This window comes from Myxococcota bacterium, from assembly GCA_039030075.1.
GTDB lineage: Bacteria > Myxococcota_A > UBA9160 > UBA9160 > SMWR01 > JAHEJV01.
This window is the reverse complement of sequence record JBCCEW010000023.1, coordinates 1-57008: the sequence shown is the minus strand read 5'-3', so window position 1 is coordinate 57008 and position 57008 is coordinate 1. Positions and strand designations below refer to the sequence as shown.

At 69.3% G+C, this 57008-nt stretch carries 57 protein-coding genes (1 of these 57 running past the window's edge); 31 read left to right on the top strand and 26 right to left on the bottom strand.

Annotated elements, in window-relative coordinates:
- Positions 1-142, top strand: partial view of a VOC family protein gene (locus AAF430_20815; GenBank protein ID MEM7412686.1) — the end only. It extends 251 nt beyond the left edge of the window; 142 of the gene's 393 nt are visible here — the last part of the coding sequence; the start codon falls outside the window, past its left edge; it ends in the stop codon at positions 140-142.
- Between the two features lies 1 nt (position 143).
- Here the strand turns inward: AAF430_20815 and dapF are convergent, their stop codons facing one another.
- Complete coding sequence (gene dapF / locus AAF430_20810) at positions 144-1031, bottom strand: diaminopimelate epimerase (GenBank protein MEM7412685.1); 888 nt, start codon at positions 1029-1031, stop codon at positions 144-146.
- Positions 1032-1087: 56 nt separating this feature from the next.
- Between dapF and AAF430_20805 the strand changes: the two genes are divergently transcribed.
- Genes AAF430_20805 through AAF430_20795 form a run of 3 tightly spaced genes read left to right on the top strand, consistent with a single transcriptional unit; the run spans position 1088 to position 4241 of the window.
- Positions 1088-1990, top strand: coding sequence for a DNA-formamidopyrimidine glycosylase family protein (locus tag AAF430_20805; GenBank protein MEM7412684.1), 903 nt, complete (start codon positions 1088-1090; stop codon positions 1988-1990).
- Positions 1987-3408: an MATE family efflux transporter gene (locus tag AAF430_20800; GenBank protein MEM7412683.1), complete on the top strand. Its 1422-nt coding sequence runs from the start codon at positions 1987-1989 to the stop codon at positions 3406-3408. Before AAF430_20805 ends, AAF430_20800 begins: the two co-directional genes overlap by 4 nt.
- Complete coding sequence (locus tag AAF430_20795; GenBank protein ID MEM7412682.1) at positions 3405-4241, top strand: HAD family hydrolase; 837 nt, start codon at positions 3405-3407, stop codon at positions 4239-4241. The genes AAF430_20800 and AAF430_20795 overlap by 4 nt, the downstream gene beginning before the upstream one ends.
- A gap of 20 nt (positions 4242-4261) precedes the next feature.
- Here AAF430_20795 and AAF430_20790 read toward each other — a convergent pair whose 3' ends face one another.
- Complete coding sequence (locus tag AAF430_20790) at positions 4262-5056, bottom strand: SDR family NAD(P)-dependent oxidoreductase (GenBank protein ID MEM7412681.1); 795 nt, start codon at positions 5054-5056, stop codon at positions 4262-4264.
- A 119-nt stretch (positions 5057-5175) separates the two neighbouring features.
- On the opposite strand from AAF430_20790, the gene AAF430_20785 reads away from it, so the two are divergent.
- Genes AAF430_20785 through AAF430_20775 form a run of 3 tightly spaced genes read left to right on the top strand, consistent with a single transcriptional unit; the run spans position 5176 to position 7193 of the window.
- Complete coding sequence (locus AAF430_20785; protein ID MEM7412680.1) at positions 5176-5625, top strand: glycine/sarcosine/betaine reductase selenoprotein B family protein; 450 nt, start codon at positions 5176-5178, stop codon at positions 5623-5625.
- Between the two features lie 18 nt (positions 5626-5643).
- The gene (locus tag AAF430_20780; GenBank protein MEM7412679.1) at positions 5644-6342 is read left to right on the top strand and encodes a hypothetical protein; all 699 of its coding nucleotides are present in this window, start codon (positions 5644-5646) and stop codon (positions 6340-6342) included.
- A gap of 38 nt (positions 6343-6380) precedes the next feature.
- Complete coding sequence (locus tag AAF430_20775; GenBank protein ID MEM7412678.1) at positions 6381-7193, top strand: SDR family NAD(P)-dependent oxidoreductase; 813 nt, start codon at positions 6381-6383, stop codon at positions 7191-7193.
- Between the two features lie 12 nt (positions 7194-7205).
- Here AAF430_20775 and AAF430_20770 read toward each other — a convergent pair whose 3' ends face one another.
- The 4 genes from AAF430_20770 to AAF430_20755 all read right to left on the bottom strand — a co-directional run bounded on the left by AAF430_20770 (position 7206) and on the right by AAF430_20755 (position 10683).
- Complete coding sequence (locus tag AAF430_20770; GenBank protein ID MEM7412677.1) at positions 7206-7688, bottom strand: peroxiredoxin; 483 nt, start codon at positions 7686-7688, stop codon at positions 7206-7208.
- Between the two features lie 41 nt (positions 7689-7729).
- Positions 7730-8920 (bottom strand): VWA domain-containing protein, encoded by a 1191-nt coding sequence (locus tag AAF430_20765; protein MEM7412676.1) that lies wholly within the window; start codon positions 8918-8920, stop codon positions 7730-7732.
- Positions 8921-8923: 3 nt separating this feature from the next.
- Positions 8924-9814, bottom strand: coding sequence for a MoxR family ATPase (locus AAF430_20760; protein MEM7412675.1), 891 nt, complete (start codon positions 9812-9814; stop codon positions 8924-8926).
- Positions 9815-9963: 149 nt separating this feature from the next.
- Positions 9964-10683, bottom strand: coding sequence for a PEP-CTERM sorting domain-containing protein (locus AAF430_20755; GenBank protein MEM7412674.1), 720 nt, complete (start codon positions 10681-10683; stop codon positions 9964-9966).
- A 245-nt stretch (positions 10684-10928) separates the two neighbouring features.
- Between AAF430_20755 and AAF430_20750 the strand changes: the two genes are divergently transcribed.
- From AAF430_20750 to AAF430_20740, 3 genes are all read left to right on the top strand, one after another.
- Positions 10929-12182, top strand: a complete 1254-nt coding sequence (locus AAF430_20750) for a CoA transferase (protein MEM7412673.1) — start codon at positions 10929-10931, stop codon at positions 12180-12182.
- Positions 12179-12466 (top strand): 4a-hydroxytetrahydrobiopterin dehydratase, encoded by a 288-nt coding sequence (locus AAF430_20745; protein MEM7412672.1) that lies wholly within the window; start codon positions 12179-12181, stop codon positions 12464-12466. Before AAF430_20750 ends, AAF430_20745 begins: the two co-directional genes overlap by 4 nt.
- A gap of 179 nt (positions 12467-12645) precedes the next feature.
- On the top strand, positions 12646-13851 hold the full coding sequence (locus tag AAF430_20740; GenBank protein MEM7412671.1) for a methyltransferase domain-containing protein: 1206 nt from the start codon (positions 12646-12648) through the stop codon (positions 13849-13851).
- Between the two features lie 7 nt (positions 13852-13858).
- Here the strand turns inward: AAF430_20740 and AAF430_20735 are convergent, their stop codons facing one another.
- Both AAF430_20735 and AAF430_20730 read right to left on the bottom strand, forming a co-directional pair.
- Positions 13859-14872: a prenyltransferase gene (locus tag AAF430_20735; protein MEM7412670.1), complete on the bottom strand. Its 1014-nt coding sequence runs from the start codon at positions 14870-14872 to the stop codon at positions 13859-13861.
- A 70-nt stretch (positions 14873-14942) separates the two neighbouring features.
- Complete coding sequence (locus AAF430_20730; GenBank protein ID MEM7412669.1) at positions 14943-15629, bottom strand: DUF2461 domain-containing protein; 687 nt, start codon at positions 15627-15629, stop codon at positions 14943-14945.
- 285 nt (positions 15630-15914) lie between these two features.
- Here AAF430_20730 and AAF430_20725 point away from each other — a divergent pair, with 285 nt between their 5' ends.
- From AAF430_20725 to AAF430_20710, 4 genes are all read left to right on the top strand, one after another.
- Positions 15915-16922, top strand: a complete 1008-nt coding sequence (locus tag AAF430_20725; protein MEM7412668.1) for a TIGR03617 family F420-dependent LLM class oxidoreductase — start codon at positions 15915-15917, stop codon at positions 16920-16922.
- 108 nt (positions 16923-17030) lie between these two features.
- Positions 17031-19466, top strand: a complete 2436-nt coding sequence (locus AAF430_20720; protein MEM7412667.1) for an MMPL family transporter — start codon at positions 17031-17033, stop codon at positions 19464-19466.
- Positions 19463-20263 (top strand): outer membrane lipoprotein-sorting protein, encoded by an 801-nt coding sequence (locus AAF430_20715; GenBank protein ID MEM7412666.1) that lies wholly within the window; start codon positions 19463-19465, stop codon positions 20261-20263. Before AAF430_20720 ends, AAF430_20715 begins: the two co-directional genes overlap by 4 nt.
- 33 nt (positions 20264-20296) lie before the next feature.
- The gene (locus AAF430_20710) at positions 20297-21658 is read left to right on the top strand and encodes a DUF1302 family protein (GenBank protein ID MEM7412665.1); all 1362 of its coding nucleotides are present in this window, start codon (positions 20297-20299) and stop codon (positions 21656-21658) included.
- Positions 21659-21685: 27 nt separating this feature from the next.
- Here the strand turns inward: AAF430_20710 and AAF430_20705 are convergent, their stop codons facing one another.
- Complete coding sequence (locus AAF430_20705; GenBank protein ID MEM7412664.1) at positions 21686-23149, bottom strand: PLP-dependent aminotransferase family protein; 1464 nt, start codon at positions 23147-23149, stop codon at positions 21686-21688.
- A 95-nt stretch (positions 23150-23244) separates the two neighbouring features.
- Here AAF430_20705 and AAF430_20700 point away from each other — a divergent pair, with 95 nt between their 5' ends.
- From AAF430_20700 to AAF430_20690, 3 genes are all read left to right on the top strand, one after another.
- Positions 23245-23901, top strand: a complete 657-nt coding sequence (locus AAF430_20700) for a pyridoxamine 5'-phosphate oxidase family protein (protein MEM7412663.1) — start codon at positions 23245-23247, stop codon at positions 23899-23901.
- Between the two features lie 68 nt (positions 23902-23969).
- Positions 23970-26042 (top strand): 3'-5' exonuclease, encoded by a 2073-nt coding sequence (locus tag AAF430_20695; GenBank protein MEM7412662.1) that lies wholly within the window; start codon positions 23970-23972, stop codon positions 26040-26042.
- 2 nt (positions 26043-26044) lie between these two features.
- On the top strand, positions 26045-26848 hold the full coding sequence (locus AAF430_20690; GenBank protein ID MEM7412661.1) for an enoyl-CoA hydratase: 804 nt from the start codon (positions 26045-26047) through the stop codon (positions 26846-26848).
- A 7-nt stretch (positions 26849-26855) separates the two neighbouring features.
- On the opposite strand, the gene AAF430_20685 is transcribed toward AAF430_20690, so the two are convergent.
- Positions 26856-27446 carry a hypothetical protein gene (locus tag AAF430_20685; protein ID MEM7412660.1) on the bottom strand — a complete coding sequence of 197 codons (591 nt, stop codon included), beginning with the start codon at positions 27444-27446 and terminating at the stop codon, positions 26856-26858.
- A 158-nt stretch (positions 27447-27604) separates the two neighbouring features.
- Between AAF430_20685 and AAF430_20680 the strand changes: the two genes are divergently transcribed.
- The 4 genes from AAF430_20680 to AAF430_20665 are packed head-to-tail and all read left to right on the top strand — an operon-like array spanning position 27605 to position 31022.
- On the top strand, positions 27605-28657 hold the full coding sequence (locus AAF430_20680; protein ID MEM7412659.1) for a substrate-binding domain-containing protein: 1053 nt from the start codon (positions 27605-27607) through the stop codon (positions 28655-28657).
- Positions 28658-28670: 13 nt separating this feature from the next.
- On the top strand, positions 28671-29858 hold the full coding sequence (locus tag AAF430_20675) for a sugar ABC transporter permease (protein ID MEM7412658.1): 1188 nt from the start codon (positions 28671-28673) through the stop codon (positions 29856-29858).
- The gene (locus AAF430_20670) at positions 29855-30580 is read left to right on the top strand and encodes an ATP-binding cassette domain-containing protein (GenBank protein ID MEM7412657.1); all 726 of its coding nucleotides are present in this window, start codon (positions 29855-29857) and stop codon (positions 30578-30580) included. The genes AAF430_20675 and AAF430_20670 overlap by 4 nt, the downstream gene beginning before the upstream one ends.
- A gap of 46 nt (positions 30581-30626) precedes the next feature.
- Positions 30627-31022, top strand: coding sequence for a hypothetical protein (locus tag AAF430_20665; GenBank protein ID MEM7412656.1), 396 nt, complete (start codon positions 30627-30629; stop codon positions 31020-31022).
- A 64-nt stretch (positions 31023-31086) separates the two neighbouring features.
- On the opposite strand, the gene AAF430_20660 is transcribed toward AAF430_20665, so the two are convergent.
- The 8 genes from AAF430_20660 to AAF430_20625 all read right to left on the bottom strand — a co-directional run bounded on the left by AAF430_20660 (position 31087) and on the right by AAF430_20625 (position 37620).
- Positions 31087-32553, bottom strand: coding sequence for an aldo/keto reductase (locus AAF430_20660; GenBank protein MEM7412655.1), 1467 nt, complete (start codon positions 32551-32553; stop codon positions 31087-31089).
- A gap of 99 nt (positions 32554-32652) precedes the next feature.
- Positions 32653-33030: a diacylglycerol kinase family protein gene (locus tag AAF430_20655; protein MEM7412654.1), complete on the bottom strand. Its 378-nt coding sequence runs from the start codon at positions 33028-33030 to the stop codon at positions 32653-32655.
- The gene (locus tag AAF430_20650; GenBank protein MEM7412653.1) at positions 33027-33851 is read right to left on the bottom strand and encodes an amidohydrolase family protein; all 825 of its coding nucleotides are present in this window, start codon (positions 33849-33851) and stop codon (positions 33027-33029) included. Before AAF430_20650 ends, AAF430_20655 begins: the two co-directional genes overlap by 4 nt.
- A gap of 34 nt (positions 33852-33885) precedes the next feature.
- Positions 33886-34536 (bottom strand): pyridoxamine 5'-phosphate oxidase, encoded by a 651-nt coding sequence (gene pdxH, locus AAF430_20645; GenBank protein ID MEM7412652.1) that lies wholly within the window; start codon positions 34534-34536, stop codon positions 33886-33888.
- A gap of 6 nt (positions 34537-34542) precedes the next feature.
- On the bottom strand, positions 34543-34962 hold the full coding sequence (locus AAF430_20640) for a hypothetical protein (GenBank protein ID MEM7412651.1): 420 nt from the start codon (positions 34960-34962) through the stop codon (positions 34543-34545).
- 112 nt (positions 34963-35074) lie between these two features.
- Positions 35075-36121, bottom strand: coding sequence for a transglutaminase domain-containing protein (locus tag AAF430_20635; protein ID MEM7412650.1), 1047 nt, complete (start codon positions 36119-36121; stop codon positions 35075-35077).
- Positions 36118-36522: a peptide-methionine (R)-S-oxide reductase MsrB gene (gene msrB, locus AAF430_20630; GenBank protein MEM7412649.1), complete on the bottom strand. Its 405-nt coding sequence runs from the start codon at positions 36520-36522 to the stop codon at positions 36118-36120. The genes AAF430_20635 and msrB overlap by 4 nt, the downstream gene beginning before the upstream one ends.
- 51 nt (positions 36523-36573) lie before the next feature.
- Positions 36574-37620 (bottom strand): HupE/UreJ family protein, encoded by a 1047-nt coding sequence (locus tag AAF430_20625; protein ID MEM7412648.1) that lies wholly within the window; start codon positions 37618-37620, stop codon positions 36574-36576.
- Positions 37621-37698: 78 nt separating this feature from the next.
- Here AAF430_20625 and AAF430_20620 point away from each other — a divergent pair, with 78 nt between their 5' ends.
- From AAF430_20620 to AAF430_20610, 3 genes are all read left to right on the top strand, one after another.
- Complete coding sequence (locus tag AAF430_20620; protein MEM7412647.1) at positions 37699-38205, top strand: hypothetical protein; 507 nt, start codon at positions 37699-37701, stop codon at positions 38203-38205.
- Positions 38206-38365: 160 nt separating this feature from the next.
- Entirely contained in the window at positions 38366-39451 is a 1086-nt protein-coding gene (locus tag AAF430_20615) for a transporter (protein ID MEM7412646.1), read from the top strand.
- 176 nt (positions 39452-39627) lie between these two features.
- Positions 39628-41859, top strand: coding sequence for a PAS domain S-box protein (locus AAF430_20610; protein MEM7412645.1), 2232 nt, complete (start codon positions 39628-39630; stop codon positions 41857-41859).
- A 67-nt stretch (positions 41860-41926) separates the two neighbouring features.
- Here the strand turns inward: AAF430_20610 and AAF430_20605 are convergent, their stop codons facing one another.
- Positions 41927-42691 carry an FHA domain-containing protein gene (locus AAF430_20605; protein ID MEM7412644.1) on the bottom strand — a complete coding sequence of 255 codons (765 nt, stop codon included), beginning with the start codon at positions 42689-42691 and terminating at the stop codon, positions 41927-41929.
- Between the two features lie 49 nt (positions 42692-42740).
- A complete protein-coding gene (locus AAF430_20600) occupies positions 42741-43328 on the bottom strand; it encodes a hypothetical protein (protein MEM7412643.1) in 588 nt (195 codons plus the stop codon).
- A 64-nt stretch (positions 43329-43392) separates the two neighbouring features.
- Between AAF430_20600 and AAF430_20595 the strand changes: the two genes are divergently transcribed.
- The 4 genes from AAF430_20595 (at position 43393) to AAF430_20580 (ending at position 47523) form a co-directional block, all read left to right on the top strand.
- Positions 43393-44634, top strand: coding sequence for an aspartate aminotransferase family protein (locus tag AAF430_20595; protein ID MEM7412642.1), 1242 nt, complete (start codon positions 43393-43395; stop codon positions 44632-44634).
- 88 nt (positions 44635-44722) lie between these two features.
- Positions 44723-45034, top strand: coding sequence for an H-NS histone family protein (locus AAF430_20590; protein MEM7412641.1), 312 nt, complete (start codon positions 44723-44725; stop codon positions 45032-45034).
- Between the two features lie 162 nt (positions 45035-45196).
- Positions 45197-45898 (top strand): sigma-70 family RNA polymerase sigma factor, encoded by a 702-nt coding sequence (locus AAF430_20585; protein MEM7412640.1) that lies wholly within the window; start codon positions 45197-45199, stop codon positions 45896-45898.
- Positions 45895-47523, top strand: a complete 1629-nt coding sequence (locus AAF430_20580) for a hypothetical protein (protein ID MEM7412639.1) — start codon at positions 45895-45897, stop codon at positions 47521-47523. Before AAF430_20585 ends, AAF430_20580 begins: the two co-directional genes overlap by 4 nt.
- A gap of 7 nt (positions 47524-47530) precedes the next feature.
- Here AAF430_20580 and AAF430_20575 read toward each other — a convergent pair whose 3' ends face one another.
- The 5 genes from AAF430_20575 to AAF430_20555 form a co-directional block, all read right to left on the bottom strand.
- On the bottom strand, positions 47531-48535 hold the full coding sequence (locus AAF430_20575) for an ATP-grasp domain-containing protein (protein MEM7412638.1): 1005 nt from the start codon (positions 48533-48535) through the stop codon (positions 47531-47533).
- Between the two features lie 77 nt (positions 48536-48612).
- A complete protein-coding gene (locus tag AAF430_20570) occupies positions 48613-49368 on the bottom strand; it encodes a methyltransferase domain-containing protein (protein ID MEM7412637.1) in 756 nt (251 codons plus the stop codon).
- 86 nt (positions 49369-49454) lie between these two features.
- Positions 49455-50255: a M48 family metallopeptidase gene (locus AAF430_20565; GenBank protein ID MEM7412636.1), complete on the bottom strand. Its 801-nt coding sequence runs from the start codon at positions 50253-50255 to the stop codon at positions 49455-49457.
- The gene (locus AAF430_20560) at positions 50255-50722 is read right to left on the bottom strand and encodes a nuclear transport factor 2 family protein (protein ID MEM7412635.1); all 468 of its coding nucleotides are present in this window, start codon (positions 50720-50722) and stop codon (positions 50255-50257) included. The genes AAF430_20565 and AAF430_20560 overlap by 1 nt, the downstream gene beginning before the upstream one ends.
- 52 nt (positions 50723-50774) lie before the next feature.
- Positions 50775-51824: a phosphotransferase gene (locus AAF430_20555; GenBank protein MEM7412634.1), complete on the bottom strand. Its 1050-nt coding sequence runs from the start codon at positions 51822-51824 to the stop codon at positions 50775-50777.
- A gap of 106 nt (positions 51825-51930) precedes the next feature.
- Between AAF430_20555 and AAF430_20550 the strand changes: the two genes are divergently transcribed.
- A complete protein-coding gene (locus tag AAF430_20550; GenBank protein ID MEM7412633.1) occupies positions 51931-52389 on the top strand; it encodes a hypothetical protein in 459 nt (152 codons plus the stop codon).
- 157 nt (positions 52390-52546) lie between these two features.
- Positions 52547-53794 (top strand): cytochrome P450, encoded by a 1248-nt coding sequence (locus tag AAF430_20545; GenBank protein MEM7412632.1) that lies wholly within the window; start codon positions 52547-52549, stop codon positions 53792-53794.
- 85 nt (positions 53795-53879) lie between these two features.
- Here the strand turns inward: AAF430_20545 and AAF430_20540 are convergent, their stop codons facing one another.
- Positions 53880-55229 (bottom strand): VCBS repeat-containing protein, encoded by a 1350-nt coding sequence (locus AAF430_20540; protein MEM7412631.1) that lies wholly within the window; start codon positions 55227-55229, stop codon positions 53880-53882.
- A gap of 345 nt (positions 55230-55574) precedes the next feature.
- On the opposite strand from AAF430_20540, the gene AAF430_20535 reads away from it, so the two are divergent.
- Positions 55575-56810 (top strand): acyl-CoA dehydrogenase family protein, encoded by a 1236-nt coding sequence (locus AAF430_20535; protein ID MEM7412630.1) that lies wholly within the window; start codon positions 55575-55577, stop codon positions 56808-56810.
- Positions 56811-57008: the final 198 nt, after the last annotated feature.

The following is a 57008-nucleotide window of genomic DNA, read 5'->3' as shown; positions in this document are numbered from 1 at the left end:
CGCCGCCTACGACGAGCTCGTCGAAGCCGGCGTGCCGTCGGTGATCGAACCGACGACCCGTCCCTGGGGCCAGCGCACGGCCTACCTGCGTGATCCGGACGGCTACCTGATCGAGCTGGCCCAGGATCCCGAACCGCGCTGAGCTAGCTCCGCCGCGCTTTCCCGGACAGCGATCGCACGAACGACGGCGCGAGACGCCCGCGCGCGACTTCTTCGACGGGTCCGCGCAGCGTCACCGCGTAGTCCGCGTCGACGTCGACCTCGAGGACGCCCCCGGGCATCACGATGGAGACGGGACTCTTCGCGACCCCGCGTCGTACCGCGGCGGCCGCGACCGCACACGCCGACGACCCCGAGGCCTCGGTGGCGCCGGCGCCGCGTTCCCACACCCAGGCGGCCAGACGCTGGCGCGAGCGCGGCACGACCAGCTGGACGTTGGTGAAGCGCGGGAAGATCGGGTGGGTCTCGAGCGCGGGACCCAGCGTGTGGAGCTCGCGAGACGACACGTCCTTCCCCTTCGGCAGGAAGACCACGCAGTGGGGGTTGCCGACCGACACGCCGGTGAAGCGCAGACTGCGCGAACCCACACGGATCCGCTGGTCCACGAGCTCGGGGACATCGAGGTTGCAGGGAAGCGCGGCAGGATCGAAGCGCGCAGTCCCCATCCCGATCGTCACGTCCGACGCGTCGCCGTAGCGGTCGGGCGTGAGCGACACGGTCACCACCCCCCCCGGCGTCTCGACCCGATAGCGGCGCCGTCGCGTGCGGCCCGTCGCGTCCAGGAAGCGCGCGAAGATGCGCAGCCCGTTCCCCGACTTCTCGGCCTCGCTGCCGTCCGGGTTGTAGATGCGCAGCCCGAAGTCGGCGCGTTTCGAGGGCACCAGCACCAGCAGTCCATCGCTGCCGACGCCCAGGTGGCGATCGCAGAGCGTGCGGATCCGCGCGGGCGTGAGCCGGAAGTCGAGTTCGTCGGGGTCGACCACCAGGTAATCGTTGCCGAGGCCGTGTCCCTTGAAGAAGCCGTTGCGCACGCGCCGAAGCGTAACCCACACGGGCGCCCCGACGGGGGATGCGGCAGGCTTGCCCGGTGCCCGAGCTCCCCGACGTGACCGTCTACTGCGAGCGCCTGTCCGCGTACTGCGTGGGCCAGCCGCTCGAAAAGGCGCGGATCACAGGCATCTCGCTCCTGCGCAGCGTCGACCCTCCGGTCTCTGCCGTGGAGGGGAAACGTGTCCAGGACGTGCGGCGACTCGGCAAGCGCATCGTGATCGGTTTCGAAGACGAGCTCTACCTCGTCTTCCATCTGATGATCGCGGGACGCTTTCGCTGGCGACCCCGCGGCGCGAAGCCGTCGCGCAAGATGGGCCTCGCCGCCTTCGACTTTCCCGAAGGCACGCTGCTCCTCACCGAAGCCAGCAGCCAGAAGCGCGCGACGCTGCATGTGGCGCGCGGCGCCGAAGCACTGGCCGAACACGACCGCGGCGGCCTCGAGGTGCTCGAGGCGACGCGCAGCCAGTTCGAGGAACGCCTGCTCTCCGAGAACCGCACCTTGAAGCGCGCGCTCACCGACCCGCGCCTCTTGAGCGGCATCGGCAACGCCTACTCCGACGAGATCCTCCATCGGGCCCGACTCTCCCCGGTGACCTGGACGACCCGACTCTCGGACGACGACTGGGAGCGTCTCTACGAGGCCATCCGGATCGTTCTCGAGGAGTGGACCGAGCGTCTGCGCGCGCAGGTGGGCGACGGGTTCCCCGAGAAGGTCACCGCGTTCCGGCCCGAGATGGCGGTCCACGGTCGCTACGGCGAGCCCTGTCCGGACTGCGGCGCCAAGGTGCAGCGCATCGTCTATGCGTCGAACGAGACGAACTACTGCGCGCCCTGCCAGACCGGGGGCAAGCTACTCGCCGACCGCGCCCTCTCCCAGCTCCTGAAGAAGGACTGGCCCCGCTCCCTGGAGGAGCTCGAAGCCCGGAAACAGAGCGGGTGAGCGAAGCTTCGGGGAGCGAGACACCCGACGCCCGGTCCCGCGGCGCCGGCTGGCGCAATCGCGATCACACCCAGGGAAGCCTGGCGTCGTCCCTCTTCGTGCTCGCGCTGCCGCTCGTCGCGAGCGGTGTACTCGGCGGCGTGGTATTCCAGATCGCGGACCTGAGCTTCGTGTCGCGCCTCGGCGAGGCCCCGCTCGCCGCGGTCATCATCGCGAACCAGACCCTGCGTCAGGTCTTCTTCCTGATCGCGATGGGTCTTGGCTTCGCCACCCAGTCCCTCGTTTCCCGCGCCGTCGGCGCCGGCGACCTCGAGGGCGCCGAACACATCGCGGGTCAGGCCTTCGCCCTCGCCGGACTGGTTTCGCTCGGGGTCGCGGCCGTCGGCTGGTTCTTCGCCGAGCCCCTCTTCGCCCTGCCCGGTCCCGACCCGAGCTTTGCGGAATACGGCGTGCCCTACCTGCGCTGGATCTACGTGCTGAACTTCGGCGTGCTCGGCACGATGCTCTTCTCGAGCATCCTCGGCGGCGCGGGCGACACCACGACGCCGCTCTTCGTCCAGCTCGTCCAGTTCGGCGTCGCGATCCTGGCCGAATGGGTGTTGATCTTCGGGCACTGGGGCGCGCCCGAGCTCGGCGTCCGCGGTGCCGCGTTCGGGATCGTGAGTGGTCAGTTCGCCGCGATGGCACTCGGGATGTGGGTGCTGTTTCGCGGCAAGGCCCGCGTGCACCTGCGCCGGCGACATCTCCGACCCGATCCGGGCGCGATGGCGTCGATCGCGAAGATCGCCTGGCTCCCCACCCTCCAGATGTGTGGCGGGGTCGCCACCAGCTTCGCCTTCGTCCGGCTCACCGGGAGCTACGGGGAGGAAGTGCAAACCGCCTTCGCGATCTCACTGCGCGTCGGGATGATCCTGCCGATGGTGTGCTTCCCCCTGGCCGGTGCATGCTCGACCCTGGTGGGGCAGGCGCTCGGCGCCGGAGACGTCCCGCGGGCCTGGCGCGCGATCGGCATCGGCCTGCTCGTCCACGGCACACTCATGTGGAGCATCGCCGCCGTCATCCTCGCCTACCGCGTCGAGATCCTCGAGCTCTTGAGCGACGACCCGGAGGTGATCCGGGTGGGTGCAGACTTCCTCTGGTACGCGGCCGCCTCGTTCTTCCTCTTCGCCGTCTATTTCATCGTGTTGCGGTCGTTGCAGGGGGCTGGCGACTTCGGCGTCCCCATGCTCCTCACCCTCTCGAACGCCTTCGTGGTCACGATCCCCCTCGGGTTCCTGTTGGCCGAACGCGCCGGCTACGGCGCCGAGGGCGTCGCCATGGCCCAGTTCATCGGAGCGATCTTCGTGACGGTGACCACGAGCGCCTGGCTCCTCACTGGCCGCTGGACCCGAGGCCGGGCACACTCGGCGCGCCCATGACGATCCGCCTCGCCGCCCTCGACCTCGACGGAACGCTCCTCGACCCCTTCGCGAAGCTCACGCCGAAGGTGCGCAGCGCCGTCGAGACGCTCTCGCGGCGGGGCGTCCGCGTGGTCGTGTGCACCGGGCGTCGCTTCCGGACCGCCCTCCCCCACGCGCGCGACCTCGGCCTCGACGGCGAGATCATCGTGAACAACGGGGTCCTCGTGAAGGACATCGCGTCGGGACGCACCCTCCAGCACGCCTTCCTCGACCCCCACCTCTATGGCGGCGTGCTCGAACATCTGCGGCAGCATGCGCCGCCGCTCGTGTACATCGACACCTACCATGACGGCACCGACATCCTCAGCGAGCGAATCGACGCGATGCACGCCTTCCAGCGCGAGTACGTCGACGACACCAGCGAGTTCCTCCAGATCGTCGACGACCTCGGGAAGCGCGATGGCGAGGGCGTGATCATGATCAGCACGATGGCCGACGAGCCGACCCTCGAACAGCTCCGCGAAGGCGCCCTCGAACGCTTCGGCGCACGGGTCCAGACCCACTCGATCATCAACAAGAACTACCAGGGGAGCATCCTGGAGTTCCTCTCGCCCGACGCGGGGAAGTGGACGGCCCTCGAGCGGCTGGCCGCCTCGTGGGGGATCGGCCCGTCCGAGATCGCCGCCGTCGGCGACGACACGAACGACGCAGAGATGATCCGCGAAGCCGGTCTCGGCATCGCAATGGGCAACGCCGGCGAGCACGTTCAGGCCGTGGCCGACACGGTGGTGAACAGCAACGCCGAAGGCGGTGCGATCCAGGCGATCGAACGGATCCTCGCCCGGCTCTGATCGACGGGGGCGTCGGCGCGCTAGCCGGCCAGCCCCATCATCTCGACCACGCCGACGTGGTGGCCGGCCGTGAACCCGCCATCCACCGGCAACGCGACGCCGTGGACGAAGGATGCATCGTCCGAAGCCAGGAACAGGGCCGCGCCCGCCAACTCCTCGGGCTTGCCGAAGCGACCGAGCTTGTGCTGCTCGCGAATCCGCTCGCGATACACCTCGGGAAAGCTGTCGTTGCCCACGACCGAGCGGAAGAGCGGTGTGTCGATGAACCCGGGACACAAGCAGTTCACGCGGATGCCCATGCGACCGTAGTCGAGCGCCATGTTCTTCGTCAGCAGGATCACACCGCCCTTCGAGGCGTTGTAGGTACTGCCGCCCTCGGCGCCCTCCATGCCCTCGACGCTGGCCACGGTGATGATGCTGCCGCGTCGACGCTCGAGCATCGAAGGCAAAACGGCCTTTGCCGACAGGAAGGTGCCGGTCAGGTTCACGTCCTGGACGCGCTGCCACTCCTCGGGCGTGATCAAGTGAACCGGCCCGCCGCTCGCAATGCCCGCCGCGGTCACGCACACGTCGATCCCGCCGTGGGCGTCGACGGTGGCCTGGGCGGCGGCGTTCTGGGCCTCGCCGTCGCGCACGTCGACGACGTGGAAGGCGGACGCCGGCGCAGCGTCTTCGACCTGCTTCCACTCGGGCGACTCCTGGAGGTCGAGACCGACCACGATCGAGCCTTCCTGTGCGAAGCGGATGGCCGTTGCGAGACCAATGCCGCTTGCGGCACCGGTGATCAAGGAAACGCGACCGTCGAGTCGACCCATGCTGTCCTCCATTTTACGCGCACAGCATACTCGATGGACCCGCCGAACACGCGCGCTTTGGATCCACCGGCCCGCCGCTGCGATCGCGTATGCTGCCCGCCTCGAACGGGAGGAGCGCGATGGGCGCCGATGATGCGATGCGCGAGGCGATGGGCCGCATTCCGCCCGGGATCGAGTTCCCGCCGGTGGAGCTGGTCTCCGCACCGGCCCTCGGCGAGGCCACGGTCGCGGTCGTGACCACCGCCGCACTCGCGCACCCCGGCGAGCCCTGGGCCGACCAGACCCACGAGTACCGCCTCTTCGACCGGGACGCGTCGGGTCTGATCATGGCGCACAACAGCACCAACCTGGATCGCTCGGGCTTCGCCCTCGACCGCAACGTGGTGTTCCCGATCGACCGCCTGGCCGAAATGGAGCGGGAAGGCGTGCTCGGTCGCGTCGCCCCGCGCCATGCCTCGTTTCAGGGTTCGACCTTCGAGCTGCAGACCTTCCTGCTCGACACGGGGCCGCGCCTCGCCGCCGAGCTGCGCGGCGACGGTGTCGACGTCGCCCTGCTGACCCCCGTCTGACCGATGTGCACGCGTACCGTGAGTACGCTCGCGCGGGCGCTCGAAGCGTCGGGCCTCGCCACCGTATCCCTGCTCGCGAACCGCGCGGCGGCCGAGCGCATCGGACCGCCCCGCGGTCTCTACTGCGAGTTCCCGCTCGGACGCCCGCTGGGGCACCCGCTCGACGCGGCGTTCCAGCGTCGCGTGCTCGACGCAGCCTTCGGGCTGCTCCCGCGCCGCACCGCGACGATCGAGGGCTTCGACACGGTGATCGAAGACGAGGTCGACGCACCCCTCGTCTGCCCGATCCCGCCGCGCCTGGACGCGCACGAGCCCGCACCGGTGGGCGAGGCCCGCGGCCTGCGCGGCGCCTATGACCGCGGAGTCGCGCGCATCGGGCACAGTCAGGTCGGGCGGGTCGTCGACGCCGACGCGATCCCCGAGGCGATCCGAGCGTTCGTCGAGGTGGCCGAAGGTGCTGCCTGGAACGAGGTCGACTACGCCGGCGGCAACGCCACCACGCTCCTGATGGACATCCGGGCCTACTACGAAGAGGCGGCACTCGGCTTGTCGGACCACGTCCCGGCCGCCCGCGCGAGCGAGACCTGGTACTACCAGAAGACAGCGATGGGCGATCTCGTGCGTCGCTACTACGCTGCAGTGAAGGAGGCCGAACCCGCTTTCCCCGGCCTCTACTACGTCATCCCGGCGTCCCAAACCGAGGAGTCGCTCTTCTAGGCGCGAAGGCCGGAAGCGTGACTCGCGAGCGAGGTTCGATGAGCACTCTGTCCGGACGCATCGCCGTCGTCACCGGCGCCACGCGCGGCATCGGCCGCGGGGTGGCGATGGCCCTGGGTGAACAGGGCGCCACGGTCTACGTGAGCGGCCGCACGGTCGACGGCGACCGCTCCATCGACGCCGCCGCCAAGGAAGTCACTCAGCGGGGCGGCGAGGGTCGCGCCGTTCGCTGCGATCACGGCAACGACGCCGACATCACCGCGCTCTTCGCACGTGTGAAGGACGAAGCGGGTCGGCTCGACGTGCTCGTCAACAACGTCTACAAGGTTCCCGACAAGCCGGCCTGGGGAGGCGGCTTCTGGGAGCACCCGGTCGAGATCTGGGACGATCAGGTGGGCATCGGACTGCGCGCCCACTACGTCGCCAGCTGGCACGCGGCCCCCCTGCTGTTCGCCTCCGAGCGCGCCGCCGTCTTCAACATCTCCTCTCCCGGCGGCGAGAGCTACCACTTCAGCGCGTCCTACGGCGCGGGGAAGGCGGGCCTCGATCGGCTGACGAAGGACATGGCGCAGGAGCTCCAGCCCAAGGGCGTGCCCGCTGTCGTGATCTATCCGGGCGTCGTCTCGACCGAGTTCATCGTCGACACCGCGAAGCACACCGGGATGGACCTCTCCCAGGCCCAGAGTCCGCTCCTGGTGGGACGCTGCGTGAACGCCTTGCTCGCGAGCGACGACCTGATGGAACGCACCGGGACGATCCAGTGGGTCGAAGACGTGGCCGAGGAGTTCGACGTTCGCGACGAGAACGGGGCGCGCCCGACCGAGGGCTACCCCCGGCGGGTGCGCACCTAGCGCGGTCGCGCGCTAGAGCGCGGCCAGGATCGCGTCGGCGCTGCTCACCTCGAACTTCATCGGCGCTTCGACGTGGAGCGCCGAGACGACTCCGTCCTCGATGATCGCGGCGTAGCGCTGGGAGCGCAGACCGAAGCCGATCCCCGAGCCGTCGAAGTCGAGGCCCATCGCCTTCGCGAAGTCGCCGTTGCCGTCGGCCAGCATCATCACGGATTCGCCCGCGCCCTTGTCCTTGCCCCAGCTGTCCATCACGAAGGCGTCGTTCACCGACACGCACGCGATCAGGTCGACGCCCTTCGCCTTGATCTCCCCGGCCTTCTCGATGAACCCGGGCAGGTGCTGCATGGAGCAGGTGGGCGTGAACGCGCCGGGCACCGCGAAGAGCACGGCCTTCTTCCCGGCGAAGAGCTCGGCCGTCGAGACGTCCTGCATGCCGCCATCGGCCATGGTCTTGATCTTCACGTCCGGAACCTTCGCACCGACTTCGATGGGCATGGGGGGAGTCCTCTCCTGCGGGTTGGGGGTGAACGCGGTCGCTAGGCGACCTTGCGCGCACCGATGAGCGCCGCCACGGCCTGCTCGAGGCCGTCGACGGACAAATGGAACATGGGGAACAGGCTCGCGATCACCTTCGTCGTGCGGGTGTGCTGCCACGCGCGCTCGGGGTCGGGGTTGAGCCAGACGCTGCGATCGAAGTGATCGGCGATCCGCTGCAGCCAATGGATGCCGGTGGTCTCGGCTTCCTTCCGCGGGTCGATGTTGCCGAAGGGCGTCATCAGCTCGTGGGGATGCATCGCCGCGTCGCCGACGATCACCACCTTCCAGCGCTCGTCGAGCTGACGGAAGAGGTCACCGGTGGGCACCGCCGAGTCGCGCAGCAGCCGCGCGTCCGAGTACACGAACTCGTAGGGCGTGTTGTGGAAGTAGTAGGCGCGGAACTCGCGCAGCCCCTTCGTCTCGTGGAGCGCGGTCAGGAGCCGGCTGACGGGCTTGTAGTACGGGTCCATCGAGCCGCCGACGTCCATCAACAGGAGCAGCCGCACGTTGTTCTTGCGCTCGGCGCGGAACACGAGCTCGATCTCGCCGGCCTGGCGGCAGGTCTCGTCGACGGTCTCTTCGAGGTCGAGCTCGTCGGGACGCCCCTGGCGGGTGAGCTGGCGCAGGCGCTTGAGCGCGACCTTGGTCGCGCGCAGATCGAGGGTCTCGTCGGTGCGGTAGTCCTTGAAGCGCCGCTCCTCGGCGACCTTCATCGCCGACTTCCGCTTCCCCTCGCCGCCGACCCGGATGCCGGTCGGGTGCTCGCCGCCGTGGCCGAAGGGCGAACGACCGCCGGTACCGATCCAGCGCCCGCCGCCATCGTGGCGTTCGGTCTGCTGCTCGAGGGTCTCGAGGAAGCGCCGCATCAGTTCGTCGCGCGAGAGCTCTTCGAGCATGGCGCGCTCTTCGTCGGTGAGCTCTTCGAAGTTCTTCGGGTCCTTGAGCCACTCGAGCAGCTCGTCAGTGACCGAAAGCTCTCCCTCGACGCCCTTGTAGACCCGGGCGAACACGCGGTCGAAGGCATCGAAGTAGGTCTCGCTCTTCACCAGGCACGCGCGCGAGACGTGGTAGAAGCCATCGAGCGATGCGCCGTGCTGCCCCATCGCGAGCGCACGCATGAGCATCATCCACTCCTGGATGGCGACGGGTACGCCCTCGTCGCGCAGGCCGTAGAAGAGCTCGAGGAACACGGGCTACTGCCGGTACTGGGGTCCGAGGTCGGACCAGTCCTTCGGGAGCGGCCCGCCACCGTCGTTGAAGCGGTTGAGCGCCTCGGTGTCCTGCTCGTTCTTGAGGAGCGTGCCGACGAAGGGCAGGTGCTGCTCGACCTGCTGCTGCGAGACTCCCGAGCGGAGCAGCGCGGCGATCCAGTCGATCAACTCCGACGTCGAGGGCTTCTTCCGCAGTTCGTTCTGGCCGCGCAGCCAGTAGAACTTGATCAGCACCTGGTCGAGGAGCTGCGCGTCGAGGTTCGGGTGATGGACGTCCACGATCTGCTTCATCAGATCGGGTTCCGGAAAATCGATGAAGTAGAAGACGCAGCGCCGCAGGAAGGCGTCGGGCAGCTCCTTCTCGTTGTTCGAGGTGATGATCACCACCGGTCGCTCGGCAGCGGCGACCTCCTCGCCCGTCTCGAGCACGTTGAAGCGCATCTCGTCGAGCTCGTGGAGCAGGTCGTTCGGGAACTCCACGTCGGCCTTGTCGATCTCGTCGATCAGCAGCACGTGGCGGTTCTTCGCCGCGAACACGCGGCCGAGCGGGCCGTACTTGATGTAGCGGCGCACGTCCTTCACGTCGCCGTCGCCGAAGCGGGCGTCGTTCAGACGCTGAATGGTGTCGTAGACGTAGAGCCCGTCCGCCGCCTTCGAGGTGCTCTTGATGTGCCACGACTCCATCGGGAGCCCGATGCCCTCGGACACGTGGCGCGCGAGCAGGGTCTTCCCCGTCCCGGGCTCACCCTTGATGAGCAGCGGCCGCTCGAGGGCGATCGCGCAGTTGACGGCGTCGATCAGGGGCTGGGAGGCGATGTAGCCCTGGGTGCCCTCGAACTGGTGGAACGACTGGACCGCTTCGGAGCTGGACATGGGGAACCTCGCTGGACACCCCACGGAGGGCGGGGGCACGGAGGTTCTACAGGGTGGGCCGGGGCCTCGCAAACACGGGCCCCGAACGCGCACCACGCCGCTGTGCTCCTGGGCCGGAATCGGCCCCGGGCACGGTGCGAACGCCGCGCCTAGCGGCGCCGGCGGCCCGCGGCGGCGAGTCCGGCCAGGCCCATCCCCAGCAGGGCCGCGGTGCCGGGCTCGGGGACGGCCAGGATCAGGTTGTCGAAGCCACCCGAGCCGCCCAGACGGACGCGCACGGTGTCGTAGTCGCCCACCAGGCCGAGGTCGACGCGGTTCGCCGAGTTGTCGCCGTAGGCGATGCCCTGACCGAGCATCAGGAGATCCTCGAAGGTGAAGCTGGCCACCGACGTGCCGTTCGTACCGCCCAGGAAGAAGGAGATCTCTCCGGCTTCCGCGGTGGAGTCCTCGACGTCGACGAGATCGAAGGCGAACAGGGAATAGGTCTGGTCGAGCAGGAAGGTGAACGTGCCGGCCGGGCGGCGCCCCTCGTCGTCGGGGTCCGAGCAGTTGGAGGCCGAGCAGTTGTCGTTCTCCTGCAGGATCAGGATGCTGCCGAGGTCCGTGTCGGACGCGAGGTTGCCCCCGCTCCACCCGCCGTCGCTGAGCAGGTCGTCGTCCGAGGTCTGGGACGGCGCGATGTTGGTGTCGAAGGCGACCGCGAGGTCGAAGTTGCGCGACGCGTGGTCGACTTCGAGCGTGTAGCCGGACTGGGCCGTGCTGCCGTTCGCCACGATGTCGCCGTGGCTGAAGGTCTCGAAATCGATGGTGAGCGCGGCGGCCGGAACGGCGAGGAGCGCAGAGCCGAGGAACGCGAGGGAGCGGAGCATGCGGGAAGGCCTTCCTGGAGACAGCGCCGGCCACACGGGTCCCGCGCTGCTCCCCTTCCCGGGGGCTGTGAGTGAGTTGCTCCCAAACCCCCGAAAGGTCGTGACATCCGCGTGAAATCGACCGGCGCGTGCCCATGCGCTCGCAGGCACGCTCCCAACCCGTTGCGCGGCCCGCGCTTTCCGGCGCCCCGGAAATTCGGTGTACTGGCGCGCCTGGCGTTCTCGCTTTCCCCCGGAGGGGCCCCTTGCAGCTCGACGCGTCGCGACCCGGCATCGGGAGGCCCCTCGACGGGGTCCGCGTGCTCGCGATCGAGCAGATGCAGGCCCTGCCCTTCGCCACACAGCTCCTCGCCTTTCTGGGCGCCGAGGTGGTGAAGATCGAGCACCCCGTCCACGGCGAGTCGGGCCGGGGATCGCGCCCCCAGATCACCGACCGGGACGGTCGGCGCGTCGGGGCCACCTACCTGCGCAACAACCTCTCGAAGCAGAGCCTCGGCATCGACCTGAAGCATCCCGAGGGCGTCGCGCTGGTGAAGCGCCTACTGCCGCACTTCGACGTGCTGGCCGAGAACTTCAAGGCCGACACGATGGAGCGGCTGGGTCTCGGCTACGCAGCACTCTCCGAAGCACACCCGCGCCTGGTCTACGTCTCCATCTCGGGTTTCGGCCACGGCCCGACGCCCTATGCCGACTGGCCGGCCTACGCGCCGATCGTCGAGGCGATGGCCGGGCTCTACGAACCCAACCGCAAGCCCGGCGAACCGCCGCCGGTGGTGGTGGCGGGGGCCCTCGGCGACAACGCCAGCGCGCTCTACGCGGCGATCGGCACCCTGGCTGCCCTGCGCCAGCGCGACGTCACGGGACGCGGTCAACACGTCGACATCGCGATGTTCGACGCGATGGTCGCGATGACCGACATGGTGCCCTTCATGTGGTCGGTCGGAGAACCCCCGAGCGCCGCCACGGCCGGACGTACCGGCATCGTCGGCGCGTTCCGCGCCGCCGACGGCTACTTCGTGATGGCGATCTTCCGCGAGCACCAGTTCGAAGCCCTGGCGCGCCTGCTCGGCCACGAGGGTTGGCTGGACGACCCGCGCTTCGCGACGCGCGAAGGCTGGGCCGAATACCGCGAGTCCGTCGTGCGCCCTGCCCTCGAAGCCTGGGCGTCCGAGCGCGGCAAGCTCGAGGTGTGCGCGACCCTGTGCGGCATCGACATCCCGGCGGGTCCCAGCAACGTCGCCGAAGACCTGGTCCGCGACCCCCACGTCGCGAACCGCGACATGCTCGTCGAGGTGCCACGCCCCGACGCGGATCGGCCGATGCTGGTGGTGGGCAACCCGGTCAAGCTCTCGGCCGCGAGCGACGGCCCGATCACGCGCTATCCCAGTCTGGGGGAGCACACCGAGCAGGTGTTGCAGGACACCCTCGGTCTCGAACGCGAAGAGCTGGACGCGCTGGCCGAGGCCGGCGTGATCTCGGCGCCCGGAGAATCCGCATGAGCCCCGTCGCCCTGGACCGAGCTGCAATCGACACGGCCCTCGCCGAGCTGCCCGACTGGCAGGTCGTCGACGGCAAGCTGCACCGCGAGTACGCCTTCCCCGACTTCGTCCACGCCTTCCGCTTCATGAGTGCGGTCGCGCTGATCGCCGAAGCCCGCAACCACCACCCCGAGTGGTTCAACGTCTACGGTCGCGTGATCGTCGACCTCACCACCCACGACGCCGGGGGCATCTCCCAGGCGGACCTCGACCTGGCGGCGACGATGGAGACGCTGACCGGCTGAGGCCCCGCCGCCCGTGGGCCGTGAAACCATTCCCGGCGTCGAAACGTAACGGGAAGGAATGCATCCAAGCGCCGATCCGAGGGTTGCACCCCACGGCGCGAGCCCGGATCCTTCGAAACGTCGCCAGATCGCCACACAGATGACGACGGGCGCGCCCAGTCCACAGGAGACCTACCCCGATGTCCGATGCCTCGACCCCGTCGAAGGTCGAAACTCTGAACGTCGCGCTGAACGTCGAAGAGGCCGTGCGCGAGCGCTACGGCGCCGCCGCCCAGGAGCAGGAGGCCGCTCTCTGCTGCCCCATCGACTACGACCCGAAGTACCTCGAGGTGATCCCCGAGGAAGTGATCGACCGCGACTACGGCTGCGGCGATCCGTCGCGCTACGTGCGCCCAGGCGACACGGTGCTCGACCTGGGCAGCGGCGGCGGGAAGATCTGCTTCATCGCCTCCCAGATCGCCGGCAAGGACGGCCGGATCCTCGGCGTCGACATGAACGACGACATGCTCGACCTGGCGCGGCGCTCGGCGCCGGTCGTGGCCGAGCGCACGGGCTTCTCGAACGTGGAGTTCCTGCGCGGTCGCATCCAGGACCTCGCCCTCCCCGTCGACGCGCTCGACGACTGGCTGGCCGCCCACCCGGTGAAACACAGCAGCGACATCGAGGCCCTCGACCTCGAGTCGGACCGCCTGCGTCGCGAACAGCCGCTGGTCGCCGACGACAGCGTGGACCTCGTCGTCTCCAACTGCGTGCTGAACCTCGTCCGGCAGGAGGACAAGACCCAGCTGATCCGCGAGATCTACCGCGTGCTGCGCCGCGGAGGTCGCATCGCGATCTCGGACATCGTCTCCGACGAGGTCGTGCCCGAGGAGCTGCGCAACGACCCCGAGCTCTGGAGCGGCTGCATCTCCGGCGCGTTCCACGAGCAGGAGCTCCTGCAGGCGCTCGAGGACGCGGGCTTCCACGCCATCGCAATCGACGCCTGGAGCGATGAACCCTTCCGCGTCGTCGACGGGATCGTCTTCCGGTCGGTCACCATCACCGCGGAGAAGGGCAAGGAAGGCCCCTGCTACGAGGCCAACCAGGCGGTGATCTACCGCGGGCCCTGGCGCCAGGTCGAAGACGACGATGGGCACGTCCTGCGCCGCGGTGAGCGCGTCGCGGTGTGCGCGAAGACCTTCGACCTGCTCACGAAGGGCCCGACCGGCGACCAGCTGATTCCGGTCGAGCCGTACACGCCGATCCCGGAAGCCGAGCGCGCGGAGTTCGACTGCTCGCGCACGGTCGCCCGACACCCGCGCGAGACGAAGGGGCTGGACTACTCGGCGACCACCGAGGAGTCGGATTGCTGCGCTCCGGACGCAGGCTCCGAGAGCTGCTGCTAGCCCCGCGCTAGAAACGCCAGGGGAAGGGCCACACGGCTTCGAGAAGCAGTGCGGCGACGAACCAGCTGCCGGCAGTGCGCGTCAGCAGGAACGCCCAGGCGACGTACCAGAGCGGCCAGAGCGGGTAGCCCGCCGGCGGCGCGTCGGGTTTCGGCGCGTCGTAGGTGGCGAGTACGCTGCGAAGGCGCGGGATCGCGAGCCCGGTGAGTAGGGCCCACGGGGTCAGCACGTCTGCGAGAACGCAGACGGCGACCGCGACGAAGAAGCCGATCATCATGGCGCGGGTGACGGTGAGCGCGCGCTCGCGGCCGAGGATCACGGGCAGGGTGCGGATCCGCTTCGCGCTGTCGGCCTCGAGCTTGTCGACGTGCTTCCCCATCAGCACCGCCGTGACGAGCAGCGCGTAGGGCACGCTGGCGGCGAAGACCCAAGGCTCCACCTGGCCCGTCGTGACGTAGTAGGTGCCGCCGATCATGAGCGGGCCCCACACCACGAACACGCCGGGTTCGCCGAGGCCCCGGTGCTTCAGCTTGAGCGGGGGTGCCACGTAGAAGACGCTGATGAAGAGGCCGAGCAACGCGAAGGTCGCCACGTGCACGCCACGCACGTCGATCAGGTACAGGAGGATGGCGAGGTCGATCAGGTTGGCGACGGCGATCGCCGTCAACAGCCCGCGCGTCGAGATCAAGCCCGAGAGCACCGGGTGCGGCGCATATTGGGTGCGGACGTACCCCTGGCTGTCGACGCCACCGGCCAGATCGAAGTAGTCGTTGATCATGTTGTTCGCGGCGTGGGCGGCGGTCAACCCGAGGAGCACGAGCGCGCAGTAGCCCCAGTGGGCGTCCGGGTGTCCCGCCGCCAGAAGCCCACCGATCCCCGCCGAGAGGACGGTCATGGGGAACACGCTGGCGCGGGTGATCAACAGCCAGCGCGACACGCCGTCCATCGCCGCATCCGGCGACAGGTTCTGGGTGCGGATGATCTCGCCCCAGTTCTGGAGACTCTGACTCGCGGATGCCATGGCGGACTCCTCCGCCGCCAGTGTCCTTCGAACCGGTCGGCCGGCGCCAGCGCTTTGGCGCCGCGCCGCCCTACCAGGGCAGGTCGAGCGCCCGGGTCAGGAACCGCAGATACGGAGAAGCCGACCGCCACACCCCTTCGAGGCGCTTCGGGAAGTCGGCGGCGCAGGCGTCGCGTTCGGTGAAACCGGTGATCGCGGCGAAATCCTTGCGCTTCAGATCTTCGACCAGGGGGTGTTCCGGGTCATAGCCACGCGGAGCGCGCTTCAGCGACTCGCCCGAGAGCGCCCAGGTGGTGCGGAAGGCCTTGCCGCCGATGCTGCGCTTCCAGGCGGTCGGGTCGTCGACGATCGCATCGCGAATCTCCGAGAGGGTCGCGCCGTCGGGCTGCCAGATGCCCACGGCAGCGAACACGTCGCCGGGCTCGAGATGGAGGTAGAGGCCGGGCGCATGGGCGTCCTTCGCGGCCTCGTGCCGGAAGTGGATGCCGACGTGGGTCTTGTAGGGACGCTTGTCCTTCGAGAAGCGCACGTCGCGATAGATCCGGAACAGAGATCCCCCGACCGGGCGCGGATCGGCGACCAGATGCGGACTGATGCGGCGCAGCGGTTTCGCGAAGCCGGCGACGAAGGCGAGCGCCGGATCGCGCGCATCGCGCTCGTAACGTTCCTTCTGGTCCTGGAACCAGTCGCGGTCGTTGTTCTTGCGAAGCTCGCGCAGGAACCGAAACAGCGCAGACGAGAAGACCGGATCGGACACGTCCCCTCCCAACCGAAACTGCAGGTGCAGCGGTGGAACCGGATGGAGCACGCGGAGACGTCACCGGTGCGGGACGTGCGGCCAGCTCGGCGCGCCGTTCTCCCCAGCGTTCCCCATCCCGCGTCTCCGGAACAGCCCGACCGTCGTCGCGGAGCGGCAGTCTATCACCCAGGTCCTCCGACGGGGAACGGAACACACGCAGGCGTGGGCGGTGTTCGCGGATCCAGCTAGGTTGAGTCGTCTCGGGTGACGCGCGGCGTCCCCCACCGATGGAGGATCCCCCCAATGAAGATCGACGGCGGATTGATGACGAATGACCTGGCCCAGGTACCGGCGCGCGCCAAGGCGCTCGAAGCCGCGGGCTACGACGGCGCCGTGACCGCCGAGATCGCGAGCGACCCGTTCCTCCCGCTCACGCTCGCGGCCGAACACACCGAGCGTCTCGAGCTGATGACGTCGATCGCGGTCGCGTTCGCGCGCAACCCGATGCTCTTTGCGAACCTCGGCCACGACCTGAACGCGTTCTCGAAGGGGCGTCTGATTCTCGGGCTCGGATCCCAGATCCGCCCGCACATCCAGAAGCGCTTCAGCATGCCCTGGGGCAAGCCCGCAGCTCGGATGCGGGAGTTCATCCTCGCGATGCGCGCGATCTGGGACTGCTGGTACCAGGGGAAGCCTCTCGACTTCCGCGGCGAGTTCTACACGCATTCGCTGATGACGCCGATGTTCACGCCGACCAACACCGAGTACGGCGCCCCTCGGGTGTTCCTGGCGGCGGTCGGCCCGCGCATGACGGAAGTGGCCGGCGAGGTGGCCGACGGCCTGATCGCCCACGCCTTCACCACCGAGAACTACGTGCGCGAGGTGACGCTCCCCGCGATCGAGCGGGGCCTCGAGCGCGCCGGAAAGTCGCGCGCGGACTTCTCGATCACCTGCCCGGTCTTCGTCGTCACCGGCGAGGACGACGCGAGCTTCACCGCCAACCGCGACGCCACCTGCAAGCAGATCGCCTTCTACGGCTCGACGCCAGCCTACAAGGGCGTCCTCGAGTCGATCGGCCACGGCGACCTCCAGCCCGAGCTCAACCGCCTGTCGAAGGCGGGCCAGTGGGACGAGATGGGCCGCCGCATCGACGACGACATCCTCTCGGCCTTCGCGATCGTCGGGTCCCCCGAGGAGATCGCGGGCAAGGTCGGCACCCGCTACGGCGGCGTCTTCGATCGCATGCTCGGCGGCGTCCTGCCGGGAAGCGCCCAGGAAGGCGAGCGGCTCCGGGAGCTGCAGGCCGTCTAGGCCGCACTCCGGCGCTGCCGAGGCGCGACGACCGCCGTTCTCACGGGTCCATCGGGCACGCCAGAGCCTGGCCCCGAAGGGACCCGGTCGCCTATCGTCCCGTGGCTCATGCCCCCGTCGTCGCCTCGCTCCGCGGACCTCGTCGAAGCCCTGAACCGCCGTTTCGCCACGATCGCCGGCTGGTCCTACGACCACCGCTGGATCGTGCTCGGCATGACCCTCGCCGTCATCGCCGGCGCGCTCACCCTCGCGGGCCGCGCCCAGATCGACAACAGCTACGAGGCGTACTTCGACCCGTCGGATACGACCTATCGCGCCTACGAGCAGTACCGCGAGGACTTCGGCTCCGACGAAATCTCCTACGTCCTCTACGACGCACCCGACTACGAGCACGGGCCGTGGAACCTCGAGGTGATGGGCAAGATCGCCCAGCTCACCGACGCCCTGATCGACGAGGTGCCCTTCGTCTACGACGTGAAGAGCCTCGTGAACGCCGAGCTCATCGAGGGCGTTCCCGACGGCATCGAGATCCGCGATCTCGAAGAGGACTTTCCCGCGACCCAGGAAGCGTTGCTCGCGCTGCGGGAGCGCTACCTGGCGAAGGCCACCATCGTCGGCGGGCTCCTCAGCGAAGACGCGGGCCACGGCGCCCTGATCATCGAGATGGATCGGTCCAGCACCGACCCTCTCGACATCCTGCGCGCCGATCCCGAGCTCGGCGACGCGACCGAGAACCTCTACCCCTACGTCACCGATCGCATCATCGAAGAGATCCTCGCCCGGCCCGAGTACGCGGGAATCCGCTTCTACCACTCGGGTGACGTCCCGCTGAACGCGATCTACGGCCGGCTGATCGAGCAGGAGACGCCGGTCCTGAACGCGATCACCGCCGGCGTGATCGCGTTGATCCTGCTGATCTGCTTCCGCTCGGTCGTCGGCACGCTGGCCCCGATCGTGGTCGTTCAGCTCTCGGTGCTGTGCGTGGTGGCGATGATGGTCGTCATCGGCTGGAAGCTCGACATGAGCTTCGCCTCGGCGCCCACGCTGCTCACGGCGATCGGCGTCGCCCACGCGGTCCACATCCTCTCCGAGTTCCGGGGGAAGCTCGACGAGCTGGGCGAACGACGCGCCGCCCTCGTCGAGACGATCCGCCTGGTCGGCACACCGTGTCTCTTGACCAGCGTGACCACCGCCGTGGGCTTCGGGGCGATGAGCTTCGTGCCGATCAAGAGCATCGCCCACATGGGCGCGTACAGCGCCTTCGGTGTGCTCGTCGCCTTCGTGTTGTCGCTGACGCTCCTGATGGCGCTCTTGTCCTTCGGGCGCGAACGCCCCCAGCCGCGCTCCACCGCCCCGCGCGAGGTCCTCAAGCCGTTCCTGCAGCGCGTGGCCGATTTCGACATTCGCCACCGCGTGCCGATCCTCGCCGGCGCGGCCCTGCTCTTCGTGGCATGCGCCGTCGGGATGACCCAGCTCATCGTCGATTCGAACTGGCTCGACGACTTCTCCGACGACGTGCCACTGAAGGCCGTCACCGAACGGGTCGACTCGGTGATGGGCGGCACAACCAACCTCATCTACCTCTTCGACGCGGGCGAAGAGGACGGCATCAAGGACCCGGCGGTCCTGCGCGAGATCGAGCGGGTGGAGCAGTTCGCGCTCGCCGAGTTCCCGAACGTCCGCAAGGCCTACTCGCTGGTCGAGATCCTGAAGGACCTGAACCAGGCGTTCCACGGCGGCGACCCGGCCTACTACAAGATCCCCGAGTCGCGCGAGCTGGTGGCCCAGTACCTCCTGCTCTACGAGACCTCGGGCGGCGAGGAAGCCGAGAAGCTCGTCTCCAGCGACTACCGCCGAGCCAGCCTCGAGCTGCGCCTCGCCCTCGGCCCGACCAGCGAGACCTACGACCTCGAAGCCGCGATCGCGAAAGAGCTGGAAGCCAACCCGGTCGAGGCGAGCACGATCGAGCTCACCGGCATCGGGGCGCTCTGGCTGAAGCTGATGGACTACATCGTCTCCAGCCAGATCCAGGGCTTCCTGCTCGCCTTCACCGCGATCTCGCTCATGATGATCGCCGCCTTCCGCTCCATGAAGACCGGCTTGATCTCGATGGTGCCCAACCTGGCGCCGGTGCTGGTGGCTCTCGGCGGCATGGGCTGGTTCGGGGTCTACCTCGACTACGCGAAGATCTCGATCGCCGCCGTCGCGATCGGCATCGCCGTCGACGACACGATCCACCTGGTTTCGCGCTTCCGCCACGAGTTTCAGGAATCAGGAAACTACGAGCAGGCTCTGCGCGACGCACTCCTGGATGTGGGTCGTGCGCTCGTCATCACCTCGACCGCGCTGGTGTGCGGATTCCTGGTGCTGTTGCTCTCGGTACTCGACAGCGAAGCGATCCATGGCCTCGTCCTGGCCGCTACGATCATCGTCGCCCTGATCGCGGACTTCTTGTTGATGCCCGCACTCGTCCTTACCTTCCATCCGTTCGGCCCCGAGGGGGAACGAACCCAGACGCCCTCGATGCTCAAGGAGGCCGCATGAACCGCACCCTTCGAATCGTCGCCGCCTGCGCGGTCGGCGGTTTCCTCGCCCTGCCCGCCAGCGCCGAGCTCAGCGCCCGCGAGATCATGGAAGCCGTGGACGCGCGCGACGACGGTGACAAGAGTTCGCGTGAACTCGAGATGGTGTTGATCGACAAGCGCGGGAACCAGCGCGTGCGCAAGCTCCAGTCGTACGGGCGCGATGTCGGCGAGGACGATCAGTCGATCATGTTCTTCCTGTCGCCCGCGGACGTCGAGGATACGGGCTTCCTCACCTACGACTACGACGAACCCGAGCGCGACGACGACCAGTGGCTCTACCTGCCCGCCCTGTCGCGCACGAAGCGCATCGCCTCTTCGGACAAGAGCGGCAGCTTCATGGGCTCGGACTTCACCTACGCCGACATGACCGATCGGCCCACCGACCACTACGACTACACGCTGATGCGCGAGACCGAGGTCGAGGGTCACAAGGCCTGGCAGATCCAGGCGGTGCCCACGACCGACCGCGAGAAGGACGAGACGGGCTACACGAAGGCCATCGTGTTCGTGCGCCAGGACAACTTCGTGGTGGTGCGGGCCGTGTACTGGGTGAAGAAGGGAAAGCGACTCAAGTACTTCGACGTGAAGCAGCTCGAGCAGATCGACGGCATCTGGGTGCCGACCGAGATGCACATGTCGACGCGCAAGGGGGAGAGCACGCTGCACAAGACGGTGCTCTACTCGCGCGACGTGAAGTTCAACCAGCCCCTCGACGAAGAGCTTTTCACCGTCCGCCAACTCGAGAAGGGTCCCTAGCGGAAGATGCGAGCGCGCCCTCGGACGGATCGCGTGCGCGGTGCGCTCGCGGGGGTCCTCCTCTGCCTCGGCGTCCTCGGGGCGCCGGAAGCCCGTGGTCAAGACGACCTCGACGACATCCTCGGTGGCTTCGACTCCGAGGAACCCGATTTCGAGGTCGACCGTGAGGACATCGAAGAGGAAGAGGAGCGCTTCTGGGACCTCTCGGGCAGCGTCGAGGTCTCCGGCTCGGTCAACTACATCGACCACCGCTCGGACACGGGCGCGGACTATCACGGGCTCTCGCGCCTGCGCAATCGTCTGAACCTGAAGCTCGACCTCGAGCTGCCCTTCGAGTGGGACGCGAGCTTCGAGGGCCACGGCTTCTACGATCCTGCCTACCTGATCAACGGCCGGGACGACTACACCTCGGACGTCCTCTCGGACAACGAGCTCTTCTTCGATACCGGCGACGCCTGGATCCGCGGCGAGCTCACCGACTGGCTCGACATCAAGCTGGGGCGCCAGGTGGTCGCCTGGGGCCGCTCGGAAGCCCTGCGTGTGCTCGACATCCTGAACCCGCTCGACCAGCGCGAGCCCGCCCGTGCCGACATCGAGGATCTGCGCCGCACGGTCGCCATGGCGCGCGTCGACGCCCACTGGGAGGAGTGGACGCTCTCGGCGATCGCGATCCCCGAGCTCCGCTTCGATCTCATCCCCGAAGTCGGCAGCGACTTCTACCCCGGCACGATGGAGTTCCCTCAGGAGCGGCCGCGCCACTTCGAAGACACGGAGTACGCCGGTTCCCTGACCGGCATCTTCAGCGGCTGGGACATCTCCTTCCACGGCGCCTGGCTCTGGAACGACACGCCCCGCTTCGAACGGCGACAGGTCCCTGGGTTTCCCGCGCGGCTGGTGCACGACCGGTTCTGGCTGGTCGGCGCCGGCGGCAACTACACGGTGGGGAGCTTCCTGTTCAAGGGTGAGGTCGCCTACCTGCATGGCATCGGCTTCTTCAACGCGGGACGCAAGAGCCGCGTCGACGGCCTCTTCGGCATCGAGTACTACGGCCTGACCGACACGACCTTCGTCGTCGAGATCCTGGACCGGTTCCTCTTCAACTACGAGAGCCAGATCGGCCGCGCACCCGACGGTGTACGCCGCCACTCGCCGGCCCTGTCGCTGCGGCTCCGACGGAACTTCTGGAACGACACGCTCCACGTGCAGGGCGTGGGCATCATTCTCGGCCTGGACACCCGGGAGGGCTCGATCATCCGCGTCGACATCGACTACGACGTCGCCGACGCCCTCGTGGTCGGCGTCGGCCTGCTGCTCTACCAGCAGGGCGTGAGCGCACCCCTCAACATCTACGGCGACAACGATCGGCTGATCTTCCGCGCGAAGTGGAGCTTCTAGCGCTCGGCGCTCAGGGGAGCGTCCGGGCTAGAGCACGCGGCGCATCCGCCCGATTGCATCGCTGAGCTCCGCCTCCTGGAGATAGGCGTAGCCGAGCCGCAGCGCCGACCGCGCACGACCGTCGAAGGCGAAGCGCTTCGCGGTGAGGAAGTGCACGCCGGCGTCCTCGCTGCGCTGGGCCCAGGCATCGACGTCCAGACCACTTCGCGCGCGAAGCCAGAGCGCCATGCCGCCGGGCGGAAGGTGGAAGTCGAGTGCATCTCCGAGGGAGTCCCGCACCTCGCTGGCGAGATGGTCGCGACGCGCCCGGTAGATCCGCCGCATGCGGCGCGCGTGCCGTTCGACGATCCCCTCGGACAGCAGCTCGGCTACGGCGGCTTCGACGGCCGCGTCGCCCTGCCGATCGATCGGACGCCGGTGTAGCGCGAAGCGCTCGAGGAGCGGACGGGGTGCCACGGCGTACCCGACGCGCACGCCCGGCGCGAGGATCTTCGAGAGAGTCCCGACGTAGACCACCACGCCCGCTCGATCCGCGCTCGCCAGCGGCAGGAGCGGCTGACCTTCGTAGTGCATCTCGTAGTCGTAGTCGTCCTCGACGACGGCGAAGCGCTTGCGCCGCGCCAGCTCCAGCAACGCGATGCGCCGTTCCGGCGCCAGCACCGCCAGCGTCGGGTACTGGTGGTGCGGCGTGAGATACACCGCGCGAAGCGGCTGCCGTTCGGTGAGCGCTGCCAAGCGGTCCACCCGCACCCCGCGGTCGTCGACGGGAACACCCACCAGTGTCGCCCCGGCGGCGCGAAACGCCTCCCAGGCGGGCGCATATCCGAGCGACTCCACCGCGACCACGTCGCCCGGCCGACAGATCGTGCGCGCCGCCAGATAGAGCGCCTGCTGGCTGCCGCGGGTGACGAAGACGTCGTCGCGCCCCACCGGGAGCCCGCGCAGGGAGGCCAGCATGTGGGCGAGGGCGTCGCGCAGCGCGGGATGCCCGGCTTCGTCTCCGTAGTCGAGGGCCTGCCGCGGTTGGCGTAGAACCGCGCGTCGGTAGGCGCGGGCGAGGTCGGCCACCGGGGTCTCGCGCACGTCCGGCACTGCGCCCGCCAGCGACAGGACTCCCTTCGGTGGCGGCCACACGAGCGGCGGAGCACTGCGGGGCGCCGGCGCCAGGGGGAAGCCCGTGCGCGTGGGCATCCGCTCGGGGTGTTCGGCGAACGCGCGCGGCGCCACCTCGGGGAGCGCACGGGAGACGAAAGTGCCGCGCCCCCGGGCCGTCTGGATCCATCCCTGGGCGGCGAGCGACTCGTAGGCCGCGATCGCCGTGTTGCGGTGGATCCCCAGGCGCTCGGCGAGGCGGCGCGTGCTCGGGAGGCGGTCGCCCGGCGCCAGGCGGCCGGCGCGAATCGCGTCGGTGAGGGCCGCGCCCACGCGTTCGAAGAGGGGGCGCTTGCCCTCGCGGCTGACGGCGAGGCTGAAGTCGGGGGTCCAGACCATGCGGAGGTCCTCCACGCTGGCGCGCTCAACCGGTCTGTCCAGATTCTTCGAATTGGACCTTTTCGACAGACCAGAAGAACGACAGCCTACCTGCCATGCAAACCGCTCGCACGACCCTGAAACGCCAACGCGACCGCGGCGCCTATGACGCCGAAACCGTCCACGCGATCCTCGACGAGGCGCTGGTGTGCCACCTGGGGTTCGCCCTGGACGACCAGCCCTTCGTGATCCCCACGATCCACGCGCGCGTGAACGACGTCCTCTACGTCCACGGCGCCGTCGCGAATCGGGCGTTGGGCGCCCTCCGGGCCGGTGCTCCGTGCTGCCTGACGGTCACGCTCGTCGACGGGCTGGTGCTGGCGCGCTCGGCCTTCCACCACTCGATGAACTACCGCTCGGTGGTCGTGCTCGGGCAGGCGCGCGAGGTGACCAACGTGAACGAGAAGCAGGCGGCTTTCGCGGCCTTCGTCGAGAAGACGATGCGCGGCCGCAGCGCCCACTGCCGCCCGCCGAACGAGACCGAGATCCGCACCACCCAGGTGCTGCGCCTCCCGCTGGAGGAGGCCTCGGCGAAGGTGCGCCAGGGGCCGCCCATCGACGACGAAGCCGACTACGCGCTGCCCCACTGGGCGGGCGTGGTGCCCCTGCGCCTGACCGCGGGGACGCCGGAAGCCGATGCGCGCCTTCCGAGCGAAACGCCGTTTCCGCATGACCTCGCGCGCGATCTGGACGGAGCTTCCCCGACCGGCTGATCCCGGGTGCGCAAGCGCCCCCGGCAACGAGTCCCTACTCTCTCGGGCTCCCGAATTCGAGGAACCCGTTGTCGGACCGGATCGTCGACGAAGAGGTCGAGCTCTACGAGCGGGTGCGCAAGCACCTGTCGCAGCGTACCGAGCCGAGCCGCGACGACGAACGCGCCCTCGAGCGAGATCTCGAGAGCCTGCGCGAGCAACTCGTCTCCGGGCGCGAGCGGAAGGACGAGTTCGCGCTCACCGAGCAGTGGAACCGCCAGACCGCCCTGCTCTCCCAGCTACGCCGCTCACGCTCCGGCCCAGAAGTCGATCCGCTCTCGCCGTACTTCGCACACCTGCGCCTGCGCGAGAACGGCAAGGAACGCGATCTCTGCCTGGGTCGCGCCACCTGCGTCGAGAAGGGGGTCCGCATCGTCGATTGGCGACACGCGCCCGTGTCGCGGGTGTTCTACCGCTACCAGCAGGGCGAGGAGTACGAAGAGGAGTTCGGCGGGCAGACCCGCGCCGGCGAGGTCGTCGCGCGCCGCACGGTCCGGATCCGCGACGGCGCGCTCGACCGCATCGAGGCACCGGAGGGGGTCTACCTGGCCGACGCCGACGGGTGGCGCGAGGCGCCGCGCGAGCGGCCGCGGCTCGCGGGCGGTGCGCGTTCGGCGCTGCGCGCCTACGACGAGGACGACGCGACCCTGCGCCGGCTGGGCACCGACCTCGACGGAAGCCGGCGTCGCGCCGACAAGCGGCTCCCCGAGATCACCGGGCTGATCGACCCCACCCAGTTCTCCCTGATCACGCGCGCCGGTGGCTACCTCGCGATCCGCGGCAACGCGGGCTCCGGAAAGACGACCGTGGCCCTGCACCGGATCGCCTACCTCGCCTACGACGACCCGCGCATCGACTCGGACCGCACCCTGTTCGTGGTGTTCTCCCCCGCGCTGCGCGACTACGTCGCGACGGTGCTGCCCTCGCTCGGGGTCGGCAACGTGCGCATCGTCACCTACAAGGACTGGGCGAAGGAACAGCGACGCCGCCACTTCCCCGAGCTTCCGAACGAGACCCGCGCCGACGCGCCCGCCTTCGTACAGCGCCTGAAGCTCGACCCGGCCCTGCTCGACGCCCTCGAGCGCCACGTCGCCGAGCACCCCGGCCCGCGCAACGCCCGCCAGGCCCTCGACGACTGGGCCAGCGTCCTCACCCGGCCGGCCCTGTTACGCGAGTGCGCCGAGCGTCGAGCGCCAGGCGCCGTGCGCGCCTCGGTCTTCGACCAGTTCGCCGACCACTGCCGACGCCGCAACGAAGAACTCTTCGCCTTCCTCGAGGGCGACGGCGACGTGGACGCCGCCCTCGAACCCGAGGACGACGCGCTCTTGCTGCGCGCCTTCCAGCTGCGGGTGGGTCCGCTGCGCGCGAAGAAGCAGGCTCCGCTGCGCTACCGGCACGTCGCGATCGACGAAGTGCAGGACTTTTCGGCGATCGAGGTGCAGGTGCTGCTCGGCTGTCTCGACGAGAAGCGCAGCCTCACGCTCGCCGGCGACACCCAGCAGCACGTCCTCTCCCATACGGGCTTCACCTCGTGGAGTGCGTTCCTCGCCGAGTTGGGCGTAGAGGGGGCCGCGCTCGAGACCCTGCGCATCAGCTACCGCTCATCGCAGGAGATCGCGACCTTCGCGCACGGCGTCCTGGGACCGATTCGCGAAGAGGACGAGCCCCCCGAGGCCACCCGCTCGGGCCCGCCGGTCGAGCTCTTCCGCTTCACCGACCGCGGCGCCTGCGTGGCCTTCCTCGCCGACGCCCTGCGCGAACTCGTGCGCACCGAACCGCTGGCGTCCGTCGCGGTGCTCACACCGTCGGCCGAGACGAGCGCGGCCTACTTCGACGGCCTCGAGAAGAGCGACCTGCCGAGCCTGCGCCGCGTCGAGCGTCAGGACTTCAGCTTCGCGCCCGGCGTCGAGATCACCGAGGTCGAACAGGCAAAGGGCCTCGAGTTCGACTACGTCGTGCTCGCCGACGCCAGCGCCGATCACTACGCCGACACCCCCGAGGCACGCCGGCGCCTCCACGTCGGCGCCACCCGGGCCGTGCACCAGCTGTGGATCACCAGCGTCGGGACGCCGTCGCCGCTGCTTGGAGATCTCGAGGAGTAGTCATGTCCTACGTGCGAATCGAGAAGCCGCGACCCCACACCAGCGTGATCGTGCTCGACCGGCCCGAGCGGATGAACTCGATGTCCTTCGAGCAGATGACGCCACTCCACGAGGCCTTCGAGGAGGTCGGCGCCGACAACGACTGCTGGTGCGTCGTGCTCACCGGCACCGGTCGCGGCTTCTGTTCGGGCGCCGACACCCAACACTCGGAGCCGCCGCCGAACATCGCCGGACTCACCCTCACCCGGATCGCGACGCGCGCGATGTCGATCCTGGCCGACCTGGTGCCGGCGATGCGCCGCATGCCCCAGCCCGTGATCGCCGCGATCAACGGCGCCGCCATCGGCGGAGGCATGTGTCTGTCCCTCGGCGCCGACATCCGCATCGCGGGTGAATCCGCCTACTTCCGGGCCGCCGGCATCAACAACGGACTGACCGCGACCGAGCTGGGCCTCTCGTTCCTACTGCCGCGGGCGATCGGCTCCTCGCGCGCCTTCGAGATCATGCTCTCCGGCCGCGACGTCTCGGCGCAGGAGGCGGCCGAGATCGGCCTGGTGTCGAAGACGGTGCCCGACGATCGACTCGTCGACGCAGCCCTCGATCTCGCCGATCAGATCAACGGCTGGAGCACCCAGGGCGTCCAGCTGACGAAGCGCATGATCTGGTCGGGGCTCGAGACGGGCAGCCTGTCGGCGGCCGTGGAGCTCGAGAGCCACACCCAGCTCTTCGTGCGCATGACGACGCAGAACTTCGAAGAGGCCACTCGCGCCCGCAAGGAAGGGCGGCCGCCCCGCTTCGAGGACTGAGCGACGCCTAGCCGCCTTCGCCCCCGGCGAAGCGCGCTTCGGCGGCGTAGAAGAGCTCGAGGGTCGCACGTTCGTCCTGGGCGATGCTGCGCAAGAGCGACTGGGTCTCGGGATCGTCGCCAAGGCTGTCGGCGAAGCGCAGGATCGGCGCCAGCGCGGCGTCGGGGTCGGGAAAGCGCCGCGTGAAGTCACGCACCTTCTCGGCATCGCTGCGCTCGGTGCTCGACGAACTCGCGAGGACCTGGGCGTAGGTGTCCTCGGGAACCTCGTAGCGGGGCGCACCACCGAGCTCGCGCATGCGCTCGCGCAACAATCGGGCGTGGCTGCCCTCTCGCGCCGCGACCGTGCGCAGCTCGCCGCGAAGGCGCGGGTCGGTGCACACCGCGATCCAGGCCCCGAGCGAGAGTTCGCCGAGCGCCTCGCCGGCGCGGAACTCATCGAGGAAGCGCAGCACGCGTTCGCGCCCCGCGCGGCTTTCTTCGACGCTCGCATCGTCCCCCTCGGATTCGAGACGAGCGATGCGCAGGGAAAGCTCCGACTGCTGAGCCACCAGCTTCTCGAGGAGCTTCTCGATGCGCTCGCCTGCTGCGTCGTCCACGTCCGCTCTCCCGCGACGGAGTCTGCCGGCGGCCTCGAAGCGGAAGCGGCCCCACCGGTGTCTCCGACGGGCAGAGTAGCTGTGTTAGCCTGCAGCGTCTCGCGAAGGAGCCCACGCGCTTGTGCCACCGTCGTTCTGCACGCGTTCTCGCGTCGCCTTTGCGGAACGCGCGCCGCGCGGCAGCGCTCTCGGTTCTGGCGCTGCTCCTGTCCGGGGCCCCCGCGTGGTGCGAGACCGAGCCACTGCGGGTCGGGGTCTCGTGGTCGAACTTCCAGGAAGAGCGCTGGAAGATCGACGAAGCCGCGCTCGAAGCCGGCCTCGAGGCGCACGGAGCCGAGATCCTCTCGACGGACGCCCAGAGTTCGACGGAGAAGCAGCTCAGCGACCTCGAGAACCTGCTCGCGCGCGGCGTCGACGTGCTGGTGGTGGTGGCTCACGACGCGGCCGCCATCGGTCCGGGTCTCGCGGCCGCGCGCGCGGCCGGGGTTCCGGTCCTGGCCTACGACCGCTTGATCGACGCGCCGGACGTCTTCTACCTCTCCTTCGACAACCGTCGGGTGGGGCGACTCCAGGCGGAACAGATCCTGGCCGTCCAGCCGCGCGGGCGCTTCGTCTACATCAAGGGTTCTCCCCAGGACCCGAACACCGAGTTCGTCCATGCCGGGCAGCGCGACGCCCTCGCGGAGGCGATCGCGGCCGGCCGGGTCGAGATCGTCGGGGATCAGTACGTCGAGGGTTGGCTGCCCGAGGTGGCCCAGCGCGTGATGGAACAGCTCCTGGTCCGCAACCGCGGCGAGGTAGACGCTGTCGTGTGTAGCAACGATGCGATGGCCGGCGGCGTCTCCGCCGCGCTCGCGGCGCAGGGCCTCCCCGGCATCCCCGTCTCCGGACAGGATGGCGACCGCGCCGCGCTCAACCGCATCGCGAAGGGGCTGCAGACCGTGAGCGTCTGGAAGGACTCGCGCGAACTGGGCCGCAGAGCCGCCGAGGTCAGCCGCGCCCTCGCGCGAGGCGTCTCTCCCGATCGCATCGAGGGCGCCGCCGCCTACACCACGCCCTCCGGGCGCCAGGTCTCTGCGCTGTTGCTCGAGCCCCTGCCGATCACGCGCGACAACCTCGACCGGGTGATCGAAGCCGGCTGGGTCACCCGGGCCGAAGTGTGCCGCGGCGTCTCGGAGGCGGGCGAGGGTCCGCCGGCCTGCGTGCGTTGAGGGACGTCGTCCGATGACCGCGGCGACCCCGGCAACGTCGCCCGCGCCGTGGCGGGATCGACGCTTCGCCATGCTCGCGAGCCTGGTCGCGCTGTGGTGGGGCTTCGATTGGGCCAGCGACGGGATCTTCCTCTCGCCGCGCAACCTCGTGAATCTCGCGGTGCAGACGAGCGCGGTCGGCGTAATGGCGATGGGCATGGTCTTCGTGATCGCGAGCCGCCACATCGATCTCTCCGTCGGGTCGATCGTCGGCTTCGTGGGGATGACGATCGGTGCGCTGCAGCTCGGCAGCTGGGGCGGCGATCCCCTTCCCTGGCCCCTCGCGCTGCTCCTCGGGATCGGCCTCGCCGGCGCGATCGGGGCATGGCACGGCTGGTGGGTCGCCCACCTCGGGCTCCCGGCGTTCGTGGTCACGCTGGCCGGGCTGCTCGTCTTCCGGGGCGCCGCCTGGCTCGTGAGCGACGGCCAGACCCTGGCCCCGCTGCCCGAGCCCTACACCCGCATCGGGGGAGGCCTGCACGGCGTCCTGCCGCTCGGCGTCAGCTTCTTCGTGGCCGCCGTCGCAGGTGCGGTCTGGGTCGCCGTGCGGTCGACGCGGCGCCGGCGCACCCTGGCGCTCGGCGAGGCCGCGCTTCCCCTGGCCTGGGAAGTCGGCATCGCGATCGCGGGATGCGGTGCCCTGCTCGGCTTCGTCGCCCTCGCGGGCGCCGTGCCCGTGCGCGGCGACGCAGTGGCGGGAGTGCCCTACCCGGTGCTCCTCCTCGGCGCCGTCGGCGTGGCGCTTCACGTCCTGGCGGTGCACACCCGGTTCGGACGCCATCTCTTCGCGATGGGCGGGCAGCCGCGCGCCGCGGAGCTCGCGGGCATCGATGTCCGCGGCGTCACGCTGCGAGCCTTCATCTTGATGGGCGTCCTCGCCGGCCTCGCCGCCGTGCTCACCACCGCGCGCCTCGGCGCCGCCACGAACTCGATGGGCACCCTCAGCGAACTCGCCGTGATCGCCGCAGCCGTGCTCGGGGGCACCTCACTCGCCGGTGGGACGGGCAGCGTGGCGGGCGCGGTGCTCGGCGCGCTGTGGATGCAGAGCCTGGACAACGGGTTGCTGCTCCTCGACGTCACCAGCGCTCTACGGCAGGTGGTGATCGGCTTGACGCTGCTCCTGGCGGTCGCCCTCGACGTGCGCTGGCGGGGAACCGCATGAGTAGCGTCACCAGCGCGCACGGACTCGCGAAGCGTTTCGGCGGCGTGGCCGCGGTCGACGACGTCTCCTTCGAGATCGCCGCCGGCGAAGTCGTGGCCCTGGTCGGTCACAATGGCGCGGGGAAGACGACCCTGGTCGAGCTCTTGTCGGGGGTGCAGCCCCCCGATGCCGGGGCCCTGCACGTCAGCGGCACACGCGTCCGGTTCCGGTCCCCGCGCGACGCCGAGGCCGCCGGCATCGTCACCCTGCATCAGGAGCTCGCGCTCGCCGATCACCTCGACGTCGTGGCGAACGTCTTTCTGGGTCACGAGGTTCGCCGCTTCGGCCTGCTCGACGAGCTCGCGATGCGCAGCGAAACCCGCAGCCTCCTCGATCGCCTGCAACCCGGCTTCGACGGCTACGGCGTGCCGGTGCATCGCCTCTCGGGCGGTCAACGCCAGCTCGTCGCCATGGCGCGCGCGCTCCGACTCGACGCGAAGTGCTTGATCCTGGACGAACCGACCGCCGCGCTCGGCCCGGGCGAAAGCGAACGGGTCAACGGCTGGGTCCGACGTGTGTCGGACGACGGCGTGTCCGTCCTCGTGGTGAGCCACGATCTCACCCGGGTACTCGCCCTGGCCGAACGGGTCCTCGTAATGCGCGGAGGCCGGCTGGTCACCGAGAGCCCGACCCAGGGGCTCGAGCGCCATACCCTGGAAGACTGGATCCTCGGCAGACGCTGACGCGGCTTTCGTTACCCTCGCGCCTGCACCCAACAGGAGACGCTGCATGTCGAGTTACGAATCCTTCCGCGCCCTTCTCGCCGAGGTCTGCCAGAGCGAGGGATGGGGACTCTCTGCGGATCAGGTGGAGCTGAAGTTCGAGGATGGGCGTCGACAGCTCGTCCGGGTGCAGGAGTTCCGCTTCGACCAGACCGAGATGTTGCGGGTGTTCTCGGTGATCGGGCCGGCGAAACACATCGACCCGGTGCGACTCACCGACGGACTGCGCCTCAGCTTCAAGCTGCCCCATGGCGCCATGGCCCTCCACGACAATGAACTCGTGATCGTCGACACGCTGCGTGCGGCCGAGGCCGACGCACCCGAGATCCGCGCGTGCTTGCGCTATCTCGCCGAAACGGCCGACCGCTACGAGAAGACGATGTTCGGGGTCGATGACCACTGAAGTCCCGATGACCACTCAGGTCCCGACACGGAGTTCGTGACGACCGCCGAGGTCGCCGGCTCCCTCAGGCGAGCCGCAGCAGCTCGTGAGCCCCGCGCATGCGATCGGCGATGTCGATACCGTCGGGGCAGCTCCCCAGGCAGGGAGCCGCGCAGCCCGCGCACGCGTCGGCCTGGCGTTCGAGCCCGGCGTACAAGCGCATCGCTTCCTTCTCAGCGCCGAAGTTCTCGAAGTACATCCGGTAGCGCAGGATGTCGTCGATCGGCCGCTGCTCGGGGCAGGAGGAGAGGCACACGTCGCAGTGCGGGCGACACTGGGTGCCCGCGATCAGCTCGGCGTAGCGCTCGAGCACCGCGAGATCCTGGGGCCGGAGGGACGTCCCCGACGCGGTCAGGAACTCGTCGAGCTGGCGCGTCTCCCAGAGCGAGATCACCAGGCACGACACGCTGGGGTTCGAGAGCACCCACTTGAAGGACGCCTGGGTGAACGAGTCCCGCTCGTCGCGTGACCACAGGAGCCCCTGGTGCTTCCCACCGCGCAGCGTCTTCATCGCGACGACGCCCACGTCTTCGCGCGCGGCGCGGTCGATCACGGCCTCGAGCCCGGGCCAGGCACCGTGGTGGTAGGCGAGCATCAGGACGTCGAAGCGCCCGCTGTCGATCGCGGCGTTGGCGACGGTCTCGAGACGCGGCGTGTGGGTCGACACGCCGAGGAAGCGCGCCTTCCCCTGCTCGCGCAGGCGATCGAAGGCCTCGTGGGCGTTCTCGTCCATCAAGCGCTCGACGCTGTTGCACGAGTGGACGTGGATGAGGTCGACGTAGTCGGTCTGGAGCCGTTGCAGGCTGCCGTTCACCGCCTCGATGTACGCGTCGACGCTCGAGCCGACCGGGAGATGCCCCGTCGGTCGGCAGAACTTCGTCGCCAGGAACATCTTGTCACGCACGCCCTGCATCGCCTTGCCGAGCGCGAGCTCGGAGCCCGATCCCGAGTAGTCGGGCGCCGTGTCGAAGTAGTTGATGCCGCGGTCGATCGCTTCACGGGCCACCTCCCACCCCTGGCGGCCCCCCGTCGAGCTTCCCGAACCCAGCGAGATGTCGCTCACCATGGCCTCGGTGCGCCCGAGCCTTCGATAGGACTGCACCTCGGCGCCGGCCCAGCGGTCGTCGTAGACCGGCGACTTCTTGGGCGGAATGGCGACGAAGAGATTCTTGATGGTCGTGTCGAACCAGTCGAAATTGCGTGCGAAGACGGCGAGCCCGGTGGCCGCCACGCCACCGCCTCCGGCGAGCGCGCCGAGCAGGAAGCGCCGCCGCCCCGACGGCCGAGAGGTGCCGCCACCGGCGTCACGCGTTCGCACCCAGTGCACGGTGAGCGCCAACGCCACGAGCAACGAGGCTGCAGTGGCGAGGATCGGGGCCCAGGAGATCTGGGAGCGATCGAGCCCCTCGATCAGCGTGCCGAGGGTCGCTCCCAACCCGGCGAAGGCGAGGAGCAGAGTGAGGGCCCAGGCGAGAGCGACGACGAGTCCCATGCGTTCCCCTCCAGCTGCGTGCGAGACGCGCGCGCAACGCGCACGCCCAGCGTACACCGAACCGCCGCGCGACCGGGGGTTCGAGGAGACCTCAGGCGACTAGCGCCACCAGAGATCGAGCACCCGCGGAACGAACACGAAGCCCGCGATCGCGACCGACGTGAACGCCGCCAGGAGCACGGCCCCTGCCGCCAGGTCCTTCGCGCGGCCGACCCCGTCGTGGTGTCCCGGGTGGAGCACGTCCGCCAGGGCCTCGAGGGCCGTGTTGAACGCCTCGGCCACCCACACCAGTCCGATCGCCAGCGCGAGCCAGGCCCACTCCCCCGACGAAACGTCGAACCAGACGCCCACGCCGACCACCGCGACCGTGGCGACAGCGTGGAACCAGGCATGGGGCTCGCCGACGATCAGGGTCGCGATGCCGCGCAGCGCGTGACCGAAGCTGGCGACGCGTGCCCCCGGCGAGAGGTCGCTCACCCCTTCCCCTGGAAGAGCACGTCGTTGGCGTTGTCGTAGAGGTAGCGCTCGAGAACGCCAGGCCGCAGGTCGAGCTCGCGCGCCGATTCGAGACAGCGATCCATCGCGATCGCCGGGTGGTCCGAGGCGTACATCACCTTGTGCTTGCCGCGGGTATTCATGAAATGCAGGAACTCGGGCGGGAAGTAGCGCGGCAAGTAGGCCGACGTCATCAGGTAGAGGTTCGGATACTTGAGCATCAGCCGGCAGGCCTCGCCCCACCAGGGATCGGCCCCGTGGGCCATGATCAGCACCAGCTCCGGGAAATGGAGACACACGTGGTCGAGGTGCATCGGCCGCTGACATTCGCCGGGCGCCGGCGGCCCTGGAATGCCGGTGTTGATGCTGATCGGAATCCCGAGATCGATGCAGCGTGTGTAGACCGGGTAGTAGATCCGATCTCCCGGCGGAACGTCGATTCCGAACGGGACGATTCGCGCCAGGATCGCCCCGTACTCGCCGACGCAGCGCTCGAGGTGCCGCACCGCCTCCATTGGCTGGCTCGGGTCGAGCATGCACGAGAGCGCGAAACGGTCCGGTCGCTCTTTTGCGTAGCGGGTGGCGAACCCCTCCGGTGAGGCGGCCGACGTCGTGAGAATCGCCTTCTCCACCCCGGCCCGGTCCATCGTCTCGATGAGTTCGTCGAGGCCATAGGTCCGGAAGAAGTCGTCGTCGTCGCGCTTGAAGTAGTCGTCGTTGACCCGCTGCAAGAACTCGGGGGGCGCGTTCTCGCCACCCCCAATGCTCGTGTTCACCCAGCAATCGATCGCGCGTGCGCTCACGAACAGACCTCCCGCGGCGAGCCTACCATGGGGTTCAGGGCTGGAGACGTTCGACGGACCAGGACGTCCCGTCCGGTTCACGCTGCCAGCGCGCACGATCGTGCGCACGCCCCCGGGATCCCACCCAGCACTCGACGCGCTCGGCGTGGAGGCAGTAGCCGCCCCAATGCGGCGGTCGCGGCACCGGGGTCTCGCCTTCGAGCCCGCCAAAGCGAGCCGCCGTTTCGTCGAGCGCATGCAGCAAGGCGTCCCGCGATGCCACCGGCGCGCTCTGCTGACTGGCCCAGGCCGCGATCTGCGAAGCGCGCGGACGCCCGGCGAAGTAGGCGTCGGAGACCTCGTCCGCCGCGAGGCCAATCGCTCCCGACACCCGCAGCTGTCGGGACAGGGAGTCCCAATAGAAGACGGCCGTGGCACGGGGCTGTCCCGCGAGCTCCCGACCCTTCGCGCTCTGTCGGTTCGTGTAGAACGTGAAGACCCCGGCTTCGGCGTCGAAACCGCGGCACAAGACCACCCGCGCCTGGGGCGACCCGTCGTCGTCGACGGTCGCGATCGTCATCGCATCAGGGTTCTGCTGGCCCGACCGTTCACGCGCCTCGGCGAACCAGCGTGCCACGAGCGCGAGCGGCTCGACCGGCAGCGGATCGACGAGGGAGTCGTCCGTAGGAACCGCCTCGAAACCCACCGGGTGTCAGGGCGTCCGTGACTCGAGGCGGTAGATGAACCGCGTCGTGTCGAAGCCTTCGAGCGTGTGACCCGGCTCCGCGACGAGTACCGCGCGCACCGGATACAAGCGATCCCCGACGCGTACGCGCAGCGCCGGATCCTCGCGGATGTGGTTCAGCCACTCGCGCCCCTCGGCCGGATCGATGTAGAGCTGGCCGTCCTGCTGGGTGTAGTTGAGCGTGACCGAGTAGGGATCCTCGGGTCGTGTCTCGATGTCGATGAAGGTCGTGTCGACGAATTCCCAGCTCTCGACCGGCTCCTCGACGACCTCGCCCGAGAGCGCACCTCCGGGAAAGAGCAGAAAGGGCCCGCCGCAGCCGAAGGAACCCAGGGCGGCGGCGACCAGCAGCGTCAGGAACGGACGAAGACGACGGTCGGGGATCACGGGAGTCTCCTCTCGGGCGTAGCGGGCGCGTCAGGAAGATGTCTGGAAGTTCCGGGATGTCTGGAGAATCCGGGAAGTCAGGAAAGTCGGGGAGCCGGAGCGAAGGAGGAAGTCAGGGCGTTGGGCGGGCGTCGGTGGCCGCGGGCCCACGCGCGGACGCGACGCCGAGCCGCTGGAACGAAAAGTGCGCCGACACCTTCTCGACGGGGACGCCGCTGCGTTCGGCGTACGGGTAGACGAAATAGTTGAGCGGGGGACCGGCCTGGGCGGGTTCGAGCACGAGATCGCGACCCGTCGTGAACCCGATGCGATCGCTCGGCAGGGTTCCGAAGTAGGCGTCGAAGCGCTTCGCCTTCCAGGCCTCGCTGGCATCGAAGGGCAGCCAGCCGTAGGCGGGGTCCCAGGCATCGGCCCAGCAGTGGTAGCCGCCGATCTCGCCCGCCATCTGGTTCGCGGGGATCGGAAATCCGATATGGAAGCGCGCCGAGATGCCCTGGCTCCGCGCCATCCCCAGGAAGAGCGAGTGGAAGTCGGTGCAGTTGCCGTACTTCTCGGTGCACGCCCAGATCGCGTCGCCCTGACCCCAGCCATCGCCGTGTTTCGCGTAGCGCAGGTTGCGCACGACGTAGTCGTAGAACGACCGGATCCGCGCCCGGTCCGTGTCGAGGCCTCGGCTCTCCTGCGCCCCGAGCTGGGCGATCAAACCGTCGAGGGGAATCTTGCGGGTCGGCGCCAGGTGGCGCGCGGGATCGTCGGGACTCCCCGGCTTGGCGGCATCACGCGCGAGACCGCGCGACGGGCGCCGCGACACGACGGTCCGCAACTCGAAGCGCGCGCCTTCCGCGGCACGCCCGGTCCAGCGGAGGTGCACCATGCGGTTGCCCAGCGCGTCGACCGTCTCGGTGTAGGGGATCGAGGAAGCGAGTTCCTCCTCGAGAACCTGCTGGTCGGGCGTCTTCGCCGGAAGCGGCAGCCAGAGACGGATCTCTTCGTCGGCTTCCGACTCGATCTTCGAGAGATCGACCTGGTACCGAAACTCGTAGCGCGCCGCATCGGCGAAGGGGTCGAAGCCGGCGGCCCGCCCTTCCGCTGCGATCGCCAACACGAGCACCAGGGCACCGAGACCGAGCCGGGCCCCACGGAGTCGTGCCGCGGTCATTTCGTCTCGCGCTGGGCGAGGTCGAGGGCCGCCGAGTTCATGCAGTAGCGGTCCCCCGTGGGCTTCGGACCGTCGGGGAACACGTGGCCGAGGTGGGCGTCGCAGCGCGCGCAGAGCACCTCGATGCGCAGCATGCCGAGCGAGCGGTCCTCCTCCGTGCGGATGCGCCCCTCCGCGATCGGCTCCCAGAAGCTGGGCCAGCCCGTCCCCGAGTCGAACTTGGTCCCCGCATCGAAGAGCTCGGCGCCGCAACAAGCACAGCGATACACACCGTCGTCGTGACAGTCCCAATACTTGCCCGTGAAGGGACGTTCGGTGCCCTTGCGACGACACACCTCGTACTGATCGGCACTGAGTTGCTCCCGCCACTCCGCATCCGACTTCTCTACGCGATCGCTCATCCGATCCTCCTGTCGTCGCGCCGACGCGCCCCGGAACCCGGAACGGCGGCTTCAGAAACCGCCGGCAAAGAGCCCCAGGCCTCGGTCGAGACACCAATAGAACGCCAACCCACCCATCGCCATCACCGGTACCCGCAGCAGCCAGGGTGGCCATTCCTTCCAGACCCGCGCGAACAGCCAACCGAGCGTAAGCACGACGCCCACGAACACCAGCTGGCCGATTTCGATGCCGACGTTGAACGAGAAGAGCGCCATCGGGATCTCGGCCTCGGGCAGGCCGACCTCGGAGAGGGCGCCGGCGAAGCCGAACCCGTGGAGCAGGCCGAAACCGAACGACACCGCCCAGGGCCGTTGGCGCAGCAGCGCATCGTCCTTCGGCGGGGTGCGAGCGAGTTCGAGGGCCAGCACCAGGATCGTCAGCGCGATGATCACCTCGATCGGAGCGCTCGGGAACCGCACGAACCCGAGGGCGGCGAGCGACAGGGTGACGCTGTGCCCCAATGTGAACGCGGTGACCGTCGCCACCAGGCTGCGCGCCCCGTTCGCGAGCAGCAGCAGACCGAACACGAAGAGCAGATGATCGAAGCCGCCGGCAATGTGCTCCGCGCCGAGCCACAGGTAGTCCTGGAACACGCGCCAGGCCGACGGTCGCTCGGGCACGACGAGCTCGTCGGCGTCGGCATGCAACACGGCCTGCACGCGGCGCCCTTGGGGCAACACCACGCGGATCAGCGCGTTGGTGCCCGACTCGGCCAGACCGCGCACCGCGAGGGTGCTGCCAACCAGCCCGGACGTGCCGCAGTCGACACGCCAGCGCAACACGATGCCCGTCGCCTCGGTGGAGAACTCGGGCTGGGAGAGCGGCGCACAGTGGTCCGGCAGCGCGGGGACGATCTCGACACCGGTGGGACGCTGGCTCGGCGTCTTGAAGAGGACGTCGTACTGGCCTTCCCCTGCCGACTCGAGGGTCAACAAGCTCGGCGCCAGCCGATGGGCCTGGGCCGGGAGCACCCACCCGGTGCTGGCGACCAGGAGGAGAAGGACGCAGCGCGTGGCGGTTCGGGCGCGGCGCCGGATCTGCCGAGGGGGAGTCGACACGGGGTCCAGACGCTAGCGAAGCCCGACCCGGGGGGCGCTGGTCCGGCTCCCGCCCCTCCCCTACGCTGCGCCCCGTCCGTGATGACCCCCCGCGCAGGCCTCGCCCTCTTCCTGGTGCTCGTGCACACGAGCGCGGCGGCGCTGCCCTGCCCGAGCCCGGACACGCCCGCGTCGCCGCCGGCTGCGAGCGCATCGGGCGAACATCCGCACCCGACGGCCCACCACGCGGCGCACGGCGGACACCACGGACACGCGCCCGCGAAGTCGACACCGCCCCCGGCCGCGAAGCACGGCCACGGCGAGCCCCACGATCACGCTGCGCACCACGCCCACGCCGCTCCCGCGGACCCCCCTGAAACGCCCGAGGTCCGCGACACCGACGAACCGCCCCACCGGGTCGTCGCGCGCTGCGGCTGCGGCTGCGGAACCGGGCCCGCGCCCGGCGGCTTTGCCGCACGACTCGGCCCTGCGCTGCCCAGTCCGGGTCTCGACCGCGTAGCGGCTGCGGTTCCGCCCTCTGGAGCGACGCCGCTGCCGGCCGTCGCACCCGCCGTCTTCCTGGCTCCGGACCCGGTCCCGATCTAGCCCGCCGGCGACCCCCGGTGCTCTCCCGAACCCGGGGGCGCGCACCGGCAGACACGCAGCAGGACAGGCGCGACGCGCCTGCGAAAGACGGATTGCGTTCGCGCGCGCGCGGACGCCTGCGCGTTCCCGCGTGCCGGGAACGCGAGGAGCATTCTTTTCGATGCACGAACGAATCGAAAGACGCACCCGACGTGCGTCCGCGGGCCGCTGGCTCGCGCTCTTCCTGGGCTTCACCGCGATCGGGTGGCCCGCCCTGGCGAGCGAAGACCACACGAACAACCACACGCGCCCCGATGGCCACGCACCGATCGGCGTGATGGGCGACCACACCCACGCTGCGGGCGAGGTGATGTTCTCCTACCGCTGGATGCGGATGCGCATGGACGGCAACCGCTCCAGCACGCGCCACGACAGCATCCCGAGCGTGATCGGGACGCCGGGTCGTCCCGGCCGGTTCCTGGTGGTGCCGACCGACATGGACATGGAGATGCACATGGTGGGGGCGATGTACGCGCCCCACGACCGCATCACGCTGATGGGCATGCTGCCCTTCGTGCGCCTGTCGATGGATCACCTGCGCCGGGACGGTCGTCGCTTCCGCACGAACAACGAGCGCATCGGAGACGTCCGCGCAGGGGCCTTGATCACCCTCTTCGACGACGAGATGCACCACCTGCACCTGAACGCCGGGGTCTCGATCCCGACGGGCAACATCCGCCGGAAGGACACGCTGCCCGCGCCGCTCAACCGGGGCCGCCTGCCCTACCCGATGCAGATCGGGTCGGGCACCTGGGACCTCATGCCGGGCGCGACCTACACCGGCAGGGTGTCGTGGCTGTCCTGGGGGCTGCAGGGGATCGCCACCATCCGGACCGGGCGCAACTCGCTCGGCTACCGGCTCGGCAACCGGATCGACGGCACCGCCTGGGCGGCGGTCCCGTGGACGGACTGGTTCTCGACGTCGGCGCGCGTCGGCTACTCGGCGTTCGGGAACGTCGTGGGTCGCGACGATCTGTTGAACCCCAACCTGGTACCGACGGCCGACCCGAACCGGCGCGGTGGGCGACGCCTCGAGCTCTTCGCCGGCGTCAACCTCGCCATCCCGCTCGGTCCGCTCGGCACCCATCGTTTCGCCGTCGAGGGCGGGTTCCCCGCCTACGAGTGGCTGAACGGGCCCCAGCTCGAGACCGACTGGTCCATCACGGTGGGCTGGCAGAAGGCGTTCAAGGGGTTGCCAGCGCTCTAGGCCGTCCAGGGAAACCCGGACGGCCCAGGGCCGGGGGTCTCACCGCGCGAGGCCCCCGGCCAGACCTGGCCCACTCGGGTCAAGGCGCGGGTCGGGAGGGTCGAAACAGCAGGGGAAGCGCCCGGCGTTCCAAGGGGAACGGAGGGTCCCTGTCCCACGCGAACCGGAAGGCACCCGTGAGCGATCCCGCCACAGCCGATGCGATTCGCTTCCGCGCACTCGCGCAAGCGGGTGTCGGGCGCGTGGCCGAGCTCGACCGCAGCTTCCGCAGTGTCTATCTCTCGCCGGGCCACGAAGACACGTCCGTCGGAGAGACCTACCTGCTGGACGCGCTCGACGCGGAAGATCGCGCGTCGCTGACGGACGCGTTCCAACAGGTGCTCGACAGCGGCGTGCCTCAGCGCGTCGCGGTGCCCCACCAGGGAGCGAGCGGCGACCGTTGGCTCGACGCGATGGTGCTACCCCTCGACGACGAAGCGGGCGAACGGCGCCTGCTGGTCTTCTCCCAGGATTCCACCCGACTGCGTCGCGCCGAGCTGCGTCTCCGGGAACACCGCGAACGCTTCGAGCGCATCGTCGAGAACTCCCACGACATGATCGTCGAGTACGACGCCTCCGGGCGCGTGCTGTTCGCCAACGATCGGGTCCGCCAGGTCATGGGCTACAACGCCGCGGATCTGCCCGCAGACGCCTACACGGCGGTTCATCCGGAAGATCGCACCCGCGTCGAGAACATGTTCGGTCGGGTCGTGCAGGGCACCGCTTCGAGCGCCCGGGCCACCTACCGTTCGGCCCGCGCCGACGGACGCTGGTGCTGGATCGACCTCTTGCTCCACGCCATCCCCCAGGCCGACGGGCGCCAGCACCACATGACGATCGCGCGCGACGTCACCGAACGCATGGAGGCGGAGCAGCGGGTGCGCGAGAGCGAGCAGCGCTACCGCGACCTCGTCGAGAAGACGCCCCTCGCCATCGTGGTGACCCAGGCCGAGGCCATCGTCTACGCGAACCCCGCCGCCGCGCGCATCTGCGGCGCGCGCAGTCCCGAGGAGCTGCGCGGAACGCCGCTCCAGAACCTGCTGAGTCCCGAAGCGATCGCGACGGTGCGCGACTACTTCACGCGCTCGAGCGATCCCAAACGAGCGCCCCGCACGATCGATCTGCGGATTCGCGGCCTCGACGGCGAAGAGCGCCACGTGCAGGGAGCCGGAAACCTCACCCGCTACGAAGGCGCGCTGGCGTTCCAGTGCATCGTGCGAGACGTCACCGACCTCGAGCGTTCCCGCTTCGAGCAGGAGCGACTCGAACTCCAGCTGCAGGAAGCCCGACGTCTCGAGAGCCTCGGTGTCCTCGCCGGCGGCATCGCCCACGACTTCAACAACCTGCTCGCCGTGATCTCGAGCAGCGTGCGTTTCGCGCGGCGCAGTGAGCTCGACGTCCCCGAACGCCAGGATGCGCTCGGAGACGCCGAGGAGGCCGCCGATCGCGCGGCCCGACTGGTGAAACAGCTGCTCGACTACGCTGGCCGGCGCGCGCCCGAGGTGCGGCGGGTCGACCTCTCGCAGCAGACCGAATCGCTCCGCGATCTCATGCAGGCGGCGGTACCGCGACACGTCGAGCTGCAGTTCGACCTGGCCGACGTGCGGCTCCCGGTGCGCGCCGACCTCGTCCAGCTCGAGCGCGTCCTGATGAACCTGGTGATGAACGCCGCCGACGCGATCCGCGATGGCGCCGGACGCATCACGGTCCGCACCCGGCGCCAGCGTCTGCCGGCCCTCGAACTCGCCGGCTGGCTCGGAGGCGAGGAACTCGGCGGGGGCGACTTCGCCTGCCTCGAAGTCGAAGACGACGGCGCGGGCATGAACGCGAGCACCCGCGAACGCATCTTCGAACCCTTCTACTCGACGAAACACTCGGGCCACGGGTTGGGACTCTCCGCGGTGCTCGGCCTGGTGCAGGGGCACCGCGGTGCCATCGATGTCCGGAGTCAGCCGGGTCGCGGGACCTGTTTTCGCGTCGCCCTGCCGATCGCTCCGGACGGGCCTTCGCGCAGCGCGAAGGCGCTCTTGCTCGTGGCCGAGCCCGACGACGCGCTGCGCCGAGACGCGGCGATCCAGCTCGGGTCGGCCCACGTCGACGTGATCGAAGCCCGTGACCGCGAGGCCCTGGTGTCGGCGTTGGCCGCGCACGGGGAAGAGTTCGATGCGCTGTTGGTCGCCGATGCGTTTGCCGACGCACTGCCGCCGGAGCTTCCGCTGGGCCTGCCCGTGCTCGCGCTCCACGACGATGAGGCGGAGCTGGCCCCGCTCGTCGAGCGCGGCTGGCTCCCGGTGTCACGGACCGACGCGACCGGTCATGCGCTGCGCGACCGCCTGGTCGAGCTGCTCTCGAAGTCCGACGCAGACTGACGCGATCGCGGTTCAGATCGGGATCGCGCCGGTCGGCGACATCGCGACCGACCGCTGCGCCGCGTGACTAGTCGAGGTCGTCGCTCTTGATGCGGATCCGCAGCTGCGGCAGCGACAGCACCTTCCCAGCCAAACCCTCGACCACGCGACGCAGGTCGCCGTCGAGGCCGTCGATCTCGAGGGTCAGCGTCGTCGTTCCCGTGGGTGCCGGCTTCGCCGGAACGTCGTCATCGAGGTCCCAGACCTCGTCGGCGGCCGGCTGGGCCGCGGGTCCATCGAACTCGAGGCTGTCCCCGAGGCTCGCGAGATCCGCGTCGAGATCGCGCGGCGCGTCGCCGGGGGCGCTCATGTCGTGGAGGTCGTATTCGAAGTCTCCGGCCGGCCGGATGTCGAGGTCTTCGCCCTCGCCCCCACCGCCGAGGCCCAGCATCGTCGCCTCGCCGTCGCCGCCCGCCATCGGGTTCGAGAAGCCCTTCAGCTGGGATGCGTACTCGAGCGCCGTGCCGAGCGTCGCCGGGTTGCGCGCCGTCTCGGCATAGGTGATCTCGACTTCGCCGATCCGAATCGTGTCGCCGTGCTGCAGTGCGGCTTCCGGCACCGTCGTGCCGTTCACTTCGGTTCCGTTCGAGGTTCCGAGATCGCGCACCCGCGTTTCCTGGGCTTCGCGCACGAACAGGGCGTGCTTCCGCGACATCTCGATGTCGTCGATCGCCAGGTCGTTCTCCGGGGCGCGCCCCAGCGACAGATCCTGGGTGTCGAAGACCACCAGTCGCGTCTTTCCCTCGGCCTTGACCTTGAAGATCGCGTGTTTGCGTTCGGGCTGCTCGGCCATCGCCGCATCCTCCGCTGCTCGAGGACGTATCGGCGGGCCGGTGCCCGAGCTAGAGGCACCCCCCGGCGGCCGTTTCGCCAGCCCCCGAAGTCCGCGGCAGCGACCCCGTTTGCGGGGGCGGGCTGCCGGTTCCTGCACCGGCAAGCGACAGTTCGGCGACGCGCCGTCCGAGACGGCGGGCCAGACGTTCCGACCGGGCTTCCGGGTCCCGCCAGGAGAAGCCGGAGAGCCCGCTCTCGACGGTGAGCTCGGGCCAGCGCTCCCGGTTGCCGCCTTCGCTCGTCTCGACCCCGGCCCGAAGTCGATCCGGCGGGGCGACCGCCGAGAACAGCCAGGTCGTGAGGGATCCGCGCAGGCGGAGATCTCGGAGCTCGACGGCCACCGTCACCTCGCTGGCCGGGTCCCAGCGCTCCCAGTGTTCGAGCCAGTCGCGCGCGGCCTGCTCCACTCGGGCCCGGGCCCGCTCTCCCCGCTCGCCGGCGAGGCTGTCGACCCGCGTCACCCGGACCTCGCCCACTCGCCCCGGGAAGCGCGCCGGGTCGAGTCCGCACGGCGGGAGCTTTGGCGCGCCCGCACACGCGAACAGGCAGGCCAGGCCCAGGCCGAGGCACAGCGGCGTGGCGCGAACGGGGGTCACAGGGCCGAGCTTGACGCTGCCCGCGCGACGCCGCAAAGCCGGCGACGGCTGATAGACTTCCCGGATGCGAACAGAGCTTCCGAAGCGCGGAACCGATTGGACCACCCTGAAGAACGAACTCGTCGAGTTCGGGAAGCACGACGTCGACTGGCGCAGCGCGCGCACCGCCGTCTACGTCTTCAACGCGGGCGAGGACGTCCTGTCTGTCGCGAAGGAAGCCTACGCGCTCTACCAATCCGAGAACGCACTCGGTCCGGCCGCGTTCCCGAGCCTGCGCGAGATGGAACGCCAGGTCGTCGAGATGGGGCTGTCGCTCCTCGAGGCTCCCGACGGCGCCTGCGGCGACATCACCTCCGGCGGCTCCGAGAGCATCTTCCTCGCGGTGAAGGCCTGCCGGAACCAGGCGCGAGCTGAAGGCCGGGTGAAGCGCGGCGGCAACCTCGTGCTTCCGATCTCCGCCCATCCCGCGTTCGACAAGGCGGCCTCGGTGCTCGATCTGTCGGTGAAACGCGTGCCGGTCGCGGCGAACCTGCGCGCGGACGTCGGGGCGATGCGCGATGCCATCGACGCCGAGACCCTGATGATCGTCGGCTCGGCGCCCTGTTTCCCCTACGGACTGATCGATCCGATCAGCGAGCTCGGCGCCCTCGCCACCGAGACGAACACCTGGCTCCACGTCGACGCCTGCGTCGGGGGCTACTTCGCCCCCTTCGCGCGGATGAACGGCGAAGCCCTGCCCGACTTCGACTTCCGCGTCCCCGCGGTGCGCTCGATCTCGGCCGACCTCCACAAGTACGGGTACGCGGCAAAGGGAGCGTCCACGATCTTCCACCGCACCGAAGACCAGCGTGAACACCAGGTGTTCACCTTCGACCAGTGGCCGGCGGGCGGGATGCGCACGCCCACGGCAGCCGGCACGCGCCCCGGCGGCGCGATCGCCAGTGCGTTCGCCGTGCTCCGCTACCTCGGCGTCGAGGGCTACCGGGAGAAGGCGCGCACGGTGGCCGACACCCGAGAGCGACTGATCGCGGGTATCGAAGAGCTCGGCCTCCACGTCTGGGGCGACCCGCGCCTCGGGCTGCTCAGCTATGGCTCGAACGACCTCGACATCTTTGCGGTTTGGAAGCACCTGGCCGAGAAGGGCTGGTTCACCGGCCTGACGACCCAGCCGCGGGGCATCCACCTGATGCTCTCCCCGGCCCACGCCCAGGTGGCCGGCGACTACCTGGACGACCTGCGCGATGCCGTCGATCGGGTGCGTGCCGGCTCGGAGGACGCTGCGGACCTGGAGGCGCGCTACGCCTGACGCCGCGCGCAGACCGGAGCGGGGGTGACCCTGATCACACGGCTGCGCCGCCGTCGAGCGAAGAGAGGACGCAGGCGGTAGATCCCCCTTGAGCCATCGACGCGCGTCCGACTTCTCAAAGCTCCCCGACGCCGACTTGCAGGCCCTGCGAGACGCGATCGACGCCGAATTGCAGCGTCGCTTCCGGCTGCGACAGCACGGCGAGCGGGCCCGGGGCGGGCTCCTCGAGGGAGAGGCTCCCCGCTACCGCAATCCGGACAACCCCTCCGAGACCTGGTCCGGCCGCGGCCCCCAGCCGCGCTGGGTGGAAGATCTGCGGGCCCAGGGCGTGCGCCTCGACGACCTGCTGGTCGAGGACAACCGGCCCGCCGCGACACCGCGCGGCTCCCGGCGTAAATAGCTGCCAAGACAGCGGAAACCGGCTCCCGAGGCAGCGCGTGGCCGAGATTCCGGCGGCCCGCTGCAAGATCCCGCCGGCCCGGACGTAGAACCGAGAGAGCGCCGCCGCGCCCGGCGGCCTCGGGAGACGAGTCCTTGCGCGGCCCCGGGAGAGGAGTCGAGTGTGTCCGAGAGTCGCGGCCTGTGGACGGCACGCGTGCCTGGCGTGTGGCTGCCGGCGATAATGCCGGCGCGCAGCGGGCGCGCCATGCGATGGGCCCGGGGGAGTGCGGTCATCTCGAATCGGAGTAGCACCGCCAAGACGCCGGCCGAGGAATCGCCGGAGGTCCAGGCCTGGATCAAGGAGGCCTGCGGCGGCGATGACACCGCCTGGGGTCGCGTGGTCCGGCACTACGAAGCCGACGTCGCGCGTCTGTGTCGGCGTCTACTCGGATCTCGGGAAGAGGCCGAGGACGTCGCCCAGGAGAGTTTCCTGCGGGCTCAGGGTGCGTTGGCGTCCTACGATGTATCGCGTCCGTTCCGCCGCTGGCTGCTCTCGATCGCGGCCCACCGGGCCATCGATGCCCTGCGACGGCGGCGCCGCGAGGCGCGCCTCTTCGAGCGCGAAGCCCTCGATCCGGAAACCATCGAAAGTGCGACCCGTTCTCCGCTCCAATACGGGATCGACGCCGACACCCGCGCACAGCTCCTCGAAGCCATCGCCGCCCAGCCCGATCACTATCGATCGGCACTGGTGCTCCGCTACTACGCCGACCTCGACTACGCCGCGATCGCCGAGGTCCTGTCGGTGTCGACGAACCAGGTCGCGACGCTGCTGCATCGCGGTCGCGCACGGCTGCGCGACGCGCTGGTGAGGGCCCGATGAGCACCTGCCCCGACGAGATCACCAGCCTCCGCTACGTCGACGAAGAGCTCGACAGCGAGGCCCTGCACGCCTTCGAGGTTCACCTCGTGACCTGCCGGGACTGCCGCGAGCGCATCGTGGCCCTGCGCGAGGAGAGCCGGCTGCTCACGGCGGTCATGCACGAACGGCGTCGAGAGGCCCCGCCCGAAGTTTCCGAAGCCCCGGAGCCCAGCGTCGCGATCGGCGTGCCGCTCGCCATCGGAGGGGTCGCCATGGCGCTCGCAGCGACCGGCGAACTCCTCGAATCCCGTCTTCCCGGATCCCTCGACCTCCTGCACCCGCGCCGCCTCAAAGGAGCCTACGAAATGGCCTTCGACCTCGTCTTTCTGGTGCGCGAAAACGCGCCGGGCCTGCTCGAACTGGGTTTCGCCGTCGGTGTCGTCGCCAGCGTCTCGGCGCTGCTGAGCTTCTTCGTCTCCTCGTTCTCGAAGCGCGTGTTCGACGGCGGCGCCTCGCTGCTGGTGGTGCTCGGGTTCTGTCTCGCCGCGGCGGCTCCCGCCGACGCCTTCGAGGTCCACCGCGACGTCGACGTCCTGGTCGCGAGCGGAGAGCGGATCCCGTCGACGCTGGTCGCCCGCGGCGGTGACCGCGTCGACATCGACGGAGTCGTCGAAGGGGACCTGATCGTCGCCGCCGAGCGCATCACGATCCGCGGGGAAATCCGGGGCTCGATCTACGCCTTCTGTCGCGATCTCGACATCAGCGGCAACGTCGCGGGCGCGGTGCTCGGCGTGGTGGAGAACATCCGCATCGAGGGCTCCGTGGCGGGTTCGGTCTACGTGGGCGCCGAGGACCTGACCCTCGCGAGCAATGGCAATGCGGGGGGCGACATGGCGCTCTTCGTCGAGGAAGTCGTGATCGCCGGCACGGTAGGGCGCGACCTCGCGCTGCTCAGCGAGGATGTCGACCTGCGCGGAACCGTCGAACGCAACGTCCGCGCCTACTGGGCGGAGAACCTGCGGTTGCGGGACGGCGCCCGCGTCGGCGGCGATTTCCGTGCGCGGGTCGAAGGGGATGTCGAAGACGTCTTCGAGCAGTCTGCGGGCGCCGAGATCGCGGGCGAGGTGGACGTGACTCCCGTCGAGGGGATGAAGGAGCACTACCTCGACGCGTACCGCAGCTGGCGCTTCTACGGCTTACACCTGCTCGGCTTCGCCGCGTCCTTCGTGTTCGGACTGGTGCTGTACCGCCTCGTCCCGGGGGTCTTCGAGAACCGCCTGGTCACGGGCGGGGACCTGCTGCGACACATCGGAATCGGGTTTGCCGCGATGGTCGTGATCCCGATCGCACTGCTGGCGGTGGGCCTGACGATCATCGGCTTGCCCCTCGCGATCGCGGGCCTCTTCCTCTACATCGCCGCGATCTACACGGCCGACGTCGTGATCGGCGCGTGGCTGGGGCGCTGGCTCTTCCCGCCGGCCGGAGACGGCTTCTTCGACTTCGGCAAGTCGTTTGCCCTGGGGCTACTCCTGCTCCTCGCCGTCGCGATGGTTCCGTTCCTCGGACCCCCGGTCGGGTTCGTGGCGTTCCTGGTGGGTCTGGGACTGATCGCGGTCCGCACCTACAACGTCGTGAGCGAGGCCTAGCCCGCGGCTAGCGAACCCAGTGGGGGCGGTAGCGGAGCCCCAGGTCGAGCAGACGCTGCAGGAGCGCGCGGGGCGGCAACCCGTCGCGCGCCGCCGCGCGCGCGAAGTCCTCGTGGAAGTCCACGTCCGGGTTCGCGTTCACGTCGATCACGTAGGGCGCGCCGGTCGCATCGAGGCGGAAGTCGATGCGCGCGAACCCCGATAGACGCAGCACGCTCCAACACGAGCGCGAGATGCGCTCCAGGGCGGCGCGCACTCCGCGTGGCAGTCGGCGGGCCAGCCCGGTTTCGACGCCGCTGGCGCGGCGGTGGTCCGGGTTCCACTTCAGCCGCTCGGTGTACACACGCGGCGTGCCCGACGGGAGTCCATCGAAGAAGGTCTCCCAGGGCGGGAGGCAGCGGGGCCGACGGTTGCCCAACAGCCCGACGGTGATTTCGCGTCCCTCGATGAACTGCTCGACCAGGGCATCGCATTCGCACTGGGCGTGGAGCCAACCTACGCGCCGCTCCACACCGGCGATGCCGCGCACCACCGAGCCCTGGGCGATGGCATAGGAGCCGCCCTCGTCGGCGGGTTTCACGATCGCCGGGAACGCGAACTCTGCCGGCACCCGCACGCGCTCCCCCCGCCGCACGCCAAAGAACCGGGGCATCGGAATGCCCTGGGCCGCGAGCAGGGTCTTCGTGACCACCTTGTCGCGGGTGAAGACGAGTGCCTCCGAGTTGCAGCCCGTGTAGGGAATGCCGCGCGCCTCGAGCGCGGCGACCACGTGGGGCTCGAAGCCGCCCGAGTCGCGCAGCTCGATCAACAGGTTGAAGACGATGTGGGGCTGGAAGCGATCGAGGGCCGCGTGGAGCGGCGCCAGGCTGTCGTCGAGACCGAGCTGCTCGACCTCGTGGCCGAGCGCTTCGAGACCGCGCGCCACGTGGTACTCGGTGCGCCAGGGCAGCACCTCGCGTTCGCTGCGTCCCTGGATCGAAGCCCGCGCGTAGAGCTCGCTATGGGTCAGCACGAGCACCCGCAAGCGACGGCGCGCGGCGCGTGTGCGGGCACCGCGCCGGCTTCGGGGCGCCGTCCCGGCCGCCCCGGTCACGCGGGAACCGTCGCCGTCCAGAGGTTGCGGTCGAGGGCGGGCTCCAGGTGTTGGTCGGACCAGGGGCTCCACGGGGTGCGCCGGATGCGCTCGAACCCGGCGGCCTGCAAGGCCTCTCGGAACTCGGCGTCGGTATGGTTGCGCTCGACGAGGGTGGTTTCGAACTTCTCGTAGCGACCGCGTCCGGCTTTCGCGTAGCCGACCATACGCACGGTCGCGAGGCGCTTCGCGCCGTCCCACTCGCAGGTCATCGCGATGTCGCCGCCCTCGCCTTCCATGAAGTAGTCGTGTCCGTCCCAGTACTGCTCGTAGCAGAAGCGGTTCAATGCATCGAAGATCAGCAGGCCCCCGGGTTGGAGATTGCGCCCCACCTGCCTCAAGCAGCGCACCAAGGGCCCCCGCGTGAGCATGTGGTTGAAGACGTCTCCGCTGGCGGTGGCCACGCTGCAGGATTCGCGCACCTGGAAGCGGGCGAGGTCCGCGCGGCGGAAGCGCACGCGACCGCCGAGCCCGCGACAGCGGCGTCTCGCGATCGCGAGCATCGCCTTCGATCCGTCGACACCGACGACGGGCACACGTGCGCGCCCCAGGCGCTCGGCCAACACGCCGGTGCCACACGCCACGTCGAGGACCCAGCTGCCGCGGGGACGCGCCTGCACGAACGGTCGCACCGCAGCGTCGAACGCGTGGGTGACTTCGAGGTGATCGGGCGTGTCGTAGACACGCGCCAACAGGTCGTAGATGCGGCTCACGTCGGATTTCCGACGGAGGACGGGAACGGGGGGTTCGCGTGGACGGTAGCGCGCGGGCGAGCCGCTTTCCGGGGAAACCGGGGCGATCAGCCGCAGCGCGGGTTGCGACCCGACGCGCGCGCACGCTGCATCTTGGGCAGCTCTTTGGGGATCTGCCGAGAGAGATCCGCGATACGCGTCTCTGGCGAAGGGTGCGTCGATAGGAACTCGGGCGGGCGCTGGCCCTGATTCGCGGCGTCCATGTTGCGCCAGAGCGGCACGCTCTCGCGCGGGTCGAAGCCAGCTTCAGCCATGAGCCTCAAACCGTACTCATCGGCCTCGCTCTCATGGCCGCGCCCATAGGCGAGTCCTCCGAGGTTGACGCCGATCCCGAGCGCCTGCATCGCCGCACCATGCAGCGGACTCGAGGGATCTCCTGCCGCCCCGACGAGAGTCGAGGCGCCTTGCGCGATGCCCTGCTTCAGCATCTCTGCCGATACCCGCTCTCCGCTGTGGCGTCCGAGCACGTGTGCCACCTCGTGGCCGATCACCGTCGCGAGCTGGTGCTGGTTCCTCGCGACCTTCAAGAGGCCCGTGTGCACCCCGATCTTCTTGCCGGGGAGCGCGAAGGCGTTCGCCGAGTCGTCATCGAAGACGCGGACTTCCCAGGCGCCCTGCCCCTGCCCGGCGGGCAGCGCCGTGAGGATCGCCCTGGCGACGCAGACCACGTAGCGGTTCTGAGCGGGATCCGTCGAGACCTTCTGCTCCGCCTTCAATTGCTCGAAGGCCTGGACGCCCATCTGATCCATCTGTGCGTCCGAGACCAGCATGAGCTGGGATCGGCCGAGCGGCGACGTTGCGCAGGCGGCGAACAGCAACGCAGAGGCGATGGCACCGAGCCAGCGCACTAGTCGCCTCCCCCTCCGAACGGGGCGGCGACCGGCAGCGTGCGCGTGGAGTAACTGAACTCCTCGACGCGCTCGGCGATCTTCCAGCCGTCGGGGGTGCGCACGAACTGATCGCAGTAGTAGCCGCCGTCGACGGTGATGAAGGGTGCGTTCGGCCCCTTCGACCAGATCATCGGGTTGTAGAAGGCGGATCGCGCGGTGGCCCGGTCGCCGTCGAGCTGCACCTCGCGGTTGATCACCAGGTGCTGGCTCATCGAGAACAGGACCATCGTCTTCTCGAGCCACTCCCGGATCTCCTTCACGCTGCCCTTCGCCCCACCGAACGCCGTGTAGTCGATGTGGGCGTCGGGGGTGAAGCAGGTCTCCCAGAGATCCCAGTCCTTGCGGTCGACCCCCGTGGCGTAGCGGGTCAGGACGTCGTCGATCTCGATGCGGTCCGAGAGTTCTTGCGGGGAAAGCGGGGCCATGACTCCTCCAGGGTTGCGGGGAGTATACGACCCGGGGAGAGAGCGGTCGCCGTCAGCCGCCCGACGTCTCGACGAGCTTCCAGGCGCGGTCGGCGGTCGAGCGTGCGATGTCCCCGTAGATGTGCGCGCGCTCGGAGCTCGCGTTGCCGTCGAGGCCGCGCTTGTAGACGCCCTGGACGATCGCCGCCGAGCGGAACATCACGAACACCAGATAGAACGCCCAGTCGTCGATCGGACCGCGCCCGGCAAGGGCGCAGTAGCGATCGAGGAACGCCGACTCCTCGGGGATCCCGAGCGCCCCGAGGTCCGAGTCCATCAGCGTCGCACCGGGCACGGCCTCGGTGTGGTAGGCCTGACAGAAATAGGCGAGGTCGGCGAGCGGGTGACCGAGGGTGCAGAGCTCCCAGTCGAGCACGGCCATCACGCGCGGCTCGGTCGGGTGCAGGATGCAGTTGCCGACCCGGAAATCGCCGTGAGCGATGCGCGTCTCGTCCGACTCGGGAATGTGCTTCGGCAGCCAGTCGATGAGGGCGTCCATCGACGGGAGCGCTCCCGTCTTCGAGTCTTCGTACTGGCGACTCCAGCGCGAGATCTGGCGCGCGTAGTAGTTGCCCGGGCGGCCGAAGTCGCCGAGCCCCACCGTCTCCGGGTCGACCGTGTGGAGCGCGGCCATCACCCGCGCGAGATCCTCGTAGAGCGCGCTGCGCTCGGCTGTCTCGAAACCGGGCAGCACCATGTCGGCGATCACACGCCCGGGCACGAAGCGCATCAAGAAGAAGGAGGTGCCGATCACCGCGTCGTCTTCGCAGAGCACCAGCGTCTCGGGCACCGGCACGTCGGTCTCGCGAAGCGCCGTCATCACCCGGTACTCGCGGTCGACCTGATGGGCCGAGGGCAAGAGCTTCCCCGGCGGCTTCTTGCGCAGGACGAACTGCTCGCCGCCCCGCTCCACGAGGTAGGTGGGGTTCGACTGGCCGCCCTCGAACTGGCGGATCGCGAGGGACTGGGTGCCTCCCAGGAGCCCGTCGAGGTAGGTCGCCAGGGCCCCCTCGTCGAAGCGGTGGGCGTCTCGAACGGGCGTGAGTTCCGGGTCTCCGATCATGGGCGGGGATCTTCTCACCCCCCCGGCCCCGGGGCAATCGGCCCGGGAAAGATCGCTTCGCCGGCGACCCGGGCCGGGCTAGGATGGCGGCGAGGAGAGCGCCCGCATGACCCTTCGCTTCAACCACATGGAGCTGACCGTGCCCCGCGGCACCCTCGACGCGAAGACTCGCGCCGAGATCGGCCAGTTCTACGGCGAGGTCTTCGGCTGGGAGACGCTCGACGTGCCGATCCTGGGCCAGGAGGGCCTGCTGCTCCGGACGGATCCCGAGACCAGCCAGTTCGTGCTCGTGGTCGAGAGCCGGCGCCCCGTGCGGGTGCCCGGGTTCGACCATCTGGGTCTGCTGCTCGACACCCGCGTCGAGGTCGACCGGGCCTTCGAGGCGGTGAAGCGCTGGCAGGAGCGCGACATCCGGGTCGAGACCAAGGAGTACGACGACCTCGATCAGGGCGCGGTCACCGTGCACGCCTTCTATGTGCGCTTCCTGCTGCCTCTCTGGTTCGACGTGCAGTGCATGGAGTGGGCCGATGGTCACGCTCCCGAGCGGTCCTGGCACTACGGCTGACTCCAGCCGGGAGTTCGCGCAGCGATCCTCCCGGAGCGGCGCGCTCCCAGCTGGTTCTGCTCGCCTGACCTCCTGTCGACTCCTCTGTGAGCGCCTGCCGGCTCCTGCGCGTGGGTGAGAGCGCCGATACACTGGCGGCCTTGCCGAGGAGACTGTCATGGCCGAAGCCAGCGCCGCACGCCCGCGCAACATCGTTCACCCCCTGGAGTACGTGGAGCGAGGCTATCCCCACGACATCTGGACGCGACTGCGCGCCGAAGAACCGATCTCCTGGTGGACCGAGACCGAAGGCGTCCACTTCTGGGCGATCACGAAGCACTCGGACATCGTCGAGATCAGCAAGCAGCCGGAGAACTTCATCAGCAATCCGCGACTGGTGATCCAGCACGAGCCCGAGCAGGACAATCCCTTCCCGGACACGCTGATCCAGCTCGACCCGCCGAAGCACGGCCAGTACCGCCAGATGGTCAGCAAGCGCTTCACCCCGCGGTACCTGAAGCGCATGCACGAAGACATCGAACAGATCGGCAAGGAGATCGTCGACGATCTGATGGCGGAGGGGCCCGAGGGCGAATGCGACTTCGTCGAGAAGGTGTCCGCGCCGCTCCCGATCGCCGTCATCGCCTGGATGCTCGGCGTCCCGCGCGAAGACTGGCGCCTGCTCTTCGACTGGACGAACCGCACGATCGGCGCCGGCGACCCCGAGTACCAGGTGGAAGGCGGCGACCGCATGGCCACGGCCCAGCAGGCCCAGGTCGAGCTCTTCAGCTACTTCACGAACCTGATCGAGGAAAAGCGCAAGAACCCGGCCGACGACCTCGTCACCCTGTTTTCCCAGCTCGAGTTCGAAGGCAAGCCGCTCCCGCCGATCGACGTGATCGCCTGGTGCTTCATCATCGTGATCGCCGGCAACGAGACGACCCGCAACGCCACCAGCGGCGGCCTGCTCGCGTTCATCGAGCACCAGCACGAGCTGCGTCGCTTCCAGGAGAACCCGGACCTCCTGGTGCCCGCGGTGGAAGAGGTGGTGCGCTGGACGAGCCCCATCATCCACTTCTCGCGCACGGCCACCCGCGACGTCGTCATGCGGGGTAAGAAGATCGAGGAAGGTCAGGCGGTGGGCCTCTTCTACCCCTCCGCGAATCGCGACGAGGACGTCTTCGACGACCCCTTCGAGTTCCGGATCGATCGCGTGCCGAACCCCCACATCGGCTTCGGTGTGGGTGAGCACTTCTGCCTGGGCTCGCACGTGGCGCGTCTCGAGCTCCAGATCGCCTACAAGCACCTGCTGCCGCGGCTCGAGGAGATCGAGCTGGCCGGTCCGGTGTCGCGCCTGCACTCGCAGCTGGTGGGCGGCGTGAAGCACCTGCCCATCCGCTACAAGCTGAAGCCGGCGACGAGCTGAAACGCCACGCCCGCGGACGTCGAGGGACGACCGCGGGCGCGCTTCCAATCAGAGCGGTGCCGCCTCCCGGAGGCGGCGGTCGCCGCTACGGGATCAGTGCGACGAGCTGCCAGGGCGACTCGGGATCGAGCGGTGCCAGATCCTGACCCGGCAGGTAGGCCGTACGGACCTCGCTGTTGCTCACCCAGACGAGGTCCTGGGTGCCGTCGCCGTCGATGTCCGAGGCGCCGGCCGGCGCCAGGCCGTCCGCACCCACGACATCGGTGCCCTCCACGGCCACCGGGGTCGCCAGCGGGTAGAGGATCGACACCGCGCCCGAAGCGTCCCGCACGGCGACCTCGGCCGTGCCGTTGCCATCGAAGTCACCGGTCGAGGCGACATCGAAGCCAGCCTCGAGCTCGATGGTGAAGCTGCCGTTCGGCGCACCACTGTCCATCAGCCAGAAGACCAGCGCACCGGCGCTGCTGCGCCAAGCGACGTCGGCGGTCCCGTTGCCATCGAAGTCGCCGGTACCCGCCAACGTGGCGTCGCCGACCGTGCCCGCGGCCACGGTTTCGACCGCGCCCCCCGCGTCGGTCAGCCACAGCGAAGCGTTGCCGTCGGTGCTCGTCAGGAGCACGTCGCCCAGGCCATCGCCGTCGAAGTCATCCGCCCCGGCGACCGTTTGACCGGCGTCGAGCGTGCCGAGGGACACCAGCGGCGTCTCCGAAGGATCCTCGGCGAGCGCCGAGGCCGGGGTGAAAGCGACCTCTCCGTCGCCGTTCGCCCACAAGAGATCACCCACGCCGTCCCCATCGAAGTCCGACAGCGCCACGAGGTTGTGGTCCGGCGTCGGGCGAGCGAAGAGCAGCAGGGTGTCGAGGGAGGCATCGGTGACGCGCATGGCATCGCCGCCCTCCCACACGAGGCGACCCACCAGGTCGGTCGCCTGCAGGAGGCCACCGTCGGTCGCTTCGGTCGAAGGTTCCTGTGCAGCCGGGGCCGCCACGGGCGCGGCGACGGTCGCCGGCGGCGGCGGAGTCGGCATGCTCGCCACCGCCGCAGCCATCGCGTCGGGATCGTCGTCGGGGAACTGGAACGGATCGGACGCCAGCGAGCCCGGCCCGCGCGTTCCGCCCGAGTCGAAGGGAATCACGACGATGCGCGCCTGCTGGCCGGGATCGCCGTTCAAAGTCACCGCGGCCGACGGGACGTCGGCCTCGTGATGAAAGATACCGGACGCGTCGCGCTCGACGAGAACCGAGTAGCCGGCCACCGGACCGCTGGCGTCGTCCCACGCGAGGCTGACGGCCGAGGCGCCGGTCGCTGCGGACGTGACGGGCGCACCGCCTCCGCCACCGCCCCCACCCCCGCCGCATGCGACGAGGAAGGTTGCGCAAGCCCAGAGGGTGAGCGCCTGCAACGTGAACTTCTGCTGGGTGTACGGGCTCCGCATCGCGGAACGACCTCCGATCGTGACCCCTGGAAGCGTGGTTCCCCCCAACGCCTTCCAGCGATCGCAACGGGATAAACGGCCAGACCGTCCATCCATTCTGTGGCGCGCATCACAAGCCCGAAGGGCGCCCTGCGCAGACCTGGCCCGCGGTCGGAAAACTAATGAAAAACAGGGATTTAGAAAAGCTCCTGCAGGCGATAAAAAGGCCAAAAAATGGGCAAATCCCCATGAGGGGCCCAGAACGCAGTTTGGAAAATCGACTTCGCTCGCAGGCCATCGGCCCAGCCGGTAGCGTGTGCGGGCCCCGGGCTCTGGTGCCCCGGGGCCTGCCCAAAGGAGCCCCCGGTGGATTTCGAATACAGCGACAAGACCAAGTTCGCGCTCGACAAGCTCAACGCGTTCATGGACGAGCACGTCTATCCGAACGAAGTGACCTACCACGAGCAGATGAAGAGCTTCGGAACCGATCGCTGGCAGATCCCGCCGATCATCGAAGAGCTCAAGGAGAAGGCGCGGGCTGCAGGCCTGTGGAACATCTTCCTGCCCGAGAGCGAACTGGGCGCCGGCTTCACGAACCTCGAGTACGCGCCGCTCTGTGAAGTGATGGGCCGCGTCGGCTTCGCGCCCGAGGTGTTCAACTGCGCCGCGCCCGACACCGGCAACATGGAAGTCCTCGAGCGCTACGGCAACGAGTCCCACAAGGAGCGCTGGCTGAAGCCGCTGCTCGAAGGGAAGATGCGCTCGGCGTTCGCCATGACGGAACCCGACGTGGCATCGAGCGACGCCACCAACATCTGCACGCGGATCGAACGCGACGGCGACCACTACGTCATCAACGGCCGCAAGTGGTGGACGTCGGGCATCCTCGACCCGCGCTGCGAGATCATGATCGTGATGGGCAAGAGCGACCCCGACGGTCCCGCCCACAAGCAGCAGAGCATGATCCTCTGCGAGAAGAGCGCCCCGGGCGTCACCGTGAAGCGTCACCTGCCGGTGTTCGGCTACGACGATGCGCCCCACGGCCACGGCGAGGTGCTCTTCGAGAACGTGCGCGTTCCGGCCGACCAGATGCTGCTCGGCGAGGGACGCGGCTTCGAGATCGCCCAGGGACGCCTCGGGCCCGGCCGCATCCACCACTGCATGCGCGTGATCGGGGTGGCCGAGCGCTGCCTCGAGAAGATGTGCCAGCGCCTGATGACCCGCGAAGCCTTCGGCAAGAAGATCTTCCAGCACTCGGTCTGGGAAGAGCGCATCGCCGACGCTCGCATCGACATCGAGTGCTCGCGGCTGTTGACGCTGAAGGCGGCGCACATGATGGACACGGTCGGGAACAAGGTGGCCCGCTCGGAGATTGCGATGATCAAGGTGAAGGCGCCCATCGCGGCTCAGCAGATCATCGACGACGCCATCCAGGCCCACGGCGGCGGGGGCGTCAGCGACGACTTCGGTCTGGCCTACGCCTACGCCCAGCTGCGCACGTTGCGACTCGCCGACGGCCCCGACGAGGTCCACCGCCGCACCATCGCGCGGCTGGAGCTCAAGGCGCAGGCCGAGAAGGCCGGCCTCTCGCTGAAGGGCTGAGGTTCAGCAGGCTGGGCTCAGGTTCAGCGGGCTGGGCTCAGGTTCAGCGGGCTGGGCTCAGGTTCAGCGGGCTGGGCTGAGGTTCAGCGGGCTGGGCTCGGGTTCAGCGGGCTGGGCTCGGGTTCAGCGGGCTGGGCTCGGGTTCAGCGGGCTGGGCTCGGGTTCAGCGGGCTGGGCTCGGGTTCAGCGGGCTGGGCT

Bases quoted from the DNA above. Each gene is read 5' to 3' on its own strand.
- AAF430_20795 (MEM7412682.1), top strand. From the start codon at position 3,405: ATGACGATCCGCCTCGCCGCCCTCGACCTCGACGGAACGCTCCTCGAC.
- AAF430_20790 (MEM7412681.1), bottom strand. From the start codon at position 5,056: ATGGGTCGACTCGACGGTCGCGTTTCCTTGATCACCGGTGCCGCAAGC.
- AAF430_20785 (MEM7412680.1), top strand. From the start codon at position 5,176: ATGGGCGCCGATGATGCGATGCGCGAGGCGATGGGCCGCATTCCGCCC.
- AAF430_20775 (MEM7412678.1), top strand. From the start codon at position 6,381: ATGAGCACTCTGTCCGGACGCATCGCCGTCGTCACCGGCGCCACGCGC.
- AAF430_20770 (MEM7412677.1), bottom strand. From the start codon at position 7,688: ATGCCCATCGAAGTCGGTGCGAAGGTTCCGGACGTGAAGATCAAGACC.
- AAF430_20760 (MEM7412675.1), bottom strand. From the start codon at position 9,814: ATGTCCAGCTCCGAAGCGGTCCAGTCGTTCCACCAGTTCGAGGGCACC.
- AAF430_20755 (MEM7412674.1), bottom strand. From the start codon at position 10,683: ATGCTCCGCTCCCTCGCGTTCCTCGGCTCTGCGCTCCTCGCCGTTCCG.
- AAF430_20745 (MEM7412672.1), top strand. From the start codon at position 12,179: ATGAGCCCCGTCGCCCTGGACCGAGCTGCAATCGACACGGCCCTCGCC.
- AAF430_20740 (MEM7412671.1), top strand. From the start codon at position 12,646: ATGTCCGATGCCTCGACCCCGTCGAAGGTCGAAACTCTGAACGTCGCG.
- AAF430_20735 (MEM7412670.1), bottom strand. From the start codon at position 14,872: ATGGCATCCGCGAGTCAGAGTCTCCAGAACTGGGGCGAGATCATCCGC.
- AAF430_20725 (MEM7412668.1), top strand. From the start codon at position 15,915: ATGAAGATCGACGGCGGATTGATGACGAATGACCTGGCCCAGGTACCG.
- AAF430_20720 (MEM7412667.1), top strand. From the start codon at position 17,031: ATGCCCCCGTCGTCGCCTCGCTCCGCGGACCTCGTCGAAGCCCTGAAC.
- AAF430_20715 (MEM7412666.1), top strand. From the start codon at position 19,463: ATGAACCGCACCCTTCGAATCGTCGCCGCCTGCGCGGTCGGCGGTTTC.
- AAF430_20705 (MEM7412664.1), bottom strand. From the start codon at position 23,149: ATGGTCTGGACCCCCGACTTCAGCCTCGCCGTCAGCCGCGAGGGCAAG.
- AAF430_20700 (MEM7412663.1), top strand. From the start codon at position 23,245: ATGCAAACCGCTCGCACGACCCTGAAACGCCAACGCGACCGCGGCGCC.
- AAF430_20690 (MEM7412661.1), top strand. From the start codon at position 26,045: ATGTCCTACGTGCGAATCGAGAAGCCGCGACCCCACACCAGCGTGATC.
- AAF430_20675 (MEM7412658.1), top strand. From the start codon at position 28,671: ATGACCGCGGCGACCCCGGCAACGTCGCCCGCGCCGTGGCGGGATCGA.
- AAF430_20670 (MEM7412657.1), top strand. From the start codon at position 29,855: ATGAGTAGCGTCACCAGCGCGCACGGACTCGCGAAGCGTTTCGGCGGC.
- AAF430_20665 (MEM7412656.1), top strand. From the start codon at position 30,627: ATGTCGAGTTACGAATCCTTCCGCGCCCTTCTCGCCGAGGTCTGCCAG.
- AAF430_20660 (MEM7412655.1), bottom strand. From the start codon at position 32,553: ATGGGACTCGTCGTCGCTCTCGCCTGGGCCCTCACTCTGCTCCTCGCC.
- AAF430_20635 (MEM7412650.1), bottom strand. From the start codon at position 36,121: ATGACCGCGGCACGACTCCGTGGGGCCCGGCTCGGTCTCGGTGCCCTG.
- msrB (MEM7412649.1), bottom strand. From the start codon at position 36,522: ATGAGCGATCGCGTAGAGAAGTCGGATGCGGAGTGGCGGGAGCAACTC.
- AAF430_20615 (MEM7412646.1), top strand. From the start codon at position 38,366: ATGCACGAACGAATCGAAAGACGCACCCGACGTGCGTCCGCGGGCCGC.
- AAF430_20605 (MEM7412644.1), bottom strand. From the start codon at position 42,691: ATGGCCGAGCAGCCCGAACGCAAACACGCGATCTTCAAGGTCAAGGCC.
- AAF430_20595 (MEM7412642.1), top strand. From the start codon at position 43,393: ATGCGAACAGAGCTTCCGAAGCGCGGAACCGATTGGACCACCCTGAAG.
- AAF430_20580 (MEM7412639.1), top strand. From the start codon at position 45,895: ATGAGCACCTGCCCCGACGAGATCACCAGCCTCCGCTACGTCGACGAA.
- AAF430_20560 (MEM7412635.1), bottom strand. From the start codon at position 50,722: ATGGCCCCGCTTTCCCCGCAAGAACTCTCGGACCGCATCGAGATCGAC.
- AAF430_20555 (MEM7412634.1), bottom strand. From the start codon at position 51,824: ATGATCGGAGACCCGGAACTCACGCCCGTTCGAGACGCCCACCGCTTC.
- AAF430_20550 (MEM7412633.1), top strand. From the start codon at position 51,931: ATGACCCTTCGCTTCAACCACATGGAGCTGACCGTGCCCCGCGGCACC.
- AAF430_20545 (MEM7412632.1), top strand. From the start codon at position 52,547: ATGGCCGAAGCCAGCGCCGCACGCCCGCGCAACATCGTTCACCCCCTG.
- AAF430_20540 (MEM7412631.1), bottom strand. From the start codon at position 55,229: ATGCGGAGCCCGTACACCCAGCAGAAGTTCACGTTGCAGGCGCTCACC.